This is a genomic window from Kitasatospora sp. NPDC023385, from assembly GCF_055664045.1.
Genome location: NZ_JBVOOL010000035.1, coordinates 1 through 56,035, shown reverse-complemented (window position 1 = coordinate 56,035; position 56,035 = coordinate 1). Strand labels below are relative to the sequence as shown.

The window sequence follows — 56,035 nt, the reverse complement described above, 5'->3', positions numbered from 1 at the left end:
GGCGCGGACCTGGCCGGCGATCGCGGCCTCGTTCTGCTCGAACTCCGGTGCGGTGACGCGGTCCTGCTCCGCGGGCAGGCCGGTGAGCACCGGCGTGTGGAGGTGCCCGCCGGGCAGGCCCGGGGCGAGGTCGAGGCGGAGGCGGTTGGAGCGGTAGGCGACCTCGTTGGAGAGGTAGCCGCCTCCTCCTCCGGCGACCGCGCGGGAGCCGGGGGTGGGGCCGTCGGGGCGGACGACCGGCTCGGTGGCGCCTGCGGGGATCTCGGTGACGGGGGTGTTGAGCAGGACGGGGTAGGGCTGCTGGACGGCCGTCATGGCGTCGGTGGGCAGGGTGGTGCGGATGAACTCGGGCCCGGCGGCCAGGCCCGGCGCGTCGACCGGGCGCGTGGTGGTTCCGCCGGAGAGCGCGTCGACGTTGTCGGTGGCCGGGTCGGCGGAGCGGGCGCGGCCGGCCCAGGCCTCCAGGGTGAACTCTCCGGGGTAGCCCTGGCTGATGCTGGTGATCAGGTCGGCGGCCTGCGGGCCGGGCCGCAGGTACGGGCCGAAGGCGCGCTCCACGATCCCCTCGTCGAAGTCGCCGTAGCGGACCGGCAGGACGACGGCCCGCACCTCGGCCGTGCTGCCGTCGGCGAGGGTGATCCGCCGCCCGTTCAGCCGTAGGACGGCCGAGCCGGAGGGGTTGGCGCGGCGCGGTTCGGTGTCCAGGCCGTACGGGTCGAAGCCGCTGACGAAGATCCGGCGGATGCCGGGCGCGGTGCTGAAGCGGCCGTCGAGGCCGCGCGAGGCGTCCTCGAAGCGGGCCCGGAGCCCGGCGTGGTCGGCCTCGAACGCGGGCTGCCAGCGGGCGAGCCGGACGGTCATGGCGAGCCTGGTCCAGTACAGCGGGCGGTCGTCGAGGGCGGGCAGTTCGCCGCTCGGGCGCCGGCCCTGGGCGCGGTCCACGCCGGCCTGCCACAGGGCCCGGCCCCAGGCGTCCACCATCCGTTCGGCCTGGTGGGTGTCGCGGGCGGCGCACAGGGCGGCGGGAAAGCCCCGGAGGAGGTCGCGTAGGCCGGAGCGCTCGGTGAAGGCGGTCGTCCGGGTGTCCTGGAGGCGGGCCTGCTCGGCGTCCACGACGGCCGCGTCGGCGGTGCGGCAGCCGCTTGGGTCGGCCTGGGCGGCTGCCGGAGCCAGCAGTGCGGCGAGCGTTCCGGTGAGGGCGGCGGCCAGGCCGGCGGTCCGGCGAAGAAGTGTCATGTCACCTGACAATAGGTCCGGGTCTGACGCCCCGCCAGAGTGCCGCCGCCACACCCGTAGGCTGGGCGGGTGACAGCGCCAGACCCCACCCTGAAGTCCCTGATCGCCGACCCGTACGCCGGCTACACCCGACTGCGCGCCGACGCGCCCGTCCACCGGGTCGTCGGCCCGGACGGCCTGCCCTTCTGGCTGGTGAGCCGCTACCCGGACGTGCGCCAGGCCCTCGCCGACCCGCGCCTCGCCCTCGACAAGGCGCACGCCGCACCCGGCAACTACCGGGGCTTCGCACTGCCGCCCGCACTGGATGCCAACCTCCTCAACATGGACCCGCCGGACCACACCCGGATCCGCCGCCTCGTCGTCCAGGCCTTCACCCCGCGCCGGATCGCCGCCCTGCGCGCCCCCATCGAGAAGGTCGCCGGGCAACTGCTCGACGCCATGGCCCCCGCCGGCCGCGCCGACCTGCTCGCCGCGTACGCCGCACCGCTGCCCATCACCGTCATCTGCGACCTGCTCGGCGTCCCCGAGGACGACCGGCACGACTTCCGCGCCTGGACCGACAGCCTCATCACCCCCGACCCCCATCGCCCCGACGCCGCCCGAGCCGCCGTCAAGGCGATGCTCGGCTTCTTCACCGGCCTGATCGAACGCAAGCGCACCGAGCCCGGCGACGACCTGCTCTCCGACCTGATCGCCGTCCGCGACGAGCAGGAAGGAGGCGACCGGCTCAGCGAGGACGAGCTGACCTCGCTCGCCTTCCTCATCCTCTTCGCCGGCTACGAGAACACCGTCCACCTCATCGCCAACGCCGTCCTCGCCCTGCTCACCCACCCCGAGCAGCTCGCCGCCCTGCGCGCCGAACCGGAGCTGATCGACGGCGCCGTCGAGGAGTTCGCCCGCTTCGACGGCCCCGCCCCGCTGGCCATCCGCCGCTTCCCGCGCGAGGACGTCACCATCGGCGGCGTCACCGTCCCGGCGGGGGAGACCGTGCTGCTCGCCCTCGGCTCCGCCAACCGCGACCCCGAGCAGTTCACCGACCCCGACCGGCTCGACCTGCGCCGCCGTGAGAACGGCCACCTCGCCCTCGGCCACGGCATCCACTACTGCCTCGGCGCGCCGCTGGCCCGGATGGAGACCGCGATCGCGCTGACCGCCCTGCTGCGCCGCTTCCCCGACCTCGCGCTCGACGTGCCGGTCGAGCGGCTGCGCCACCGGCCCACCCCGCGGGCCCGTGGCCTGCTGGAACTCCCCGTCCGGTACTGATCCGAGGTCTGGTCCGAGGCCGACGCGGACCCGGCGCGATCCTGACGCGGTCCTCACGGCGGGGCCGGGAACCGGCGCGGCCTCTACAGCGTTGTCGTGGTCGGACAGCGGTACTCGTACGGTCGTGGAGGAAGTCCCATGAGTGTGGCCCTGACGAAGGGCGGCAACGTCTCGCTGGGCAGGCAGGCCCCCGGGCTGCAGGTGGTCCGGGTCGGCCTCGGCTGGACGGCCGGGGCCGGGTACGACCTGGACGCCAGCGCGCTGCTGTGCGGGGCGGACGGCAAGGTCGGCTCGGACCAGAACTTCGTCTTCTTCAACAACCTGCGGAGCCCGGACGGTTCGGTCCGCCACCAGGGCGGCTCCGGCGGCGGCGCCGACCGCGAGCAGATCGAGGTCCGGCTCGCGGAGGTCTCCGCCGGCGTGGAGAAGATCGTCTTCGCGGTGGCGATCTACGACGCGGCGCAGCGGCGCCAGAACTTCGGCCAGGTGCGCGGCGCGTACGTCCGGATCACCGACCCGGACGGCGGCGCCGAGGTGGCCCGCTACGACGTCGCGCCCGAGGCCGGCAGCGAGACGGCGATGGTGTTCGGCGAACTGTACCGGCACGGCGCGGACTGGAAGTTCCGGGCGGTCGGCCAGGGGTACGCGTCCGGGCTCGCGGGCATCGCCTCGGACTTCGGCGTGGACGTGCTGCAGCCCGCTCCGGCGGCTCCGCCCGCGCCCGCGCCGGTCAAGCCCGCCACGCCGCCCGCACCGGCCGTCGCGCCCGCCGCAGCTGCCGCCGTCGTGCCCGCAGCCGCGCCCGCCGTTCCGCAGACCCAGCCAGGATCAGGGAGTTCCCCCGTGACGTGTTTCTTCGACCCCTCGCACGGCGCCGGCACGACCGCGGTGCTGTGGTCGCCGCAGTGGGGCGTGCCGCGCCAGATCGAGACCTGCGTCGCCTGCGCCCAGCGGGTGCAGACCACCGTCCCGCCGTTCTACACCCCGCAGCAGGGCTACCCGCAGCCGGTTCCGCAGCAGGGCTACCCGCAGGCGCCCGGCCAGCAGGCCCAGGGCGGCGGCCGCCGCTTCGGCACCGGCGCGCTGATCGGCGCGGGCGCGGCGGGCCTGGTCGGCGGCGCGCTGCTCAACGAGGCGTTCGACGACGACGGGCCCGAGGTGGTCGTCAACAACTACTACGAGGACGACGGCTTCTTCTAAGCCGTCCCCTTCGACGGCCCGAAGGACGGCCGTGCCCCCTACCGCCGGTGCCAGGCGGCGAGGAGGCCGGCCTCCTGCGCGGGCGTCAGGGTGTCCGGCAGCGGCTCGAACGGCGGGATGTCCCGCGCCGTTTCGGCCACCGGGCGGAGGGTGAGCCCGGTGGCGAGGGCGGCCGCCGGGTCGGCGGTGCTGGTGGCCCGGACCAGCGGGTCGGCGGGCCAGAGCGGGAGCGCGCGCTCCGGGACGCCGGCCGCGCGGAGGAAGTCCTCGGCGACCCAGGTGAGGGTGGTGCCCTCCGGCGCGACGGCCGAGGCGACGGCGTCCAGGAGGTCACCGATGGTGTACGGCGGGGGAGTTGCGGCGTGGTAGGCGCCGGAGGCGTGGCGTTCCAGTAGTGCGAGCAGCCAGGCGGCGAGGTCGCGGGCGTCGACGACCTGCAGGGGTGCGTCCGGGCGGCCTGGGGCCAGCGTCTCGCCGCCCCGGGCGAGGCGCCGCACCCAGTAGTCGAAGCGGTGGGTGTAGTCGTGGGGGCCGATCACGTAGGTCGGGCGCACCAGCAGGGTCTGCGGGCCGAAGGCGTGCAGGGCCGCGCACTCGCACTGGACCTTGAGGACGCCGTAGGTCTCGGCGGTGATCGCGTCGGGCTCCGGGCCGTCGGCGGGGCGCAGCGGGGAGTCCTCGGTGTAGCCCGGGGCGGCCGGGGTGTCGTACACGGACAGGGACGAGACCAGGAGGTAGCGGCCGGCGGCGCCCGGGTCCAGCGCGGCGGCCAAGTCCCGGATCTGGCGCGGGTAGTAGGCGCTGACGTCCACGGTGGCGTCCCAGCTGCGGCCGCGCAGCACGGACAGGTCCGCGTCGCGGTCGGCGATGAGGTGGGTGGCCTCGGGGAGCAGGTGGGCGCCGGACCTCCCTCGGTGCAGCAGGGTGACGTCGTGTCCGGCGGCGAGGGCCGCCTCGGCGAAGTGGAAGCCGACGAACCTGGTGCCGCCCATGATCAGTATGCGCATCCGGCCATCGTGCCAGAGCCGGTTCCGGCCGCACCGGAGTGCCGTGCCCGTGACGGGAGGTGAGGGTGGGGTGGCTGGGCCGGGGTGCGGTGTGTGCAGTTCCGGCAGGAAGTGTGTTCGACGGCCGGCCGGCGCATCCTGACGCCCGCGGGCCGGCCCAGCCCATCGGGCGCCTTTCTCCTGGTCAACTGCCTGGTGGCGCAGGGGAGGAGTGAAGGTGTAACGGCCTCGCAACGTCTGATGCGCGGTCATAGTTCCTTGTTATCCTGCGAACTTGTCTGAAGCCGATTTAAGCTTCCGTTAACAATGGCGGCTTTCCGCCAGTCGCGAACTCCCTTACGGGGCCGGGCGGCGGACCAGCCGGACGATGCCCAACTGGACGATGAGAGCAGGGATGACGACGACAAGTGAACGAGCAGCCGGCGCCGCGCGCGGCTCGGCCCGGCGACGACCGGGTGAGCCCGGCGGTCGCAGACTGGGCGGCGCGGTGGCCCTGGCCGTCGCGATCGGTGCCTGCTCGCTGGCGGCGGCCCCGTCGGCGTTTCCACAGACCGGCGACGGGACGGTGACGGTCCGGGTGATCCGGGCCGTCGACACCAGCGGGGTGTGGACACCCGCGCTGGAGCCGGGCATGGCGGGCGTGAAGGTGACGCTCACGGACGACACGGGTGTCGGCATCGAGGGCACCACGGCGGCCGACGGAACGGTGACACTGGCACCGGCGACCAGCAAGGCGACCGGCGGCAGGTACCGGGTCCAGGTGGTGAATCCGAAGCCGGGCGCGCTGTTCCCGGCCTTCGCCTCGCGCCAGGGCCTAGCCGGTGCGCCGAACCAGTTGAGCAGCAACGAGGAGTTCGTCGACCTCTCCGGCGGCAAGAAGGCGGAGTTCACCACGGGCCTGTGGAGCCCCGGTGACTACTGCCAGAAGAACGCGCCGCTGGTGTCGACCTGCCAGCCCGCGCCCAGGGAAGGCGTGACGGCACACACGCTGGTCTCCTTCCCGTACAGCGCCCGGGGTGTGGCCGGCACCGACGCGACCGTGACCGACCTGGCCACGGCCGAACAGACCGGCAACGTCTACGGCGTCGCGTGGAGCAGGACCGACAAGCGGCTCTTCACCGCGGCCTCGGCCAAGCGCACCACGGCGTACGGCCCCGGCGGCGCGGGCGCGATCTACGTGACCGACCCGGCGAAGAAGACGACCACCCTCTTCGCGACCGTCCCGGACGCCGGCACGACGCCGCACGGCCCGGGCAACGACGACGCCTTCCTGCCCGCGGTGGGCAAGGAGAGCCTCGGCGCCGTCAAGGTCACCGACGACGGCCGGGACCTGTTCGTCGTCAACCTCCACGACCGCAAGCTCTACCGCTACGACGCCACCGCGCCGACGGCGGCGGAGCCGAAGGCCGCCTACCCGATCCCCGACCCGGGCTGCCCGGCGGCCGGGGACTGGCGGCCGTACGGCCTCGGGCTGCAGGACGGCGCCGGCTACCTCGGCGGCGTCTGCTCGGGCGAGTCGACCGGCAAGGCCTCGGACCTGCGGGCCGTGGTGCTGCCCTTCGACCCGGCCACCGGCGCGTTCGGGAAGCCCGTGCTGGACCAGCCGCTCGACTACCCGCGCGGCACCACGGTCGGCGGGCCGTGCCCCGGCGCCGCCTGGTTCCCGTGGCAGGACACCTACCCGGCCACCCAGAACGGCCAGGCCTGCACCGGCTACATGGCCAACCCCGAACCGGCGTTGGCCGAGATCGCCTTCGAGACCGACGGTTCGATGCTGATCGCCTTCCGGGACCGCTTCGGCGACCAGTCGGCGGCCGGACCGACGGCCGGCACCACGGCCACCGTCCTGCCCGGCGGCGACCTGAACAAGGCCTGCCTGGTGAACGGCACGTACGTGCTGGACACCGACAACGGCTGCGGGGCCACGACCCGGGGCACCCGGTTCTTCGACAACAACCGCATCGGCCACAACAACGCCCTGAACGCCGGCATGGCGTTCTCCAAGGCCGAGGACTCCATCGCGACCTCGGGCTACGACCCCAACGGCATGGCCTTCGGCTACGGCCCGGGCTTCGAGAAGCGCAACGGCAAGGCCGACGGAGGCCTGCGCCTCAACCCGGTCGGGCAGGTCCCGCCGTTCGGCAAGGGCGCCGCGATGGGCGACCTCGAAGTGCTCTGCGACCAGGCGCCGCTGCAGATCGGCAACCGGGTCTGGTACGACCCCGAGCGCAGCGGCCTCCAACTGCCGGGCCAGCGCCCGGTGCCGGGGGCCACCGTCCACCTGTACGACGAGTCGGGGAAGCTGGTCGGTACGGCGAAGACGACGGCGCGCGGCGAGTACTACTTCGACGACAGCAACGTCGAGGGCGGCCTCAAGCCGAGGACCAAGTACACGATCAAGCTGGACGATCCGGCCGACTACGCCAAGGACGGTCCGCTGTTCCAGTGGGTGCCGACCGCCCATGACGTCGGCGACAACCGCTTCATCGACTCCGACGGTGTCGTCCCGACGGGTGGGAAGTACCCGGAACGGGCACTGACCACCGGCGGGCCCGGCGAGAACGACCACACCTTCGACTTCGGTTTCCGCCAACAGGAGGGTGCGCTGCGGCTGGTCAAACACGACCAGGACGGCAAGCCGCTGGCCGGCGCGAAGTTCCAGCTGTGGCACGAGACCAACGGCACGGACGGGCTGCAGCCGACGGGCGGCAAGCCCGACACCAAGGTCGGTGAACCGTGTACGACCGCGGCCGACGGACTCTGCGGCGGCAGCGGTGTGCCCGGCACGTACTACTGGCAGGAGCTGAGCCCGCCCGACGGCTACTCGGCGCCCGAGGTCACGGTGTTCGGGCCGCTGGTGCTCACCTCCGCCAACCTGGACGCCGGAGTGTCGGTGACGGCCGTCAACCGGCTGATCCCCACCCCGACGCCCACACCCACCCCGACACCGACACCGACCGAGACTCCGGCGCCGCCGGCGCCGCCGACGACGTCGACCCCGGTGCCGGTGCCCCCGGCCCCGCCGGGCCCCGCACCCGGGCACCTGCCCAACACCGGTGCGGGCTCCGGGATGCCGATGGCCATGGCCGGTGCGGCGGCGCTGATCGCCCTCGGTACGGCGCTGGTGGTGCTGGTCCGCAGGCGCCGGGCCGCTCAGCACCGGTAGCAGGACGCCCCACCCGGGGTGACCGGCCCGGCAGACCCCTGCCGGGCCGGATCGGGCGGGTTCGCGGACCGACGGTCCCCGGACCCGCCCGACTGCTGTGACCACAGGGCGACCGCCCGGCGGCGAGCGCCGGCCCCGCCCCCGCCGCACAACCCCCGCCGCACAGCCCCCGCCGCACAGCGACCGGAACCCGACCGACCGACGAGAGAAGGAAGCCGCATGGCCCGCAAGCCGACCACCGACACCCGCAGGCCGCGCTGGAACCTCTGGCTCCGGACCCTGGTCGCGATCGCGGTGTGCGGCACCGCGGCGGGCGGCCTGGTCGTCTACCGCACGACCTCCGAGGCGGCCGCGGAACGGCCGGTGACCACGGACGAGGCGTCCCGGCTGGCCCTGTCGCGGCTGAACCTGTACCAGGCCGCCCCGGTGGGGGTGACGCTGACAGCCGCCGAGGGCGGCGGCGTCACCGTCCGGGTCGACGGCGTCGTGGACTACCGCAGCCACCGGGGCGTGGGCCGCTACCGGACCACCGGGGCGAGCGGGCCGCTGGACCACGGCTTGATCGTCTGGGACACCGGCGGCCTCGGGCTGGCCCCCGAGCCGGCCGGCGTCGACGGCCCGGCGTGGCAGCAGGCCGAGCACGTGCCGCGCGCCGGCTGGTCGCCGCGCTCGTACACCGCGGACCCGCTGGACGCCGGGCTCAGCCTGCTGGTCCAACTCGGCGCCGACCGCCCCGACAACCCGCTGCTGCTGGCCCAGTCCGGCGCGCGCTGGCTGGGCCGGGACCGGATCGACGGCCGGAGCTACGACCGGTTCGCGGGCCCGCGCGCCCAGGGCGCCGCCCCCGACGGGGGCCGGTCGCCGCTGACGTACTGGGTCGACGGCGACGGCGCGCTGCGGCGGGTGACGATGCGGATGCCGGGCCTGGGCACCCCGACGACGGCGGAGTTCGCCGGGCACGACGACACGGCGAAGCTCCCCGAAGCCCCCTGGACAGCCGGCTGACCGCCGGCCGGCCGGAAGGGGCGGCGGCTACGGGCGGGCGTCGACCTTCTCCCGGAAGGTCAGCGCGCCGAGCATCGCGAAGCCGACGATGAAGCTGAGCACCGAGCAGACCGTGAACACCGGGTTGCCGAACAGCCGCATCGGCAGCATCGGTTGGACCGCCCGGACCTCCGCCCAGCAGAACAGCCCGAGCGCCACCGCGCCGCCGACGAACAGACCGATGATCACCCCGGAGCCCCAGGCGTACTGGTTGCCGCCCCAACTGGTCGCCAGGATCAGCGCGCCGGCGCCGGCCGAGACCAGCACGATGCCCAGGTAGTCGACCACCGGCCGGGTCGCCGAGCGCACCGACGGGATCGTCCGGGCGGCCGCGGCCACCACCACGACCGCGATCGGCTCATGTTGGTGGCCAGGCCGCACAGGAACGAGCCGGCGACGAAGACGATCGCCGAGACCTGGAACAGCAGCTTGCGCCCGTACAGGTCGCCGAACTTGCCGGTCAGCACGGTCGCCACCGTCTCGGCCAGCAGATAGGCCGTCACCACCCAGGGCATGTGCGCGGCTCCGCCGAGGTCCGCGACGATGGTGGGCAGCGCGGTGCCGACGATGGTCTGGTCGAGGGCGGCCAGCAGGATGCCGAGCACGATCCTGGCGAAGACGACGTTCCGCTGCCGGACGTCCAGCACCGGCGGGGCGGACGGCGGGGTCCCGGTGGCGACGGTCATGCCGTCAGCCTCCGGGGTGCGGCCGCCGACCGCGATCCGGTTCCGCCGTCCGGGTGAACGCGGGCGTGGCCGGCCCGGGTGGCGGCCCGGGGTGGGCCGGGCGACGATGGGCCGGGCCGGGCCGGCCCATCGTCGCCCGGCCGCACCAGGCCGCTCCGGACCTGGCCGTCCCGGGCCACACCGTCCCGGACCACGCCGCCCCGGACCACGGGAAGAGGCTCCCATGACCGTCCAGCCCCCGCGCGGCACCGCGCACCCGGACCCGCCCGGCTCCTCCGCCCTCGGCGGGCAGGCCGCGGCGCGGCGCTGGCGGGCGCTCGCGGTCTGCCTGGTCGCCGGATTCATGACCCTCCTGGACGTCAGCATCGTCAACGTCGCCCTGCCGACCGTCCGGGCCGGACTGCACATGTCGGAGAGCGGCCTGCAGTGGGTGCTCAGCGGCTACGCGCTGGCCTTCGGCCTGGTGCTCGTCCCGGCCGGGCGGCTCGGCGACGCCCGCAGCCGGCGGGCCGTCTTCCTCGCCGGGCTCGCCCTGTTCACCGCGGCCAGCGCACTGGCCGGCGCCGCGCAGAACCAGGAGTGGCTGGTGCTGGCCCGGCTGTTCCAGGGCGCGGCGGGCGGCGTGCTCGTCCCGCAGGTGTCCGGGTTCATCCAGACCCTCTTCCGGGGCGCCGAACGCGGCCGGGCCTTCGGCGCGCTCGGCGCGACCATCGGGCTGTCCACCGCCGTCGGCCCGCTCCTCGGCGGGCTGCTGATCCACCTGTTCGGCCCGCAGGACGGCTGGCGCTGGGTGTTCCTGGTCAACCTGCCGATCGGCGTCGCCGCCCTGCCGATCGCCTACCGGCTGCTCCCGCCGCCCCCGCCCGCCGCCGACCGGGCCGGGCACCGCGACTTCGACCCGGTCGGCGTGCTGCTGCTCGGCGCCGGCACGGTCTCGCTCCTGCTGCCGTTCGTCCAGGAGCAGCAGTGGCACAGCCCGGCCCGCTGGCTGCTGCTGCCGCTGGCCGCGCTGCTGCTCGCGGCCTTCGTCGCCTGGGAGGTGCACTACGGGCGGCGGCGGGAGCCGCTGGTCAGCATGGCGCTGTTCGCGGTACGCCCGTACGCCGCCGGGGTGCTGCTGTCACTGGCGTACTTCGCCGGGTTCACCGCGATCTTCTTCATCTTCACGCTGTACCTGCAGGCGGGCCTGCACTACTCGGCGCTGACGGCGGGCCTGGCGATCACCCCCTTCGCGGTCGGCTCGGGCGTGGCCGCGGCGGTGGGCGGGCGGCTGGTGAGCCGGCTCGGCCGGCGGCTGGTGGTCGCCGGGCTGCTGCTGGTGCTGGCCGGCCTGCTGGCCTCGGCGCTCGCGGTGCAGCTGTGGTCGGGGCCGCGGGTGGGCTGGACGACGGTGCTGCCGCTGCTGGTCGCCGGGGTGGGCAGCGGGCTGGTGATCGCCCCGAACCAGACGCTGACCCTGCAGCAGGTCCCGGTGGCCCGGGCGGGCAGCGCGGGCGGGGTGCTGCAGACCGCCCAGCGGGTCGGCTCGGCGGTGGGCATCGCGGTCGTCGGCTCGGTCTTCTTCGCCCACGCCGGCGGCCGTCACCCGGACTGGGCGCTGGCCTTCCAGCTGGGCGTGACGGTCGCCGCGGGCCTGGTGCTGGCGGCGCTCCTGGTGGCGGTGGCGGACACCGCCATGGGACGGTCGGCCGAGCGGCGCGACGCGGCGGGGCGCGGGTCGTCACGGCCGGGGGCGTGACGAGCGGGACGTGGCGTTCCCCCGTTCCCCGCGTTCCCCACTTGCCCTGCGCGCTCCGCGTCCCCGGAATCCCGGTCAGTGGTCCCGGCGGTGGGCCACGGTCGCCGCGACCGCCACCGAGGCGACCGCCCACACGGCGTAGGTGATCCACGCGCCCGCGACGGTGGCCGGGTACTCGGTGGGGCGCAGGCCCGCCAGCGTGCTCCGGGCCAGGCGCTGCCAGGCGGGCAGCGGCAGGGCGTGCAGCAGGTCGGCCGACCAGCGGTAGCGCTCGGTGACGATCGACGGGACGAAGAACAGCACCGCGACGGTGCCCACCACGGCCCCGGCGCTGTGCCGCAGCAGCGTGCCGAGCGCGAGCCCGGCCAGCGCGCAGACCGGGGCGAACAGCACGGCCGCCGCGATGTACCGGAAGGCCATCCGGTCGGTGACGGACTGTCCGATGCCGACCTCGGAGAGGATCGCCTGGCTGCCGCCGAAGGAGACGCCGACGGTGAGCACCCCGAAGCCGAGCATCACGGCCGTCAGGACGCACGCCTTGGCCAGCAGCACCGCCCGGCGGTCGGGCACCGCCGCGAGCGTCGTGCGGATCAGTCCGGTCGCGTACTCACCCGCGATGACGATCGCCCCGATCCCGCCCCCGACGAGCATCAGGATGTCGGCGGAGGCGGTGTTGAAGGCGTCGCTCAGCGCCAGCTGCGCCATGATCACCGGATCGCCGTCGCCCGGGGTGTAGTGGTCGTGGGTGTACTGGGCGGACTTGAGGTTGGCCGCGATGATGGCCAGGGCGCTGAGGCCGAGCACCCACGGGATCGAGCGCAGCGACCAGAACTTGATCCACTCGGCGGCGAGCAGGTCGCCGAAGCGGGTGCGGGGCTCGGTCCGGCGGGCGGGGGTGAGGGTCACGGTGCTCATCGGGTCTCTCCGGCGAGGTGGGCGAGGTATTCGACGCTGTCGGCGGTCAGTTCCATGAACGCCTCCTCGAGGGAGGCGCCGCGGGCGGTCAGGGCGTGCAGCAACAGGCGGTGTTCCAGGGCGAGTTCGCCGATCAGGCTGGCATCGAGGCCGGTGACCGTGAGGGCCCCGTCCGGACCGGGCCGGATGGTGGCGCCCGCGCCCGTCAGCACGGCCGCCAGCCGGTCGGGTTCGGCGGCCCGGACGGTGACGGCGGCCCGGCCGGCGCGGGCGGCGAACTCGGTCAGGCTCTCGTCGGCGATCAGCCGGCCGCGTCCGATCACCACCAGCCGGTCGGCGGTGTGCTCCATCTCGGCCATCATGTGGCTGGAGACGAAGACCGTCCGGCCCTCGGCGGCGAGGCGGCGGAACAGCCCGCGCACCCACAGCACGCCCTCCGGGTCGAGGCCGTTCAGCGGCTCGTCGAAGAGCAGCACCGGCGGGTCGCCGAGCAGCGCGCCCGCGATGCCCAGGCGCTGCTTCATGCCCAGCGAGTAGCCGCCGATGCGCCGCCTGGCGACCTCGGCGAGCCCGACCTCCGCCAGCACCTCGTCCACCCGCCCCAGCGGGATGCGGTTGCTGCGGGCCAGTGCCCGCAGGTGGGCCCGGCCGGTACGTCCGCCGTGGACGTCGCCCGCGTCGAGCAGTGCGCCGACGTGGTGCAGGCCGCGCGGGCGGCCCCGGAAGGGGCGGCCGTCGACGGTGGCGGTGCCGGCGGTGGGGTCGTTGAGGCCCAGGATCATCCGCAGGGTGGTGGACTTGCCGGCGCCGTTGGGGCCGAGGAAGCCGGTGACGGTGCCCGGCAGGACGGTGAAGGTGAGACGGTCGACGGCGGTCCTGGTGGCATTTCCGCGGCCGTAGCGCTTCGTCAGCTCGTTGACTTCGATCATGGGCTCCACAGTGCCGGGTGGGCCGGGATGGCCGCATCGGACCAGCGTCGACACCGTGGGGCGGTGCGCGTCACCCCCGGCCGTACAACCAGGGGTGGATGACGGTGCTTCGGCCGGTCGGTACGATCTTGAACCATGCCCACGACCCCGTCCCCGCCGCTGTTCCGGCGCGTCCCGCCCGAGATCTGGGTCGGGCTCACGTGGTGCGTGGCCGCCGCCTACCCCGCCGTCCGGCTCGGCGGCGGCGCCGCACAGCACCACGGCGCCGCCGCGCACGGCGGATGGCCGTTCACCCTGGCCGACTCGGCGGTGGCCTTCGCGGGCGCCGCGCTGGTGCGCCGGCTGCCGGTGTGCTCCGTCGCCCTGCTGCTGATCGCCACCTGGACGGAGACCGACGGCTGGGCCGGCGGCGCCCAGGTGCCGCCCGGCGCGCTGCTCGCCGTGGACACCGCGCTCTGCCTGATCACCGCCACCCGGCCGCGCCGCACCTCACGGGCGGCGTTCGGCCTGGTCATGGGCTTCCTGGTGCTGCACATCGGCCTGGTGCACGGCAACACCGTCGGCATCTTCACCGGCACCCACATCGGCTCGGCCGACGGCGCCGCGCTGCTCGCGCTGGTCGCCTGGCTGATCGGCCGCTCGGTGCGGCAGAACCGGGAGCACGCCGAGGCGTTGAGCACCCGGGCCGCCGCCGAGGCGGTCACCGCCGAACGGCTGCGGATCGCCCGGGAGATGCACGACACCGTCGCGCACAGTCTCGGCATCGTTGCCCTGCAGGCCGGCGCCGCCCGCCGGGTCATCGACAGCCGGCCCGAGCGGGCCAAGGCGGCGCTGGGCGAGATCGAAGCCGCCGGTCGGGACACCCTGGCCGGGCTGCGCCGGATGCTGGTCGTGCTGCGCCAGGCCGACGGCGAGCCCTCGGCGACCATCCCGCAGGGCCTGGCCGACCTCGACCGGCTGGTCGAGGCGACCACGGCGGCGGGCGTGCGGGTGGAGGTCCGGCGGCACGGCGAACAGGGGCCGCTGCCGCCGGAGGTGGACCTCGCGGCGTTCCGGATCGTCCAGGAGTCGGTCACCAACGTCGTCCGGCACGCGGACGTCCGCACCTGCGTCGTCCGCGTGGACCGCGGTACGGCGGGGGAGTTGTCGGTCGAGGTCATCGACGGGGGCCGGGGCCACGGCACCGCTCCGGGCAGCGGTTTCGGGCTGGCCGGGCTGCGGGAGCGGGTCGCCCTGCTGCACGGGGAGTTCGCCGCCGGGCCGCGCCCCGACGGCGGGTTCCGGGTCGCGGCCAAGCTGCCGGTGCCGGTTGCGGTGCCGGTTGCGGCCGCCGCCGTGGCTGCGGTTGCGGCGGTAGCTACGGTCGGGGAGGCGGGCGCATGATCAGGGTGGTACTGGCAGACGACCAGCCACTCGTGCGGGCCGCGCTGGAGATGGTCATCGCGGAGACAGCCGACGTCGAGGTGGTCGGCGAGGCGGGCACCGGGACCGAGGCCGTCCGACTGGCCGCCGAACTGCGCCCGGACGTCGTGGTGATGGACATCCGGATGCCCGGCATGGACGGCATCGAGGCCACCCGGCTGGTGACCGCCGCCGACGGTCCGGCCAAGGTGGTCGTGCTCACCACCTTCGACGAGGACGAGCACGTCTACGCGGCGCTGCACGCCGGGGCGTCCGGCTTCCTGGTCAAGGACATGGCGCTGGACGACATCCTCGCCGCGGTGCGGGTGGTCGCCGCCGGGGACGCCCTGATCGCGCCGAGCGTCACCCGGCGGCTGATCGGCGCCTTCGCCGGCGCCCGGCCGCCAGGGCGGGAGCGGGCGCCGGGGCCCGGTGCGGCCGCCGGCGCCGGACGGGAGGACACCGTCCGCCGACTGGACGCGATCACCGAACGCGAACGGGAGATCCTCACCCTGGTCGGCCGGGGCCTGTCCAACACCGAGATCGCCGCCGAGCTGGTGCTCAGCATCGCCACCGTCAAGACCTACATGACCCGGCTGCTGGCGAAGCTCGACGCCCGGGACCGGGTGCAACTGGTCATCCTGGCCTACGAGGCGGGCCTGGTCGCCGTCTCCGGCTGACCGGGCCCCCGCCCCGCTCGGGCCGCTCAGCGCTTGACGGCGACGCCCGCGTACATCGCGATGTCCCGGTCGCGGACGGGCGCGGCATCGGAGTCCGGGTGCCAGTGGTGGACCAGGGTGACGCCCGGGTCGAGCAGCTCGTAACCGTCGAAGAAGGCCTCGGTCTCGGCCTTGTCGCGGATCTGCAGCGGGATGCCGCGCGCGTTGTACTCGCGGCCGACGCCGCCCACGCCCACCGGGTCGGTGTCGCCGGTGAAGACCGTCATGACGAGGAAGCTGCCGGGCGCCAGGGCGTCCATGAAGCGGCGCACGATGCCCTGCGGGTCGTCCTCGTCCAGCACGAAGTGGACGATCGCGATGAGCGACAGCGCCACCGGCTGCGAGAGGTCGAGCACTTCGCGCAGCCGGGGGTTGCCGATGATCGACTCCGGGTCGCGGAAGTCGGCGTCCACGTAACAGGTGCGCCCCTCGGGCGTGCTGGACATCAGCGCCCGCGCGTGGGTCAGCACGATCGGGTCGTTGTCCACGTAGGCGACCCTGGTCTCGGGGGCGATCGCCTGGGCGATCTCGTGCACGTTCGGCGAGGTGGGGATGCCGGTGCCGACGTCCAGGAACTGCCGCACGCCGTGCTTCTCGGCGAGGTGGCGCACCGAGCGCTGCATGAAGTCGCGGGTGGTGCGCATCGAGATCGGTAGCGACGGCCAGGCCTGTACGGAGGCGTGCGCCGCGACCCGGTCCGCCTCGAAGTTGGTCTTGCCGCCGATGAGGTAGTCGTAGACCCGGGCGGAGTGCGGGACGTCCATCCGCAGGTCCACCGACGGGTAATTCTCCTGCGGACCGCGCTCCGCCCGAACCTCGTTCGCCATGTTCGCCCTTCCGTTGGGCATCCGTCACCGGCCGCCGGGGTGGCGGTCCCTGGTGCGCATGGTAACGGTCGACCGGTACGACGAGATGACGGGACCTCAGGCCTGGGCCTCCGGATGCAGCGGCTCCATCGACGCCGCGCCCTTCTGTCGGGGGATGACGTCGGGGTCCGAGCCGCCCCGGCGGTGCGAGGCGAGTTCGAGCGCGGCGCCGACCCAGGCCGCACCGAAGGACCACGTCGCCAGCCATTCGCCCAGGTACAGCGGTCGCACCGGCCAGTCGTCGCCGACGCCCGTCGCCCCGGCCGCGAGGGAGAGCAGCAGGGCCACCAGGATCAGCACCCCGGCCGCCAGGTAGGCGGCGCCGACCCGGGCGGGCTGGGTGGAGCGGGGATTGCGGAAGGAGTAGAGGCAGAACATCGCCAGCATGACGAACAGCAGGCTCGCGAAGACCAGGTGGAGCACTCCGACGGTGCGCTGGAGGTCCGACGCGGCACCCTGCGGGGACGTCGGGCACAGCGCGACCCCGACCGCGAACACCCCGGCCGCCGTGCTCCAGCGGTCGTCCCGGCGGTCGAAGCGGTAGCAGACCAGGAACACCCCGAGCGCGCACAGGGCGCCCACGAAGACGTTCCGCGTGCCGGTGTAGTACGAGTCGCTCATCGAGCCCGGCCAGTAGCCGTCCGTACTGCGGCCCAGCAACTCGGCCGCCAGCCAGTTGCCGAACGGCAGGGCCGGCGGCAGCAGGAGGCCGATCAGGCCGACGCCGAGTCGCAGGAACGTGACGGTCCGTTCGTCCTGGACGCCCCGCCGGGCGTCCAGGGGGATCTGCGCGCGTGAGTGATGAGTCACGGACGCCTCCTTGCGTGCGGACGGGCGCGTGCGCCCGCGGATTTCTCGGGCCGCGAGGGGACAGGGGGGCGGTGTCGACGGGGCGCCGCCCGCACCTGAGCAGCCGTCAACTGGTGTACCCGCAACGCAGTTCGAAGCACCACCGAATCGAGTGGTTTACCGCCGGAAGCCTCGCGGCTCAGCCCGTGGGCTGTCCGGTGCGCGCAATCAGCGCGTTGAGCAGGGCCGCCCCACGCTCGGCGTCGTCGACGCTGACCGCGAACTCGGCGCCCCGGCGGGTGCGGACCACCAGGCACACACCCCCGCGCAGCATCACCGTCGTGCCGCGCCGGTTGATCCGGTAGCCCCAGCCGCCCGCCTGGGCGGCGGTGCGCTGCTCGGCGCGCGCCGAGACGAGCTCGGCGGGGGACCAGTGCCGGGCGGGCCGGCCGAACGGGCCGAAGCCGACGGTCAGGCCCCGGGCGGTCACCCGTGCCTGCACCGAGGAGCAGCCGAGCGCGGCGACGGCGGGCAGCGCGAACGGCAGCACGACCGACCAGTTCAGCGCGGCCAGTCCGCTCGCCGCCACCAGCACGCCCGCCGCGGCGATCAGCCCCAGCGCGGCGGCGACCAGCTGCAGCCACGGGTTGGCGGCCCGCGACAGCCAGACGAACCGCTCGCTTTCCGGCATCTCCAGCGCCGGAGCCCCCGCCGCCGGACGCTCCGCGGCCCCGCCTCCGGACCGGCGGCTCGCCAGCCAGGCCAGCGCCCCGGCGGCGCCCGTGGCCACCAGGACCAGGACCACCTCGATGCCCATCGGCGCGGCGTCCTGCCAGCGGGCGCGGTCCAGGTTGGCGTGCACGATGGACGTCTGAGCCCCCGTCAGCAGCACCCCGCCGGCCGCCAGCGCCGCCGCCGCGCAGCCGGGCGTCCGCTCGGCCCAGTACCGTCGCAGGAGCGCGGCGAGCAGCACCAGGACCAGCCAGACGCCCGCCGGGAACAGCGCCGCCGCCGTCAGCGACATCGAACCGTCCGGGTCGCGCCCGCCCCAGTGGGTGGCCAGCGGGTCCGGCAGGCGGTGGCGCGCCGCCAGCGGCAGCGCGATCAGCAGCGCCAGGACGCCGAGCGACCACGCCGCCGCGCCCCAGAGCCCGCCCCACCGGGCCGTGCGTCCCTTCGTAGGTCCTTCATCCGTCACGACATCCCCCTGATCATGTCCACGAGATCGTTCCTGCTGTAGCCGGCCAGAGCGGCGTCCTCGACCAACTCCCGTATCCGCTCGACCAGTTCGGAGCGGGTGTCGGCACCCGCCGCGATCGTGACGCCGCGCCCCCGACGGAACTCCAGCACCCCCTCGTCGCGGAGGGTGCGCAGGCCGCGCAGCACGGTGTTGGAGTTCACCCCCAGTGCCCGGGACAGCTCCCGGGCCGGGGGCAGCTTGTCCCCGGGGGCGCACTCGCCCTCGGCGACGGCCCGCCTGATCGCCCCGGCGACCTGCTCGTGCAGTGGTCGGGTGTCCCCGACGTCCAGCTTCAGCAACATGGTGCTACTGACGATAGCACCATTCCTTGCGCGGGCGGGGGCCCGGAGGGCCTCGGCACCCTTGACGCCTCGGAATGGTCCAGTCCACTGTGATCGACGGCATGTTCCTGCCACCCTCGGCCCCCTCTCGCCCCCGTCTCGACCACGGCAACCCGACTACCGCAGCTCGACGACCGCAAGGAGCACCGTCCGTGAAACCGAAGCCCTCCCTCGCCCTCACCGCCGCACTGGCAACCCTCGCCCTCGGTGCGGCCACCCCCGCCGCCACGGCCGGGGCCGCACCGACCGGCACCGCACCGATCGGAGCGGTCGTCAAGGTCGGCACCGCCAAACAGCTCCAGGCGGCGCTCGCGGCCGCCACCCCCGGCCAGACCATCCAACTCGCCGACGGCACCTACTCCGGCACCTTCAAGGCCACCGTCCCCGGCACCGCCGCCGCCCGGATCACCCTCACCGGCACGCCGAAAGCCGTCCTCACCACCCCGACCGGCGGCGGGTATGGCCTCCACCTCGACGGTGCCGGCTACTGGACCGTCCAGGGCCTGACCGTCACCGGCGCCCAGAAGGGCATCATGGTGGACGCCGCGAACCACGTGCTGCTGGACGGCGTGACGGTCCACCACACCACCATGGAAGGCGTGCACTTCCGCAACTCCAGCGCCTACGGCACGCTGCGCGACTCGCGCATCCACGACACCGGCCTGAACCAGGACGGCCTCGGCGAGGGCGTCTACATCGGCACCGCAAACACCCTCGCCGACCACAGCGACTACGTGCAGATCACCGGCAACACCTTCGGCCCCAACATCGGCGCCGAGAACGTCGACCTCAAGGAAGGCACCACCGGCGGCCTGGTCTCCGGCAACTCCTTCGACGGCGACGGCCTCACCGGCCGCAACTACGACGGCTCCTGGGTCGACGTGAAGGGCAACGGCTACGTCATCGAGAACAACACCGGCAAGCGCACCACCGACGACGGCTACCAGACCCACAGCGTCCAGCCGGGCTGGGGCTGCGGCACCGTCTTCCGCGGCAACCGCTCCGACCTCACCGGCGCCACCGGCCCGGACCGCTACGCGATCGACGTGACGAACTACGACGCGGCGACGTGCAAGGTGACGATCGGCACGGACAACTCCGCCACCGGCGGCCGGGGCCTGGCGAACCCCGGCGTCCCCGTCGGCGGATAGGACGGTGGGAGGGCCGGGATCCCCGAGGACCTCAGACCCCGAGGGCCGGGGTGCCCCGAGGACTAGAGATCCCGGAGTGGAACCTTCGGGTCTGCCAGCGCCTCGGCGTCCACCACCCGTCCTGAGCGAACCAGTTCGCGGATCGGGTCGGTGACGTCCCAGACGTTGACGTTCAGCCCCGCGAGCACCTGGCCGCCGGACAGCCAGAACGCGATGAACTCGCGGGTGGCCGGGTCGCCGCGGAACACCACCCGGTCGTAGCCGTCCGGCTCGACGTAGCCGACGTACAGCGAATTCCGCAGGGAGACAAGGAAGTTGAATCTGAGGCAGAGCATGGGACGAACCGGCATATGTTACGATAACGCCGTATCCGAGGGTTTCTTCGGCCTGCTGAAAGCGGAGATCGGCACCACCGTCTGGGAAAGCCGCGAAGCGGCCTGCGCCGACGTCTTCCGCTTCATCGAAGTCGAATACAACCGCACCAGGCTCCGTAAACACCCCGAGTTCGGATACCTCACCCCACTCGAAACCCGAGCCAGGCTGCAGCACGACTTCACCCCCGGAGCGTAAGCACCCGCTGTCCGAGATCAGGGGGGAACCTCACAGCGCGCAACCGCGCAGGTGAGTCGAAGAGCGCCAGTCGTTCACGTGTGGATCAGCGCCAGCAGCGCGGCCACCGGCTTCTCCCGCGGGCCGGCTCGATGTCCGCAAACGCGGGGCGGCCGGCCAAAGCCCGCCTTTCTTCTGTTCGCATGGTTCACGGCGGCACTTGGGGAAAGACGCCCGGCATGGGATCTCTGTTCAGGCGCAAGCACGACGCGCGCGAGGCGGGCCCCGAGGCGGGCCCGGGCGCAGGCGCGGGACCGGGCCGGGAGGTCGAGGAAGCCGCCCCGGACGAGCTCAGCGGCATCCCCGCGCGCTCATGGCGGCAGGTCCTGCGCCGCACGGGCAAGGAGTTCCTCGCGGACGAGCTGCCCGACCGGGCCGCGGCCCTGACCTACTACGGCGTCCTGGCGATCTTCCCGGCCCTGCTCGTCCTCGTCTCCCTGCTCGGGATCATCGGGCACTCGGCGACGAGCAAGATCCTGGACAACCTCCAGCACCTGGCCCCCGGCCCCGCCCGCGACATCCTGCGCAACGCCGTCACCGGGCTGCAGAACAACAGCGGCCCCAGCTCCGGCCTGGCCATCGTCGGCCTCGCCGCCGCCCTCTGGTCCGCCTCCGGCTACGTCGCGGCCTTCATCCGCTCCGCTAACGCCGTCTACGACATGCCCGAGGGCCGCCCCGCCTGGAAGCTCACCCCACTGCGTCTGGGGCTGACCCTGCTGCTTATGGTACTGCTGGCGGCGAGCGCGCTGATTGTCGTCTTCACCGGGCCGCTCGCGTATCACGTCGGCAAGGCGCTCGGCCTGGGCAGCACCGCGCTGACCGTGTGGGCCATCGCCAAATGGCCGGTCCTGGTACTGCTGGTCACGCTGATGATCGCCGTCCTGTACTGGGCGGCGCCCAACGTCCGCGGGCGAGGCTTCCGCTGGATCTCCCCGGGCAGCGTCATCGCCGTGGTGATCTGGATGGTCGCTTCCGGAGGGTTCGCGCTGTACGTCGCCAACTTCTCCTCCTACAACAAGACCTACGGCACGCTGGCTGGCGTCATCGTCTTCCTCGTCTGGCTGTGGATCTCCAACCTCGCGATCCTCCTAGGCCTGGAGTTCGACGCCGAACTCGCCCGCGAACGCGCCATCGAAGGCGGTATGCCGCAGAACGAGGAGCCCTACGTCCAGCCACGCGACACCCGCAAGTGGCCCGAGGACGACCAACCCCCCTGACTGAGAGTGTTTCGCACAGAGGCCCAGGACCTGAGCGGGGCAGGGCCCTTGACCGGAGCGTGCGCCGGGATGCTGGACGCCGCCACATCATCCAGCCGCCACCCGACCACCACTCCCTCGCGGCGATGGCGCACATACAATCCTGCGGCCCCGGGCGCGGCGAGCTCGAAGCTCGCCCGCTCCGGCACTCGGCACACGCCCGCGAAAAACTCCCGCTGATCCACCATCGGAGCGTAGCGGCCTGACCCCGAACGGACGCCCGTATCAGCGCGCGAGGAAGCGCCACCCCGTCCACGGCCGCCGACACACCGGATCCCTGGGATGCAGTGCGTTCTCCGACCGGATCGAGTCCTTCGTGGTCTGGGCCAACACCGAGGCCCAGACCCGCGACCTGCCGGGTGAGGTCATCGCGCCCGACCCGCACGGCAGGATCGGGACCGCCCGGTTCAGACGCTCGTTGGCCTGGCATATCGCGCGCCGGCCCGGCGGGCTGGTCGCCCTCGCGATCCAGTACGGCCACATGCGCACCGTCCTGAACACCGACGAGTCAGGCCGCTACGGAAGCCGCAGCCGCAGCGGGATCCACGCGCTGGTCGACATCGAGACGGCCCTGGCCACCGCCGACACCGCAGCCGACCTCCACGAACGCATTCAGGGCGGTGAGGCGATCTCCGGGCCCGCCGCCCGCCGGGCGATCCTGGCCGCGGCGAACGGCCCGGTGTTCCAGGGCGGCCTGATCGGACTCGACTTCACCCGCAAGCACGCCGCCGCACGCCGACACCTGGCCCAAGACGGCAGCATCCTCTACGACAACCCCCACGCGCTCCTGCTCTGCCTCTACAAACGCGACCGAGCGCTCTGCGCGAAGGACGAACGGCACAACGACGCACCCAGCCTCGACCAGTGCGTCCCCGGCTGCGGCAACACCGTCCGCACCGACCAGCACGCCACCTGGCTCCGTCGACGCGCCGACGACCTCGACCGCAAAGCCGCCCACGTCCCCGGCCCCCTGGCCGAACGCCGACGCGCCACCGCAGCCAAGCTCCGCGAGCTCGCCGACGAACACGACCGCACCCGCTTCACCCTCCAGGAGAACCCCGCGTGAGCCCCGCCCCCGACGAACGCGACCGCATCCGCGCCGCCATGCACCGCATCCTCGCCAGCGCCCCCGAACGCTCCAACGGAGCGCTCACCATCGTCGCCCTCGCCACTGAAGCGGACGTCCCCCGGAACGCCCTGACCCAACGCCACACCGACCTGAAGAACGACTTCTACCGAGCCGTCCAGGCCAGGGGTGGAACTCCTGACGTCGAGACCCGGCTCCGCAAGAAGATCGTCGACCTCAAGACGACCATCGCGAACAAGAACGAGGAGATCGCCCAGCTCAAGGCCGATGCCCAGGGATTCCTTGCCGAGAACACCCGGCTAACCCTGGAGAACCAGGAACTGTGCGACGTGCTCAGCGGCAGCAGAAACAACGTCACGCCCATTAGGTCAGCTCCACCTGCAGGTCGATAGATATATCGACCGCCAGCAGCAAGAGTTAATCTCAACGGAAAATCCAAGCATCGACCGGGACCATGTCCGACCTACTCGTTTAGATGGCCTTACGCAAGCCCTAAATTGGACCAATTATTCCAGGCGCACAGCGATTATCCCTCTTGGATTGCCCGGCCTTGGATGGATCGGGCCATCCAAGGCCCGCACTCAAACCAATTCCTACTTTCGCGAGCCGATTTCCTTACTCGCTTCCACAAGGGGATCATCACCCACTCGTGGCGCATCAAGGAACGCTCGAACCCGAGGCCCGGCACTGCGATCGGGAAGCCAGATCTTATTCTTCCCCTGCCGTGTCGCAAACACCAGATTCTCCCGCTGGAGGAGTTGCATAGCTGGCGCCACGAGGGCCATATCGGTCGCGCTCATTCCTCTCGTAATAGCACTATCCTTCCTTCCACTGCCGCGCTGCATGTACAGCTTGCGAAGTAGAGTCATGACGACTCGGGTCCCCATGGGAAGGATTGCCGAATCCATGATCGCGGCGTTCCGGTCGGCAGCATCAGGGAACTCTGCAAAATCGCAACCCTGGAAGTTATTCGCCGGCATATCGGATTCTCCGAGTCGCCCTAGCGTTTCACCGAAGCCGCAGGAGTAGAAGTGCGGAAGGTCGTCCTCCGAGGGATCCCCAGACACTACAAGCTCGGAGAATAGGCAGTGGCTAAACTCTACACCGCTGAGATCCGGCCCACCTTCGCTGATATCCAAACTCGGAATGATGGCGTTCGAGACCATATAATTCAGCGTATTATTCGACTGCAGGTTGACGTCCAGAACGATTGCAATCCGAACGATATCTGCGGCCAGTTCGCCACAATCCGTCCGGACAGCTCTATCCAATGCTTTACGGACCTGGCCTTCAGGGATCTCAAGAACAGCTATCTGATATGCCGCAACCTCGATCCCGAGCGGCTCCATCGAGGAGTTCCACTTCTTCGGGTTAAATCCCGCATATTCACCATGCGGGTCCACGATGAACCGCGTCACCTGTGCGGCCTGGGCGGCGCTCGCCAAGTCAATATCAACGAACCGGCGCGTACCCTTCTCGGAGTCGTCTTCCTCCCCTCCAAGCCCGGGAAGCCTCTGGAGCAGAGTGAGCTCCTTGTCGCTGGGTGGTTGGTGTCGGACGACCGTAAACGCATCGACGATGTCGCTCATGGTGACAGGCCCGACACCCTGGGGAGTTTGGCGCGCGAATCCTGCCAGCTGCTCGATAACTTCCCTGACAGCGACACCATCGACGCCTTGCTTGATGAACGACTCTCGCTCACTGATCGTACTCAGGAGCCAATCCCACCCAGGGGCTGGCGCCAACCCTTCACTTCCCGCAAAATTGCGAACTACCCCTTCTGCCGCAAGGTGTCCAAGAAGCAGCGGTCTGACGGGAAGCCAATCCGGGAGTGCGCCATTCCCGGAGTCCTTAAACTGGCTGAGAAACCTCCTCGCCTGCTCATCCGTGAAGTCACTTAGAGAAGCAATCAGATGCGGAGCGCCATCAAATAGGCTTCTTCCCATCTCGTCAAGCGAATCAAAGTAGAATCGCCTGCCGGCGACGACTACTCCAACCTCAGGAGGCGCCTCCCTGAAGAATTCCTTGATCAGGACAGTGGCGGCCCTCCTGTTCTCCCGAATTGCTTCGGGCGATCCGCTCCATCCTGGCGCCGCCAGCTCATCAAATCCATCAAGAAGAATGTACGCATAGCCACTCTTCCAGGCGTTAACAAGCTTGTGCGGACTCGGAAATCCTAGATGGCTGGCATGTCGGGAGATTGCCTCCGCCGGGTCCTCTTGCCCGTAGTGTCGCCGAAGGCTGAGGGTAATGGGAAAGCGATGTGACTCATTCGAGAGATATTTACCCTTGAGTCGCGAGTGAATCTCGCGAAGAGTCATGCTCTTCCCGGCGCCGTAGTCGCCAAGGAGGGCTAGATTTTCACCGGACTCGATAACAGAAACGATCTCTGCAATTGATGATGCCGTCTTTACGGGTGTGGCCTTAGACGTCCTTCTTGGATGCATGGAGGGCTTAGCCCTTGACGCCCCAGTCGTGACCGTTATCCCAAGAGGGACGTACTTGATAAGCTCAACTGCGCTGTTCGTAGTTGGATTAGAAGCACTCCCCCAGCTTGCCCTGTCTCGGAGCCTCAAGTACTCGCGCGCATCGACGATCTTAGACCGGAACTGATCATACGAGATTACCTCAATGTTCCGATCGTAATCATTATGCAACACCCGTCGCTGATCAGCCGTCGGCGGATGGTATGTAACAAACCAAGATTTCGCGAAAGCCCCCCTTGCTCGGGCCTTTTTCAGGTGATCGCGAAGTTTCGGCCCAACATTGTGTGCCTTATCAATTCTGCGGTCCATGGTCGCTTCAACCATGTGGGACACCTCTTCGGTGTCGAACACGCCGTCGACCTCACGGCCGTCTACGATCTCGGGGCCGCCATGCTCAGCACCGGGCCAGAGCGCGCGCGCAACCCTGCGTACCTCTTCTTCGAACTCAAAGGGAGACATGTTTGACATCTGTTGTGTCCAGATCTCCGCGTGAGGGCTACTGTCCGCTAGTCAGGCTGAAGCGCCTACTTCAGAGCCGTGCCAAAGCCTGCGTCAAGGGCAAGGCTATGCCCTACTAACCGGCAGTGCGACCCTCTTGAGGCCCTACTCAGTCGTAGGAAAGTTGACACATGCTCAGCCGAGCGGCGCCGTTTGCAACCTCAACCAGGCTGGATCTCAACATGCAGACTTGACAGGGAAGGACAGGCCGGACCGTCCACGGTCCGGCCGGTGCGGCGACGGGCCGACGGCGGGGCCGGCCACGGCCCTGACGGCGGAACCGACGGCGCAGTCCAGGCGGCAGCAAAGGATGGTCCAGCGCATCCGGGCGCTGGCCAGGGTGCGGTAGCGGAGCGCGCCGCGCCCAGCCACCCGGTCCACCGCGGACCGCGACGGCGTTGTGGCTGCCGCCCCATCCCGCCATGGGCGCAAGGGCAACGGGGTCACCGACGACGTGGGGAGACCGAGGGGCCCCTGGCCAGGAGTCAACTGGTCGGTCAGGGCTCCGGCCGCGGCGCGACGCAGTCGAGCTGACGGGTCGAGCTGGCTACGTCGGAAAGCTTCCGATGAACGCGTCGAGGCCTCCTGGCAGATCAAGGGGTTGGAGATCCACGTCGTAATCGATCCACCACACGACGGGCACATCGGGCGCCAGTTCGTGCAGCACCCTGTAGATGACGGTGAGGGGCCCGACGTGTGATCCCCTGTCCTCGAACGAGAACACACCGTGCCGAAGGTTGAACGACAGCTCCGCCCGCCGACCGGGTTCGACGTCCGCGTCGATCTCCAGGAAGTTCTCGAACGCGCTGCTCACCATGGCGTCCGGCCAGTGCTCTAGGACGCACTCCTTCACCTGCTCTCCGGTGAAGGTCCACGGCCCGACGTGCTCTCGGTCGGCGCTGACGTAGAAGCTGGATCCCACGGGATGCTCATTTCTCTCACTGGTGCGGGCTCGGTATGCCGGTCAGGGTTCGATGCGGACGCGGCCGGTGACGCCCTGAGCCGTCATGAGGGCCTGGAAGTAGCTGCTGGCCTTGGCGTCGTTCGTGATGAGTTCCAGGTGATTGACCTTGTTGCGGGGGTCCTTCAGAGCCGACGCGTACTTCTCCAGCTTCTTCGACTCCCCGTCCATGGTGTTCTCGTACGCGAAGTCGAAGACGCCGTCCGCGTTATCGAGGCGGAACGGTGACATGCAGCTCTTCTGCTGACCGATGTACTTGGCGTCGATCGCGGCACCGTCCTCCGGGCGGACACCGTCGGCGTCCATGCCCAGCTCGCGTCCGGTCGCAGGATCCCTGACGTCGGTGTACAGCCGGTACTCCGTCGACCCGGCCACCCTGACCTGGTACGCGCGCCTGGCATTGATCTTCGGGTCGGGCCTGTCCGGGGGACTGGGCATATGGGGGCCGTTGGCCTGGAACGTACGACCGTCCTGCTCCATCTGCGCCATCCACGCCCGGATCACGGCCTGCTGCTGCGCAGGCAGCACCGGGAACGGACTGGTCGGATCATGTGGCAGCGGCGGCATGCCGGGGGTGACCGTGAACGGCGGCGGCTTGGGAGTCGGTGCCGCCGCCGCATCGCCCGCACCCGCCAGCACGACGGCCGCGGTGGCCGTGGCGGCCGCCGCCGCTCCCACCGGGATCAGGCTCGCTGCCGCGCTGTCGACGACGGCGGCGGCCTCGGCCAGTACGGCGAGTTCCGCGCTGCCTTCCACCGCCGCGGCCATCGCGACCGCCGCGGTACCGGCCTCGGCCGCGATCGCGGCCTCCCCGCCGGCGGCCGCGACGTCGGAGCCGCCAAGCGTGAACACCGTCAGCGCGATCCCGACGCCCGCGACGATGCCGGCACCGATGGCGAGGTCCTCCAGGGTGTCCCGCAGGTCCTCGACCTCCTTTGCGTACGCCTCACAGGCCTGACCGAGCTTGAAGGCGGCGTTCGTGATGCTGTTCAGCAGCGGGCCCTGCGTGGCGCAGCCGTCGTGCATCTTCGCCCAGTTCTGTGCGAAGGAGGTGACGGCGCTGGACGTGCTGGATGCGGTGACCCGCTGCACGCGCTTGTCGCCCTCGACACCCAGGCGGCTGACGAGGCCGGCGAAAGTCTTCCAGCCCGTCGCGGCCTGGCGGAGCTTGCCCGGGTCGCCTTGCGGCCAGAACTTCTTGAGGACATCGTGGATGGCGCCGCTGCCGTTGTGGCCGACGGCGGACTGGAGTTTAGCCTTGGCCACCTCCTCGTCGCACTCCGGGTTGGCGGAGGCCGGGAGCTTCTGCGGGGCCATCATCGACGCGGCGACATCGGCGTCGGCCTGGAGGTAGCTGATCGCCATGGTGTACAGGCCGTTGGCGGTGCCGCCGAGTTGGCCGACGACCTGCGCCATCGCGTCGACGATCTTCTGCGCCGCAGGATCGTACTTGGCGGCGAACTTCTTGCCGGCGTCGTCGTCGCCGGCCATTCCCTTGACGTCGTCCATGGAGAAGACGAGGCTGCGGTAGACCTGCGCGGCCGTGTTCTGCAGGTCGGTGAACCCGGCGGAGGAGAGGATCATGTCCGCTGGCTTGACGTGAAAGCTGGTCATCGGGCCCCCCGATTGTCCGTCCCCGTTCACGGTAGCAAGGCAGGGCTTCGCCGTGGCGAAGCTCGACGACGTCGGTCGGCACGGTTCGCCGGGCACTTCACCTTACGCATCAGGTACGCGATCGACGGCCGCGGCTGGTGCCTGCCACCTTGTCCTGGGGAAGCTGATCGCTGCTGTGGCGCGGCGGGTGAGTCGGCGTCAGGTGGTCTTGAACCGTTGGCGTAGTGCGGTCCGTGCTTTCTGGACGGGGGAGGATGCCGTCCGGTACTGCTTCGGCGGTAGATGACGCATTCTGCGCGGCCTTCAGGAGGGTGGTCACTGCCCGCGATCGAGGCCGTCGAATGACACAGGATGAACCAGTGGACAGGGGGTTCCACCTCCCCGACGGTGGAGTCGCAAAATCGCAAGGCGGCATGCCCGGTGCCCGGCGTCCCGAAGCCCACCACCCCCGCCGGCGCCGTGTGGTCGTGCGACGAATACCCGTTCGCCACGACCCTGTAGGGCGCCGCCAAGACGCCTCCGCCCAACAGCGGCTCCGTCTGGGTGCCCAAGAGCGAGAACGACAGCCAGGGCGGCACGTTGGGCGCCTTCTACGCGGCCCAGCGCGTGCTGGACGGCGACCAGTTCTACGTGGTGGCTGAAGGCCCTATCGGTCGAGACCCGGGTGTCGCACGGCCAGTTCTGGATCAAGGACCCGGACGCCGAAATCGCCCTCGACGTCTACACCGGGCTGAACGGCCTCACCCAGACCCGCGGCGGCGAGAACCGCGCAACCATCCTGACCGGCACCGCATTCGGGAAGATCGCACTCACCTACGAGCCGTGCCACACGGAACCGGTACCTCACCTCGACGGGTGGGACGACGTGGTCGAGGTCAGCATGACCTTCACCACCACACGGGCCGGCTTCGTCGGACACGGCTTCCAGGACGACCCGATCACCGGCCTTCCCAGCCTGTCCACCGCAGGCCCAGGCTCCTACCGGATCCGGGTCCACGTCCGGGGCCGAAACGAGGGCCTGCACCTGGAGGATAACTTTGGCGACCCGGTGGAGTCCTACCTTGTACAGACATGGCCGCACCCGGTCGCACCGGAGGTCCGGCACAAGCTGACCGACCGAGGCGGCGAACACGTCCGCACCGCCTGACAGCAAACGGTGCCTCGGCGGGGCCATCCCCGACTGAGGCAGCACCCGGTGCTGCCTCGGTCGGATTGGAGCCGGCGGCCATCCGGCGCGGACGGGAACGGCGGACGCGGACGCGGTGGGCGCGGACGGACGGCGGCGACGGCGGCGCCTGGTCATGGGTGTCATCAACCGGCTCTGCCCACCGCTCTTCTGTCCTTCGTTAGGAGCTGTTGTAGTCGTCGGCGGGCTGACGCTGAGTCCGTATCCTTCGGTCCGTGACGCTGATAGAGGTTGGTCCTGAGCACGGGGGTCGCTCCAACGGTCGGTGAGCCGCCGGTCCCCCAGGACCGACCCCCGCGCTCGCGGTGCCGACTGACACTCACCCGCTGGCGGCGCCCCACGGCAGGAAGAACCCCCGCGCGAGCGGGGCCGACAGCTCGGCAAGGGACCGTACGAGGCGAAGTACTACGCCGACCAGGCGACGGCCGAACCAGTGGCCGTCGAACCACCTGAACCCGTCCTGACCAGGTAATCAGCACCTCCCGCACAGCGGGGGAAGCTCAGACTTCCGCCCGCCGCCCGCTGTGGCAGCCCTGCGCGGACCCGGCCACCCCCACGCCCCCGGCCGAACCGCAGCGGCTGCTGCCGGCCGAGTGCCTGCCGCTCCCGGAAACGCCCGCCGCGCCCCGCCCGGATCGGCCCCGGGTCGAAGGCGGGCGCCGACCGCTCGGCCCTGGAGGCCTCACCTTCACCGAGACCGAGTAGAACCGGCCGCGCCACGCACCCCGGCCGCTGCGCCTGCGCAACCGCCGCCCGCCGTCCTCGCCCACGCCGCTGCGCATGCGCAGGGACGGCGTGCGCATGCGCAGCGGCCAGCCGTACGCCATGGTCGGCACCGCGCTGTCCGGGTGGCCGGATACCCTCCCGATCATGAAGACGGAAAACGACGCGCGACGAATTAAGGCCGGCGCGGAAATCGACGCGCGAGGAAACAAGGTCGCCTCGGGTATCGACGCGCGACGAATTGAGGCGGAGTCACCGGCGCCGGGCTGCGCCGAGTGCGGCGCCGAACTGCGCGCCTCGGGGCCGGGTCGCCGCCCGGTCTACTGCGGGCGGGGCTGTTCCTCGAAGGCGTACCGGCGCCGGCGGGCGGAGCACCAGCAGGATGCCGTCGCCGACGCCCTTGTTGCCTCGCGCGTCGAATTGAGTGACACAGAGCCCGGTGGCGAGGCCGGCCACCGCGAGCTGCTGGAGCTCGCCGCCGCCGTACAGCGCAGCACCGCCCGCTTCCTGGAGAACCTGGAAAAGGCCCGCCGCGGCGAGGGCGACGACCCACGCTGCAACCACGCCCTCGCACTCCTGGAGACCAACCTCACCAGCGCCACACAGCGCATCCTGCGCAAGGCCCACGTGCTGCGCTACGAGATGACCTCCACCCGGCTCCGCACCCAGCAGGCCGGCACCCAGGCGCCCACCCCCGAGCCCGCCGCCGCCCCGCTTGATTCCCCGCGCGTCGAAACCGACGGCCCCGCCGTCAACGTTGACGCCACCCCGCTGCGGACCGCCACCACCCCGAGCGCCGACACCACCACGGACACCGCCGCCGCGCAGAACCCGGCCGCCGTTCCCGGGCAACTGCGCCTGGCGCTCGCCGCCGAGGCCACCGCCCACTCGCCGCTCGCCCGCGGCCTGGGCGCCCCGACCGACACCTGGAGCACGACCTGGTGGTGGAGGGCTGGAGCAGCGCTCCCGACCTGTTCGCCGTCCGCGACCCGAACCGCCGGCTGCTGGGCTGGATCGAGGCGCTCGGCGACGGCTGGGGCGCCTACATCCAGGGCCGCCTGATCATCGACGCCACCGACGGCGACCCCTGGCTCTCCACGGACGCGCGTCACGGCGTCGCCCTGCTCCGCGCCGCCCGCAACCAGCAATTGACCTGACCCGCACCGCCGCGTTTTGTGAGTGGTCTTGTGGGGCTCCTTGTGTGGCTGCGTAGGTCATAACCGAGAGCAGTCATCGGCGGGTTCCGAGAGCGGCTCCTGCCTCGGGAGCGGGAAAGTGTTGTCGAGAAATTGACAGCGCCTGCGTGTCGGCGCACGAGCTCAGCATGCTGTCTGCGGGTCGGCGATGCCGGTACGGAACACCGGCCAGCAGACTTCAGTCCGCCACAGCGCGTTGTCCGGCGTGTGGCGCTGGCCGACCAGGTAGTACTCGCGGATCGGGCCGTCGACGGCGAGCGCATGGCGGGCGACGTAGGCAGCCAGCGTGCCGTAGGCGCGGTCGACCTCGGAGGGCGGGCCGCAATGCTCGAGCACGGCAAGCTCCACCGCCGGGACCAGCAAGGGTGTGACCCGGCCGACCGGCCGGACGGGGCCGTCGCAGGGCACGAAGACGGTGGCCTGCCCGCAGTGCAGGGTGAACAGCTCGTCCGCGTACATGCCGCCGGCGTGGCCGGTCTCCCGCAGCCCCTGGCTTGCCACGGTCGCGAACAGCTCGCCGAGGGCACCCTGGAACCAGGCTCCGGCGTCCTGAGCCTCGACGGTCGCCGTGATCGCCGCGGCCTGGACGGCGCCGACGCCGCGCAGCTCGATCGCGGGGGAGTCCGCGGTGACGGGTGGCGCCAGGAGGTCGCGCAGTGCCACGACCGCGCGTTGGGTGCGGCCAAGCTCCTCCTCCAGTCGGTGCAGGTGCGTGTTGATGTGCTGGTTGCGGGTGGGGACGTCGGAGGCGGCCAGGACGGTCCGGATCTCCTCCAGAGGCATTCCGAGGTCGCGGAAGCGGCGCACGACCTGGGCGGTGGGGATCTGCTCGGTCGAGTAGCGCCGGTAGCCGGTCTGCGGATCGACGTCGACGGGTTCCAGCAGCCCGATCTCGTGGTAGTGGCGCAGGGTTTTGACGGTCATGTGGGTGGCGCGGGAGAAGTCCCCGATCGACAGGTAGCTGGTCATCCGTCGATTGTGGGGCCTCCCGTAGGGGGAGAGTTCGGCGGCACTGGTGCCTTGACTCTCCCGCGAAGGCCGCCGGAAGCCTGGTGCTCACGGCCGGAGCCCGGCCGATCACGTACCGAACAAGGGAGTTGACCTACCATGTCGCAGACCATCGCCGTCGACGTCGACCGGATCGTGCAGCGCTACGTAGCCGTGTGGAGCGAGCCGGACCCCGCGGCACGCGAGCGCGCCGTCGCCGAGCTGTGGGTTCCGGACGGCGTCGAGTTCGTCGAAGGCACCCAGTTCCGCGGCCGTGCCGGGCTGGTCGACCGGGTCGCGGAGGCGCACGGGCTGTTCGTCGCCACCGGCGATTACCGAGTCACGGACGACAACCACGTCACCGTTCACGACGACGTCGTCATGTTCACCATCCAGCTGACGTACGCCAAGGGCCTTCAGGCGGACGAGGTGGCCTTCGCGGCCCGGGTCTTCCTCGTGCTCGACGACGACGGCCGAATCCTGCAGGACTACCACCTGACCGTCCAGCCGTTGCCCGAGGCATAGGGCCCGGCCGGGTCGTCCGGCGCGGTCGATCGCCTCTCACGGCTGAGGGTCTTCCTCGTCAGCGGGGCACCGCGCCGAACGGCCCGGGTGGACGCAGAAGAGCTTGTTGTCGAAGACCGCCAGACCGGGCCCTTCCAGGCTGGAGTGGGCGCGGAACCGGTTGTCTTCCTCGGCGGCGATCCCCCACCTGGTCCGCCGCCGGGCGGCCGGGACGACCCTGGAGAATATCCAGCAGGCCCTGGAACAGGCCCGGTTCGAGGAACGCTGCGTCGACCGGCACGTCGACGCCGGAGACGAGGCCGCCTACGCCACCGCGGCTGCCATCCGCTCCGAGGGGCAGCGCGTCCACGACCACGCCGCCGAGATCCGGGCCGAGCGCTACTACCCCGACCATGACACCGCCCTCCAGCACGTGCTGCGCGCCGACCGCCACCGCCGCGGCGTCGCCGCCTGCCCGGGGTGGGTTGCTGGTTTTGGCCAGCTCCGTCGAGTCCGGTGCCGCCGTTATCGACACGCAGACGCCGACGGCCGCTGCCGCGCTGGCGTAGCCGCGGGTGGTGTCGGTGGCGGCTGGGATGCTGGGCGCCATGGACGACGAGGCGCTGATGCGGGGCCGGGTCTACGGAGCCGACCACGACGACCCCGACCCCGGACCCCAGCCAGGGCACGAGTACCGCGAGCTCGTGGGCGGGCCGCTCGACGGTCTCCTCCTGGACGTCACCGGCTGGGATGCCGAGCAACTCGACGGCGGCGCCGGGCTGGCCACCGAGATCGGCCGGTACGGCGCCGGCGGCCGCGCCCACTACGAACCCCGGCCTGCGGATCCCTCCCGCTGGGACTGGGCCGGCGATACCCCCTGACGTGCCGGGTTCGGCGGGCGCCCGGCCAGGGGGGATGGCCTTAGGTCGGGCCTGTAGTCGCAGCCGCTCCAGGCGACCTCCATGGATACCGCGCGGTCGTCCGCTGCCACCGTAATGTTCTTCGTAACCGGGTCGGCGGGCGCGATGCGGCGCAGGACCGAGGCGTCACGTCGGGTGTAGGGGAGGGGGTAGTCGGTTGTGTCGCCCCATGCGACGTAGCACGCCGCCGCCATGACCGCGATCATGCCGACCGCGGCTATCCAGCGCTTGTCGCGCACCGTCAGTCCCATTCCGGCCTCCCCCGTGTCGTCGATCAGAGTAGCCTGCCGGCCGATTGGTCCTCCCGTACGCCTCCCGTCACTCAAGCGAGGTTCTTGTCCATCTTTCATGGGTTTTTTCCATGAACGGCTGATATATTGCGTTGCATGGTGTTGAGTACGTTGGAGACGCTGCGGCTGACGGTGGCCGCGATCAGGCAGCGCACGGGGGAGAGCCAGCGGGAGCTGGCCGCCGCTGTGGGGCTGACGCAGGACAAGGTGTCCCGTCGCCAGTCCGGGGCGCAGCCGTGGTCGTTGGATGAGGTGGACGCTCTGGCGCGGCACTGGGGGATGGGGCCGCTGGATCTGCTTGCCGGGCCCACCCGCGCCGCCGAGTGTCTGGTCTGGCCTCCTGGTACTGCCGCCTTGCAGCCGGGCCCGGGGGTGAGGGGTGAGTCCCGCTGACCCGAACCGGCCGAACGAGGCCGCCCGCCTCACCCAGCAGCTCCTGGATCAGGGCTTCACCAAGCGCCAGGTCGCGCGGATGCTCGGCCGCGACGCCAGCCTGGTGTCCCAGTTCTTCACCAAGGGCAAGGGGGCGGCGTTCGTTGGCGCGCTGCGTCAGGTCGTGCGGGCGGTGCGTGGCGGCGTACGCGACACCGAGGCACTCGGTGGGATCGCGGCCGAGCACGTGGAGCGGCGTCGGACCCGGACCGGGCAGAAGGCGCGGGTGCGGGGCAAGGACGTCGTCGGGGCGCCGGGCGAGTCGATGGCCGGCCGCGCCGGGAAGCAGGCGATCCGCTCGGGCGCCTCCCACCTCGCGCCGGTGGTGCACGCGACCGGCCAGGCCGACGGGCGCCTGGCGTTCACGGTGCGGATGCGCGCTGACCAGTTCACGATGTCGGCCGGCTCGATGGAGGACTCCCCGGGTCTGCGGCGCGGGTTCGTCCCGCGCGCGGACGGTACGGAGGAGCGCACCTACGGCAGCTCCTCCACCGGCGGGTTCGACGCCGCCGAGTGGTCCCAGCGCGTCGCCGACCACCACGGCGACGTCACCGAGGCGATGAAGGCCTGGCTGGTGGAGACCGGCCGCGCCGTCGAAGACGCCGACATCCAGTACCTCGAAGTCCGCGGCTGGATCCCGGGGTAGCACCCCGCGCCCCGGCCCCCCGAGACTTGGCAGACGAAGGAGACGCACCGCTGTGGACACCACCACCACCGAGGCCGCCGCGCCGGCCGGGCCGCTGCCCATCCCCGCACAGCCGTCCGCCGGCACCGCCGTGGTGAACCCGCTGCCGCTGCACTGGTTCCAGAAGGACGCGGTGGCGGCCGCGGTGCGCGAGGTGAAGGACGGCGGCCGCGCCACGGTGGTCGCCGCGACCGGCTCCGGCAAGACCCTCATCGCGGCCGGCTGCGCCCGGCGCCTGGCCGCTCGGGGCCGGGTGCTGGTGCTGGTGCCGACGATCGAGCTGCTGGAGCAGACCGCCGAGTCCTGGTCCACGAAGGGCGCCCGGCGAGGGCTGGCGGTCGCTGCCTGTTCGCGGGCGGAGGCGCTGGAGAGCGCGGAGGCTGGCGGCCGCGTCCACGCCCAGGTGACCACCCAGGCGGCCCAGATCGCCGACTTGGTCGCCAAGGAGAAGGTTGGCGAATCCGTCACCGTGTTCGCGACCTACGCGAGCCTGGAGCGGATCGTCCAGGCCCACCGTGACTTCGGCCTTCCGGCCTGGGACCTCGTGGTCATCGATGAGGCGCACCGCACCGCCGGGGCGGAGGGCAAGGCGTGGGCCGCGATCCACGACGACGCCCAGGTTTCGGCGAAGCGCCGGCTGTACTTCACCGCTACCCCGCGGATCGCGGACGACCGGCGGGCGAAGGACGGCTTGGCCGACCTCGCCGCCGACGCCGACGGCCAGGCTCTCCCGGCGCTGTGCTCCATGGATGACGAGACGATCTACGGCAAGACCTGTTTCACCTGGACCCTCGGACAGGGCATCGAGCACGGCTACCTCGCCGACTACCGCGTCCTGGTCCCCGTCGTCACCGACGAGGACCTGCGCGAACTGCTCAACCTGCCCGCAGTCGCCGACCTCCGCTCGCAGCGCAGCAACGAGGAACTCCTGCGCCTCGCGCTGCAGATCGCGGTGCTGCGGGCCGTCGCGGACCTGGAGCTGCGCCGCGTCATCACCTTCCACTCGCGGGTCACCGCCGCGCGGGAGTTCGCCGCGACCATGGCGGACACCGCCACGCTGCTCTCGGACGCGGACCGGCCCGAGAACCTGGTGGCGCTTGCGGTCGCTGGCAGCGACGGGCTCAAGGATCGTCGCGCGGCGTTCGCCACGTTCAAGGCCACCACCGGCGAGGACGGCGAGCAGTGCTGCATCATCTGCAACTCGCGCTTGCTGAACGAGGGCATCGATGTGGCCGCCGTGGACGCCATCTGCTTCGCGGACCCCAAGAGCTCGGTCATCGACATCGTCCAGGCCGTCGGCCGCGCGCTGCGCCAGTCCTACCGGCAGGGCAAGGTGTCCTGGGTCATCATCCCGGTCTACCTGCCGACGCCGGAGGTCGGCGACGACACCGCGGCCGCCGACCCGGCCGAGGTCCACGACGCGGGCGAGGCCGTGAAGGCGGAGGCGGATGCCGAGATCGAGGCCTCCTCCTTCCGCACCATCTGGCGGGTCCTGCGCGCCCTGGCGGCGCACGACGCCCGGGTGGTCGGTCGGATCACCGAGCTGCGCGCCCACCGCTCGCAGGGCACCGCGCACACCACCACGACCGCGGCGGCCTCCGAGGGCGAGGCCACCGAGGCCGGGGCGAGCGAGCAGCCGGCGGCGCCGGTGGAGTCGCCGATCGAGTGGCTGCGGATCAACGCGAAGCAGCACGCGGCACAGATCCTCCAGACGGTGAAGCTGCGGGCGTTCAACCCGCGCGCGGTCGAGTGGCAGCGGATGCACGCCGTCGCTGCCAGGTTCCACATCGAGCACGGCCACCTCGACCCCACCGACAAGGCGAAGCACGCGGAGCTGATCTCCTGGCTCACCCGTCAGCGCCACCTCCACGGCCAGGGTCTGCTGGATGCGGCCCGGGTGTCCGAGCTGGACGCCCTCGGCATGATCTGGTCGAAGAACGCCAACGCCTGGGAACGCGGCTACGCCTACGCGAAGGCCTTCCACCGCCGGCACGGCCACCTCGCGATCCCCGCGACCGCGAAGCTGGACGACTACGCGGTGGGCGCGTGGATGCGCCGCCAGCGCCGCGCCGACAACCTCACCCCCGACCAAGCGGCCAAGCTGGACGCCCTGGACGAGCTGTGGCGCCTGGAGCCGGACTGGAACCGCTCCTACCGCCGCCTGCTCGCCTACCTCGGCGCCGGTGGCACCCTCACCGGCCCCGTCAACCGCACCGGCCTCGGCGACGACCCGACGTTCCGTCCCGGCACGTGGCTGCGCAAGCAGGCGGGCGCCCGCACCGAGGGGAAGCTGACCGAGCAGCAGACCGCGCTCCTGGACGCGCTGCTCGCCGCCGAGAACGGCCGCGGGGCCGCCGGCGCCGACCCGACGTAGACACCACCGCACGCACCACCGCGGACACCACCGCACTCCACAGGGCTTCGCGGAGGGGACGGTCCCGGGGGGCATGCGCGACGTGGCGCGGGAAGCGGACGTCGCCGTCACCACCGTGTTCGCACACTTCTCCTCGAAGGAGGCACTGGTCTTCGACCAGGACGAACACCACGAAGAACGCCTGGTGAGCGCCGTGGCGAACCGGAGACCCGATCAGTCACTGCTGGACGTGCTGCGCGCCGAAGTGCTCGACTCCGCCCGATGGTTCTCCACACCGAAATCCATCTCGTTCTGGACCCTCGTCGAGAGCTCGGCCGCACTGCGCGGCTACGCCTCCCACATGCAGGCGCGGCACGAGCAGGCTCTCGTCTCCGCCATCACCTCACACCCCGGGGCACCCGCATCCGCCACCGCCTGTCGTGCGCTCGCCCGCTTCTCCCTGAGCGCCTACGCCTTGGCGCGGGACGCTGAGGATCCGTCGGCCGCAGTGGAAGAGGTGTTCGCTCTCATCGAGCACGGCTTCGGACCCGCAGTGGGGCGGCAGACAGAGGAGCCGCTGGAGTAGCCGCCGTCGGGGTGGAGGGCGGTGAACACCCGGCCGCCGCAGCACCCGGCCGCCCGCAGCCCCTGGCCGCCGTAGCGCCGTGCGGCCGCTCCTGTCGGCGGATCGGGCGGATGGAAGGCCGGCCCCGCTCCGGCAAGGCCCTGCCGGCTCGGGAACGCGCGCCCGGTTGGTCCGGCGGCGTGGTCCCGGTCGACCGCGCCGGGGGCTCCACATCCTGCTGCCGTGGCCCGTAGGGAAGTGCCGCGGGAGACCGTCGCAGAGACCCCGACTCTGCCCTGAAGTACCTTCCGCCGCGCCGTGGCCGTCGGGTTGAGTGGGACGTTGTCGACGATCCCAGGAGGGGCGGAGCCCGATGCACAAGCGGGAGAACGAGGAAGCCACCAGGGCCAGGGCAAGCCGGGAGGCGAGGCACGAGGCCGCCCAGTCCGGGCACCAAGGGTCACGACTGCTCGCCCTCCAGGCCACCGTGGGCAACGCGGCGGTCGCCCAGATGCTCCGCCGGGCCGGCCACGGCCCGGCCGAAAAGGAACACCGGCACGGGGACGGCTGCGGCCACGAAGGCTTCCAGGACCCCGCCGTCCAGCGCGCCGCGGCCCCGGCCGTCCAGCGCTCCTCCGTCCACGATGTCCTGCGCGGCCCCGGCCGGCCTCTGGACCAGGCCACCCGTACGGACATGGAGTCCCGCCTCGGCGCCGACTTCTCCGACGTACGCATCCACACCGACGGCCCCGCGAGGGCCTCCGCCGCCGAGGTCGGCGCGCGTGCCTACACCTCCGGCAACGACATCGTCATCGGCGAGGGCGGGGGCGACGCGCACACCCTCGCCCACGAGCTCACCCATGTCATCCAGCAGCGCCAGGGACCGGTCAGCGGTACCGACAACGGCAACGGGCTGAAGGTCTCCGACCCGTCCGACCGCTTCGAGCGCGAGGCCGAGGCCAACGCCCGCGCGGTGATGAGCCGTCCGGCCCCCCGGACCTCCTCCGACGTACAGCGTTCGGCCGACCCCGGGACCGGGGCGGCCGGTGCGGCGGAGCTGTCCGTGCAGCGCACCCTCCCGGCGGGCCTCCCGAAGGGAACCCAGGTCGTCAAGCACACGGACGAGGGGGACGTCGAGGGGCAGACGATCCTCAGTTTCGGCTTCGGGTCCTATCTGATCTCCGCGGGCGCGGACGGCAAGAAGCCCCGGGCGTCCCCCAAGGACAAGTCGTGGGGGACGGTCGAGGAGCGGGAAACGTCCCGTGCGGAGTACGAAGCGGCTCGCGCCCTGGAGTTGGACCCGGCGGTCCTCGCGGCCAAGCAGAAGCAGAGTGATCTCAACCTCGGCGAGAACTACCTCAGCGGCGACTACCGCCGGATCAACCCGCTCCTCGCGGCCCTCGGGCAGGTCGGCTTCACCCCCGGCGAGATCGCCGCCCCCGGTTTCTCCTACAAGTCGAAGGAGAACCAGGTGCTCGACGCGTGGCGCAGTGTCGCCATGGCGCGGGGCTACGCGGACGAGCAGACCACGGAGGCGTGGGACAAGAAGTACCTCGCGGACACCTTCGACATCTTCGCCCGGATCAACGGCGTGTGGGACGACTTCACGACGCCCCGCGCGAACGAGGAAGGCAACGTCGTACGGGGCGACAGCAAGCACCTGTACGAGTCGTTCGGCGGCATCCTCAAGCAGCAGGAGAGCCACCCGGACGGTGGCTACGTCTCCGTCGACCAGACGATCGAGTGGCCGGCGATCCTGTCGACCACGTACGGCGATCCGTTGACCCACACGTACGTGGCCGGCAAGGAGATCGTCTGGGAGTTCCGCCTCCCGGAGGACCACCGGGGAAGGACACTCGGCAGGAACAACCAGTCCGAGGAGGAGATGACCTTCCCCATCGGCACCAAGATCCACATCCGCCAGATCCTCGTGCGGAGCGGTGACTTCCGGCAGGAGCGGTCGGCAAAGTACGGCGAGAGCGCGGCCGTGATCGTCTTCGCCGACATCCCGGCGGGCCAGGGACCGGCTCGAGAGGCCTAAAAGGTCCTGACAGGAGCCGCTGAGGGCGTGCCTGTCGGGCTCGGTGCTCATTGGTCGGCGGCCGGGCGACCGGGCTGGTCGGCGGGCGGGGCGGGGAAGAGGGTGTCTCGGCCTCGCTCTTCACCGACGAGCAGGAGGCCGACACCGGCCACCGAAACCGGCCGCTAACCCCGGTTCGCGGCCTGCTTGACGGTCTTGATCGACGGCGCCGTCTCGACGTGGGTGACGGCCGGGAGCGCGGCGACCCGGGTGGTCAGGTAGCGGTAGAGGGCGCGCTGGTCCGCGCACACCACAGTGGCGTACAGATTGGTCGGACCGGTCGTCGCGCAGGCGAAGGCGACCTCCGGGTGCCCGGCCAGCGCCCGGCCGGCCTCCTCCAGGTACGGGGGAGCGACCGAGATCCACAGCAGGGTCCTGGTGCCGACGCCGAGCAGGCGCGGGTCGCAGTCGATGTCCAGGTAGAGCACCCCGCGTTCGCGCAGTTCGGTCATCCGGCGCCGGACGGTGGTCGGCGACCAGCCGGTGACGGCGGCCAGTTCCTCGAACCCGGCGCGGCCGTCCGTGCCGAGGGCGGCGAGCAGCCTGCGGTCGCCGTCGTCCAGCCGCACCGGGCCGGGCGGCGGCCGGTGCGCCGGCGCGGCCGGGCGCAGGGCCGCGACAGCGGCCGGGGCCAGCGGGCCGATCTTGGCGATCAGGCTGTCCGGGCCGCCGTAGAAGGTGTGCAGCACCGAGTGCGCGCTCACCCCCTCGACCCTCGGGGTGCGCGGGAGCCGGGCCAGCAGCAGGGCCTCGCTGTCGGCCTCGGTCTCGGCGCGGACGGTGCAGGTGATCTCGGTGCCGCCGGAGGTCAGGCTCACCCAGGAGGTGTCGGGGCGGCGGGCCAGCGCCTCGGCCACCGCGACCGCCGCCGAGGGCGCGCAGCGCACCCGCAGCAGCCACAACTCCGCACCCAGCGCGACCGGGTCGTCCCCGCCGAGCACCCGCACCGCGCCGGATGCGCGCAGCCGGGCGTACCTGCGCGCGACGGTGCGGTCCGACGCCCCGAGGACGGCGGCGACGGTGCTGAACGGGGCCCGGCCGTCGATCTGCAGGGCGTGGACGAGTCGGCGGTCCAACTCGTCGTAGTCAGATTCCACCGTGCTGAGGGTAGCCGGTGTCGGATTCCGCCGTCACCGCGCCGCTCACTGGCCCAACGGCCCCCGCCGGAGCGAGCGTTGACCCGTCAACGGGAACCACCCGGCGGAGCTTGAGGAGACGCACCATGGACACCGACGTACTCGTCGTCGGAGCCGGACCGACCGGCCTGATGGCGGCCAACGAACTGTTGCTGGCGGGCGTGTCGACCGTGCTCGTGGACCGGCTGCCCGCGCGCAGCGCCCTGTCCAGGGCGGGCGGCGTGCAGACCCGGACACTGGAGGCGCTCGACCAGCGCGGGCTGCTGGAACCGCTGCTCGCCGGCGGCGACCACCCGGTCGGCGGGAGCCACTTCGCCGGCATCCCGCTGCCGGACGCCCCGGCCCCCGACCCGGGACCTGGCGCCCACCTCCCCCGGCAGCCCTGGCGCTCCGTGCCCCAGGTCGTGCTGGAGGCCTTCTTCGAGGAACACCTGGCCGGGCAGGGCCTCAAGGTCAGGCGCGACCACGAACTGGTCGCCCTCGCCCAGGACGAGCAGTCCGTCACCGCGACCTTCGCCGACGGCCGGTCGCTGCGCGCCCGACACCTGGTCGCCGCCGACGGCGGCCACAGCACCGTGCGGTCGCTGCTCAAGGCCGAATTCCCGGGCCGGGCGGGCACCTTGACCACGATCGCCGCCGACGTGCGGCTCAGCGGCGCCGACGGCCTGCCCACCCACCACCACAGCTCGGACGGCCACTGGGCGGGGATCTTCCCGCTCGGCACCGACAGCGAGGGCCGGCCGCTGCGCCGGCTCGCCATGGGCGGGCCGGGCCGCTCGCTGCCCAGGGACGTGCCGATCACCGAGGAGGAGATCCGCGACGGGCTGCGCGCCGTGTTCGGCGACCGGGTGCAGCTGCTGGACCTCTGCCACGCCCGCCGGATCACCGACGCGGCCCGGCAGGTCACCCGGTACCGCCACGGGCGGGTGTTCCTGGCCGGCGACGCCGCCCACGTCCACCTCCCGCTCGGCGCCCAGGGCATGAACGGCGGCATGCAGGACGCCCTCAACCTCGGCTGGAAACTCGGCGTCGCCGTCCGGGGCTGGGCGCCGGAGGGCCTGCTCGACAGCTACCACACCGAACGCCACCTGGCCGGGACCACCGTGCTGCGCAACGTCCAGGCGCAGGGACTGCTGATGGACTGGGCCGGCACCCGCGACCCGGACGTGCTCGCCACCCGGGACCTCTTCGCCGAACTGATCACCCTGCCGGAGGTCCGGCGCCGGCTGAGCGGTCTGATGTCCGGCACCGCCACCCGCTACCCGATGCCGGACACCGCCCCGCACCCGCTCCTCGGCCGCCCGGTGCCGGACATCGACCTCGGCCCGGTCCGGGTGCACCAGCTCCTGCGCTCCGGCCGGGGCCTCCTGCTCGACCCGCAGGACGCCCTCGCCGGGGCCGTCGCCCCCTGGGCCGACCGGGTGGACCGGGCCGCCGGGGAAGCGCCCGTCGAACCGATGCTGATCCGCCCGGACGGCCACGTCTGCTGGGTGGGCGACCCGGAGACCCTTCGGTCGTCACTCACCCGCTGGTTCGGCGCGCCGAACCGGACCGCCTGACACGGTCCCCGGTACCGGGCGGGTGCCGTGGTCGGCCGCCCGTGGTCCCGGAGTCGGAGCGCGTTCTTCTGGAGCGGCGTGCTTCTGGAGGAGCGTGCTTCTGGCGGGGGCTGCCGAGCAGTCGCTGCAATGAAAGCCGCTCGACTGGGTCACCTCCTCGCAGAGATCCTTCGGGCATGGAGTTCTTCGTCTACCACCGCGACCGCCCCGGCTCCCAGGCGTTGCGCAAGGAGCTGCTGGAAGAGCACTGGTCCTACATGGACCGGTACGCGACGGAGATGATCGCCCGCGGCCCGACCCTTTCCGGTGACGGCGGCAGGCCCACCGGCAGCGTGCACATCGTCGACCTGCCAGATCCTGCCGCCGTCCGCGCGTTCGCCTTCGACGAGCCCGGCTACCAGGGCGGCGTCTACCGGGACGTGCTGCTGCGACGGTGGCGCAACATGCTGGGGCGCACCATGTGGGACTTCCCCGGTGGCCGAACCGGTGGCCACCGGTACCTGGTGCTTGGCCTCGGTTCGGGGCAGGCCGCCGACCTCGCCCTGCCGCCCGACCGGGACGAGCTGATCGCCTACGGGCCGCTGCTGTCCGATGACGGCGCCACCTGGCTGGGCACGGCGGCGCTGGTCCGGTCGCCGGACCCGGAGACGGCACGCGCCGTTCTGACCCCGGACCGGTACGCCGAGATCGAGGTGCACAACTGGCAGTTCGGCGGGCGGCCGTCATGACCCGAGGACGTCCGGCCGACGTCACCGCCTGGCCTCCGGTACGAGCGGAGACCAGGCCGTCCATCGTGCCGGTGACAATGAACTCGAGTGACCGACATATGCCACCTGCGGATTTGTGACTGACCGTCAGGTATCAGCAGACGTTCGTTTTTTCTACATCAGCTTCCGAACGCGATCTTCACGGCCCTAGATTGAGGTCATGGTCGATCAAGTGGGCACATCGGTGGCGGAGACGGAGCTTCCTGGGCGGCGGCGCCACGCGCGGCATCGTCCGAAGGCCGCGTCCGGAGGGCTGATGCGGTCGTCCGCATGGATGGCTGCGGGCACCGTGGTGTCGCGCGGCACGGGGATGTTCCGACTGGTGCTGCAGGGCGCCGCGCTGGGCACGCTGGCGGTCGGCGGTGCGTATAACACCGCGAACACGCTGCCGTGGGAAGGGGCATCGCCTTGGCTGCTGACCGGGACGGTGACGCGGGCGCGCTGCCGGCCGTCGGTGACGGCATCGCGACGCCACCGGGCGTCCCGCATGACCGCCGCGATCCACTCGACGGCACAAGGGGAAAGAGCCTGTGACCTGACAGCCAGTCGGGTTGTTGATACGGCCACGCGGAGGGTGGGAACTGAGGCCGGGCGCAGGCGGGTTGCTGATCGTGCGGCGCGATGGCGTTCGACCCGGCAGGATCCGACCACCGGGGTGTGAAAGCCGGATCCAACCGCTGCCCGACGTGTCGCCTCGTAGGCCTTGTACTGTGGTGCTGTCCAGGGCGGTTCGGCATCCACGGAGCGGATCATGACTACCGACGATTCCTCGCAGCCCGAGCCCGGGACCGCCGCGCGTGCCGTTGACAAGCGCACATGCACACTGGCTCTGACCGCTCTGCTGACGGCGGCCGTTCTCGCCTATGCCTTGGATCTCGGCAGCAAGCTCATGGCTGTCTCGCGGTTGGAAGGCCAGGAGCCCGTTGCCGTGGCGGGCCACGTACTGACGCTGCAACTGTTCCGCAACTCCGGAGCGGCTTTCAGCAGTGGCCAGGCCTTCACCGCTGTGTTCACGGCGATCGCGATCGCGGTCGTCGTGGTCATCACGCGTGTCGCGCGGAGGCTTCAGAGCCTTCCCTGGGCTGTCGCCCTGGGCCTGATGCTCGGGGGCGCGCTCGGCAATCTGACGGACCGGACCTTCCGGGCACCCGGAGTCTTTCGCGGGCACGTCGTGGACTTCATCTCCGTCGAGCACTTCGCGGTGTTCAACCTCGCCGATTCGGCCATTGTCTGCGGCGGTGCCCTGATGGTCCTCATGTCGATCCGGGGCACTTCGCTGGACGGCTCGGTCCCGCAGGATCGGCAGGGCCGGAGCACTCTCTCCCCGCGTTGAGACGCTCCAGGAGCGAGAGTTCGACTGCGGCTCCGCGCAGGGCGCGGCATTGCCAGGAGCCGCCCCGGCGCAGCGCCGCTGCGCACGCCTCGGCTGCGTATCCCCGCCCCACGCCGCCGGCATCAGCGTGTAGCTGAGCTCGGCATCGCCGCTCCGCGGGAGGATGCGGCCGGGCCGTGCGGGGGCCGCGCCGGGCCGGTGGGACGCTCGCCGCATGGGTCGGAAGTTCCGGGGCAGAGGCTGAAGGTCCTAGGCAGGGGAGGCGGTTCCATGTTCGACGGCTTCGAGCTAGCCCGGTGCGAGGGTGACGGAGCCCGGCTGCGGGTCCGCCACGGCGGCAGCGGTCCCGCCGTGCTCCTGCTGCACGGCCACCCGCGCACCCACGCGACCTGGCACCGCGTCGCGCCCCTGCTGGTGTCGGCCGGCCACACGGTGGTCTGCCCCGACCTGCGCGGCTACGGCCGGTCCGAGAAGCCCCCCACGGACGTGCGGCACGAGCCCTACTCCAAGCGCGCCATGGCGAACGACTGCCTGGCGGTGATGCGGGGGCTGGGGCACGAACGGTTCTCCGTGGTCGGGCACGACCGGGGCGCGTACGTGGCCACCCGGCTCGCGCTGGACCATCCGGAGGCCGTGTCCGCGGTCAGCGTGCTGGACGCCGTCCCCATCGGCGAGGCGCTGCGGCGTTGCGACGCGGGGTTCGCCGCGCTCTGGTGGCACTGGTTCTTCCTCGGGCAGACCGACAAGCCCGCCGAACGCCTCATCAACGCCGACCCCGACGCCTGGTACCGGGCCTGCCCGGAGCAGATGGGAGCCGAAGCGTACGAGGACTACCGGCACGCGATCCACGACCCGGCCACCGTGCACGCGATGTGCGAGGACTACCGGGCCGGCCTCGGCGTCGACCGGGAGCACGACGACGCCGACCTGCGGGCGGGCCGGCGCATCGACCGCCCGCTCCAGGTGCTGTGGGCGACCCGCGACGACATGGCCGACCTCTACGGCGACGTGCTGGGCGTCTGGCGCGACTGGGCGGGCGACCGGTTGGAGGGCGGCCCGATCGACTCCGGCCACCACATCGCCGAGGACGCGCCCGAGGCACTGGTCAGCGCCCTCCGCGCGTTCTGGCGGACCACCGACCGGACTGGTCCCGCGTAGCCCGTACCGCGGTGCGAGGCCTGCCGGGCGGCGGATCGGCCGTCCGTCGCCCCGGCGGTGCCTTCCCGCCGTCCCGCTGTCCCGAGCCGGTAGCGCCGTCGGAAACGCCGGGCCCGGCCCGCACCTCGACCGGCTTCTGCTGCGAGTCCTGGCCCGGTCACCAGGCCCGCGGTACGCGCATCGCCATGCCGAGCGTGACGGCCTGGGCCGCTTTGAGTCGCGCGTCGGACAGGCGCTCGAGGCCCTGGCGCAGTTCGTTCGGGCGGGGGGAGATCAGACCGGTGACGCAGTGCGTGACCAGCCCGGCCCGCAGGAGCCACACCTGGTAGTAGGCGGTGTTGAAGCGGGTGTCCTGGAGCGCGACTTCGGCGACGCCTTCCGCGCACATGGCCTGGGGCGCGTCGGTGAAGGCGGTCACGGCCTTGAGCCGCGTCGCGTTGCCGTCGTGCCAGTTCTGCCAGGTGGCCTGCACGATGGCGTCCGCGCCCCGGATGACCCCGCCGACGACGGTCTGGGCGGCGTCGGGGGCGTACACGGCGCGCAGCGCTGTCGCGTCCCGGGCGTCGATGGCGTCCCAGATCCGTCGGTGGAGGTTCTGCCCCGGGGTGGGAACGGTGTGGTGCGGGGGAGCCGACGCCGCTGGTCGGGGCCTGATGGACCCGGTGACGTGGACCCGTGCCCGCCCGCCCTCCAGGGCAAAGACGTCGTAGGCCAGCATCGGGGCGAAGGCGGTCGAGCGGACGGACTCCACGCGGACCACGTCACCCAGGTCGGTGAACTCCTCCACGGCCGTCGTCGTCATCGCGCCGACCGTACGGAACAACTGCGCGTAGCCGGCCAGGATCTGTTCGGCGCCGGCCTGGACGGAGCCCGTCGTCGACGACAGCATCACGGCATCGGGGTGGTAGAGCCCCTCGAGGGCCGCGAGGTCCTGCGCCGCCACCGCCGCGCACCACCGGTGATAAAAAGCCTGACTCGGCATCACATGCATGGCCGACCCCCGCACTTCAGCGCCACGCTCCGGCCCCACGTTACCGTCGGGCGACCAGGAGGTCGAGGGGTGGGATCCGCGGGTCTGTCTGGCCCTGCCCCGGTGGGGCTTGGTAAGCCCCTCCGCCGGATGACGCCGGACCAGCGCGACGACCTTCCGGTGGCGACCGCCGAACTCCTGGCCCATGCCCGTGTCCATGGCCATGGTGCGCGTGAACCGGCCCTCGACCACCGCCCCGGGGTGGTAGGGGCCGAGGTCAGTGACCACAACAAGGCCCCGCCCCGCTCCCGCCCCGACACTCCGGGCCACCTCAGCGGCTACGGCCTCCGTGGTCGTGGAACGCCTCGCCACCTGCTGGGAGTGCAGCGGACACCGGCGGCACAGGGTGGTCGGAACTGTTCACCACCCGGCCGCGATGCTGCTGAACAGGGACAGGGACAGGGACAGGGACAGGGACAGGGGCCGGGGCCTTGGTGCTGCGCCAAAAACGCCCCGGTGCGTGGCCGCCCGGCCGCGGCCTAGAGTGGTTTGTGTCACGGGGCGGCGCCAGGGGGAAGGGAGCGGTCCGATCGACGACACGGGTGTCTTCGCCGTCACGATCCGGGACAGCCCATCCGGGCCGGTGGTCTGAACGCCCTGCTGCTGGCTCGGATCCAGGGGCGCCGTCAGGGCACCGCCGTCCACCTCGTCCGTCCCTCGCACCAGGTCGCGCGCCTGTTGGACATCACCGGCTGCGACCAGGTGTTCCCCGTCGACCCGGACGTGCCGTCGCCCCGGCCCTCTCGTTGACACCACCGGGCGCGCCCTGCTCGGTGCGCCCGCACCGTTGCACGTGCCAGTCCCTGTCGAAGCCATCGGGCGGCGGACCTCCCGCCGTGACCGCTCCCGCCCGGCGGCATGTTCGTACGGTCGATGAGGACCAGGACCATGGCGACGAACGGGATCCGACCGGTGGGGCAACCCGGCGAAGAAGACGCTCGCACGATGACCTGCACACGGTGCAGGGCCGTCCTCGAGCGCACCCCCTACCGCTTCGGTGCCCGCCCCGGCCGGCCCTGCCATACCGGCGCCCGCAGGCCACCGCCCGGCCGCGGAGCCGATCCGCCGGGCTGGGCCCGGCTCACGCGCCCGGCCCCGCCGGCTTGCCCGGTCGCGGCACGTCGCCACCCGGGCGCCCGTCTCCCCCTCCAGGCCGTCGCCCGTTCTCGGGCGCTCGGGCGCTTCCGGTCGTTGAGTCGGGCGAGCGCCTCCACCAGGGCGCGCGGTGGACTTGTCGTCGCCGTCGGGGTCGGTCTTCGGCCGACCGTGGGTTTTGCTCCGTTCTGGTGACGGGGTCGGCGCCAGGGTGTGGGGCGGCGGTGGCTGGGCAGCCGCCGTGGCTGGCTGAACAGGCCGTCTTCCGGGAGGTTCGTGATGATCATCAAGAAGCTGCACGACGCGGGTCTGAAGTCGGAGCACGCCTACCTGGCGGGGATGGCGTCGATCGGGTTGTCCTTCGTGTCGTGGATGGTGTCGGTGAAGGCCGAGCAGGCCGGGTTGGACCGGGCGGACCGGTGGGGCATCTTCATCGGGGAGTGGGCTCCCACGTTCTTCTGCATGGGCCTGGCGCTGTCCCAGTACGAACGCGAGCCGAACCCCGTCTACGCGCACGACCCGCGGCTGTCCACGACACCCTGATCGCTGCGCCGCACCTGCCGGCACCCGCCCCGACCCGAACTCCACCGCTGTGCCCGACCGTCCGGTGACCGACCGGATCTTCCTTCGCCGGGAGCCGGGCGGGAACGCACCGAGCAGCCGGCCGCCGCGGCACCACCTGCCGAAGAGCTGCCGACAGAGCGGCACCATCCCCGGCCGTGGTCCTCCTCCGTCGGGCAGGTGGTCGCCCTCTCCCAACTGCGGCCTACGCCGCCGGTGTCGACACGGGCCGCGGACCGGCCCATCCGCCTGCGCTGGCCCGCGCCCGTGGAGGGGACCTGGGTGGTCAGCCACGGCAGCCTGGTCAGCCACGACAGCGCGCAGGTCTGCCGGTCGGCTGATCAGGTCCTGGTGCTCGACGGCGGACGGCAGGTCGAGTATGGGCGGCCGGACGAGGTCCGGCCCCTCAAGGCGGGAGCATGAACCCCGCTGTCCCCACGTGGGCGGGAGTCGCCGCATCCGTCGACGTGGTCGCCCTCACCGTCGCCGTCGAGTGGCGCCGACGCCTGCAACTGGCCCGCGAGATCGTCCTTGCCACACTGCGTGCCGGCCTGCAGCTGGCTGCCGTCGGGGCACTCCTGCTGCTGGTCTACCGCCGTGCCGGCCTGATCGGCGCCTGCGGCGGGCACATGACGACGAGGAGGAGTGCGGGCGTACCCGGGGCAACTCGTCCGGCACGCTGGTCAGCTCGTCCTACACCGCCCGATAGCCGCAGCCTTCGAACAGGGCGGCCGCCCCAGCACGACCTACCCCACCACCCGCGCGGGCAGCAGCCTGATCCGCCGTTGCACCGCCCCGGTCTCCGCGAGCACCGCGTCCACCAGGGTGAAGTCCAGGATCTGGGTCAACCCGCCCGGCTGCGGGGGTGCGGATATCGCCGCTGCTACTGCGCTCACCCGCGTGGCGACGGACTTCTCCTGCAACGGGATCCTGTTCTCGATCGACTTTCTTCGCCGGTCGTTGGTCCACGGGTGTCCCGTTGCCTCGTTCAGCCCCCTTGACCTGCATTCACGCCATGACGCAGCGGCGTTGGGCAACAGGTCTTTCCATGATCAAGATATAGCGCACAGGGGGGCTTGCGGCAAGACCCAGGGAGTGCCGCAGACTCGTCCACCTGACCCGCAGACACGGGGCCAGGACGCTCCTGCGGGCGCGATCTGATCGGCACTCACGCCCCTTCCGAACGAACGAGCAGCCCTTGTGCACGCCGACCTACGTCGACCACGCCGCTGACAGCAAGACCCGGCCCCTGCCAGGCTGAGTTCGACCTCCCACGAAATGAGACTCACTACATGCGCGTGCTGTTGATGGCCTACGGGTCACGCGGAGATGTCGAACCGCTGGTGGCGGTTGCGGTGCAACTGCGGGACCTCGGAGTGGACATGCGGATGTGCACGCCTCCGGACTTCGCGGAGCTGTTCGACTCCGTCGGTCTCCCGCTGGTGCCGATCGGCGAACCGATCCGCCCGTTCGTGAAGGGGGTGCTCACCGGGAAGACGAAGGCGCCCGCGGACGGGCTGCCCGCACGCGCGGCCGCGATGACCGCCACGACGTACGAGGCGGTCGTCACGGCTGCCGAGGGATGCGACGTGATCCTGGCGACCGGTCTGCTCCCGGCCGCGGCCGGCGCGAGGACAGCAGCCGAGCGCCTGGGCATCCCTTACGTGTTCGTCGCCTACTTCCCCGCCTACCTGCCCTCGCCGCACCATCCGCCGTTCGAGCGGCCGGGCCGACCGTTCCCGCCCGGCGTGACCGACAACCGAACGTTGTGGGACCTGGACACCGAGAACATGAACGTGTTGTTCGGGACCGGTCTCAATACCCACCGGGAGTCCATCGGTCTGCCGCCGGTAAGCGACTTCCGCGATTACGTCCTCACCGACCGCCCCTGGCTGGCCGCCGACCCAGTCCTCAGCCCGTGGCAGGAGCCGGCGGACCTCGACGTGGTGCAGACCGGCGCATGGTTCCGGACGGACGACCGCCCGCTGCCGGCCGACGTGGAGGCGTTCCTCCACGCCGGCGAACCGCCGGTATACGTGGGGTTCGGCAGCATTCCCATGCGCGACGCGGACGACGTGGCCCGGGCGGCCGTCGAGGCCGTCCGGGCACAGGGCCGCCGTGTGATCCTCTCCCGTGGCTGGGCCGACCTGGCCGTGGCCGACGACCAGGACGACTGCTTCGCCGTCGGCGCGGTCAACCACCACGCCCTGTTCCCGCGTGTCGCCGCCGTCGTCCACCACGGCGGCGCGGGCACCACGACCACGGCCGCCCGGGCCGGCGCGCCCCAGGTCGTCATACCCCAGCTGGCGGACCAGCCGTACTGGGCCGGCCGCGTGGCCGATCTCGGCATCGGCGCGGCACACGACGGCCCGCACCCGACCTTCGAGTCCCTGTCGGCCGCGCTCGGTGTCGCCCTGGCTCCCCAGACCCGAGCCCGGGCAGCAGTTGTGGCCGGCACGGTCCGCGCCGACGGCGCGACGGTGGCCGCGAAGCTGCTGCTCGACCAGGTCGGCTGAAAAAGCTGTGTGACCGGGAGGCCCGCCACCCCACAGTGGCGGGCCTCGCTCTACCCCGCGCCCGGTGATCGGAGGTAGACGCCATGGCCGCCGACCGCTCCGCCAAGGCGCTGTGCCGGGACTGCCTGGAACCGTCTCGACTTTCCTCTCCGATCGTTGACCTACGGCATCCCGGTGCCTCGTCCCATCCCCTTGTCCTCACAGCGCTGGGCCGCGACAGCGGCGCGCATCGAGGGCATCGGCCGCGACGCGCTCTCCTCAGGGCACCGGGGGAGCGCCCGCGAAGCCCTGCTGCGGGCGTCGAACTACTACCGGCCCGCCGACTTCTAACGCCGGGACGACCCCGCGGCCGACGCTGAGTCGGCAAGGCTGGCCAAGGCCTCACAGCAGACCTTCGCCGACGCGGCCGGCCCACTCGACACGCCGGCACATGCGGTGGCATCCCGTACGAGGGCACGACGCTGCCGGGCTACGTGTTCCTCGTCGATGACTCCGGCATGCCGCCCCGAGCGTGATCTTCCACGGCGGGGACGACTCCACGATGGAGGAGAACTACCTGGCCATCGCCGGGGGGTGCGCTGCGACGCGGCTCCAACGTCCTCACTTTCGACGGCCCCGGCCAGGGCAGGAGCCCGCGCGACCAGGGCCTGCACTTCCGCAACGACCGGGAGGCGGCGGTCCCCCCGGCCGTCGACTTCGCCCTCACCCTGCCCGAGGTCGACCCCGGCTGCCTGGTACTGATCGGCATGAGCGTGGGCGGCTGCCTCGCCGCGCGCGGGCAGCAGCTTTCGAACACCGCCTCCCGCATGCGTGCTCCACGACGGCGTCCACGACTTCCATGCCGCCATCGCCGCGACCGCCGGCCGCGTCGCGGCGACGCCAGGCGGACTCGAGACGGCGATGGCGCAGAACACCACCACGCGCCGGGCGGTGCGCAACGGCTGCTGGACCTTCGGCGAGCGGGACCTCGAGGCGCTGGTCCAGGCCGCCAAGCCGTACACGATGGCTGGTATCGCCGACCGGATCACCTGCCCGACTCGGGTGCTGGAAGCAGGGAACGACCAGTTCTTCGCAGACAAACTCCTGTGCGTTCACGACGAACTGACCTGCGAAAGGCGTTGATCACCTTCTGTGAGGGCGAAGGCGCCGGTTTGAACAGACTTCGAATGGGACGAGCACCGGCCACCGGGAACTCGCCCTGTTTACGGGTGGTACTTCTCGGCGATGGTCTGGGCGACGCCCAGCGAGGAGTCCAAGGTGACGCGGACGGTGACTGCGCCGGTCTTCGCGGCCGTCTCCAACTGGTCGGTGGTGCACTTCGTGGTGCCGTAGCCCTGGCTGTCCATGGTCACGTGGCTGCCGTCGGGGGAGCAGATCGCGGCCGCGCCGAGGACCTTGGTGGTGTTGTTGATCATGAACGCCTGATCGCCGCCGCCGTTGTCGGGCTTGACCATCAGCTTGCCGGGCGCGAGGTAGCTCAACTTGCCCACGAGCGTCTGTTGGTGGCCCTCGTCGGACCCGCCGCTCCCACCGGAGGTCGAGGAGGAGCCCTGACCGCTCGCCACGGGCGCGGCGGCGGTGGGCTTGCCACTCCCACCGGGGGTCGAGGAGGAGCCCTGACCGCTCGCCACGGGCGCGGTGGTGGCGGGCTGCCCGCCGGCCTGCGTGGAACTCGTGGCAACCGGCACGCTGGTGGCGGAGGGGGAGCCCGAGGAGGTCGCGTCTTCGGGTCCACACGCCGTCAGCGCCAGCCCCGCGACGACGAGCACCGCAGTCGACAGTCCCCAACGAGCGTTCCTGATGCGCATGTTGTTCCTCTTTCACTCTCGACGCCGTCCCACCGGAACGGTGGCGGTGCGGGCGGCCCCGCCCCTTGCCGAGGCGGCCTCCCTGCTGACACGGTGATCCTCGCACCGGCCGTCCACACACGTCAGTGCCTGTTACAGGCCCGTGGCGCAACCCGCACACGTCATGACAATCGTCACGCGAGCATCGCCGCTGCGCCGACCCACGCCAGCCCGGCAGCCCCAGGGCGGTCTCGCGCATCGCCACGGCACGTAGGCTTCCACCTCCGTCGGCAGGGCTGACCGTCGTCCGCGCTGGAGATCGTCCACCTGGGCAGCGCAGGCCTGACCCCGGCCGGAGAGCCGGCCGGGGCTCGAGGGCACTGTTTGGCGCTGCCTCGGCCGTCGGCGGGCGTGGGCTCCTCGTCAGGGGCGGGTCGGTCGGCGGACGATCAGGAGATGCGGTGAGGGCGGCAGGAAGGCGGCGCAGCCGATCTGGAACAGAATGCCGATCAGCGCCCACCCGCTGACGAGCAGCACGAACATCGGCGGACCGCACCACAGGACGGTGACCACGGGCCGATGGAGTTCGCTCTCCCTCATCGGCGCGGAGAGGAGGAGCAGCAGCAGCGACGGCACGCCGAACCACCCGAACAGGAACAGCCCCAGCTCGATGAAGCCGGTCAGGAACTCCGATCCGGAGAGCTCACCGGTATGTGCCAGCCAGAGTACGCAACCACCGGCCATGGCACTCCATCCACAGCCGAGGGCGAACAGATAGCGGACGGCAGACCGGATGAACCACGCCAGGGCGCTCTCGGTTCTCAGCACGGCACCCATGGCCGCTCCACCCCTTCGGCAGGACCAACAGGAGCATCATCCTCGCAGCATATTTGAACGCGTTCAATAGATTTCCTGGGTGGCCTCTGCCCGAGTGGCGGGGTCGGCTCATGAGCCGACCCCGCCACCTGAACCGGCATCAACCCGGACGGGGCTGGGACGACGACGGGCTGTGCGCCGCCTGCCACCAGGCCAAAGCCGACCGGAATGCGCGGGAGACCCCCGGGCGCGACCGGGCCGCCGCTGAAGTCGCGGCCGCCGAGGAGAAGCGGCGCGGTTCCTGGGGGCGCCGGTCCTGACACGCCCTCACCCGCTGGCAGGCCGCCGGCCTGCGGCGGGGAGGTTGGGCAGCCCTGCTCGACCGGGGCACGAGGCGGAAGCGGGCGGTGCGGTACTGGATGGCCACCCTCCCTTCGGCGGTCCGGCCCGGCGACCCCACGTGGCCGCGCAGGTGGCATCGGGCGGCAACTCGGGTGCTTCATGAGCGGCCACCTGTGAAACGCGGGTGCTGCACTTGGTCGCGGTTGGCGCCGGGGCACCAGCGGGCAATCAGCGGCGCGTCCGGGTCGTGCTTTCGCCAGGCTTCGGCGAGGCGTGCAAGACGGGTGGGGGCGGCGATGCCGCGCACGGTGGCGATCCTGCCGCCAACGAGGGGCGGGGGCTGGCTGGTTGGGCGGTGGGCCGGAGGCGTCGAAGGAGACGGCGCTGAGCGACCCGAAGAAGGACGGAGTCAACAACGGGCTGCGGATCACCCAGCAGTGGGAAATTACTCGCACGCCGCAAGAAGTCGTCATGTCCGACCTTGACCTCCGGCACCCTTCCCCGGATTTGGTATTCCGTCACCCGCAAGTAACGCACCACAGGCCATGGTTTTCTCCGAGGTGCTCCTCGAATCCGCCACGCCGCCCCGGGTCACGACCCGGCTGCCGGCGACCAGGCCGCCGGTGCAGGGCGACGGCAGATCGTCAGCAGAGGGCGACACCAGGCGTGAGTAGTCGACGCCAGGGATCCCGGGCCCTGATACAGCAGCCCGTTCTGCAACACCCCGGCCGACGAGCACCCGACAACGGCTTCCCGGGCGCCCGCTCAGGAGTGCGGTTCGAGGAATTCGAGTCGGTTGCCGAACGGGTCGACGGTGTGGAAGCGGTCCTGCCCGGGCACTTCGTCGCTGAAGGTGACGAGATGTCCGTGGTCGGCCAGCCGGTCCGCCAGTGCCCGTAGCCCTCGGACCTCGAAGCCGGGATGGGCCCTGTGCGCAGGCCGGAAATCCCGCTCCACGCCGAGGTGGACCTGAAAGCCGGGCCCCTGGAACCAGCAGCCGCCACGGGCGGCGAGCGGTGGCGGCTTGGGGATCTCGGACAGTCCGCGCAGTTCGCCCCAGAAGGCGCGGCACTCCTGCTCTCCACCGGCCGGAATGGCGAGCTGGACATGGTTGATGGCAGTGAAGGAGAGGGCAGCGGTCACGGCACGGGCCTCCGGCGGGTTCGGTCTCGCAACATGTATCTCGACATCAAGATACATTGCGCGCCGTGGGGCGCACACCGGTTCGCTGCGAACGTCAGCCCTGTGCAACGGAGCAGAGCTCTCGAACCGTCACAGAACCCCTCTCTGAGAGGACGTTAAGTCCGTTTCTGGATGATCTGGTGTCGCCCGTTCGTGTGTACGGAGTCGTTCAGGCTGACTCGGGTGTCGTGTGCATGGTGCTGTTGGGACATGGAACGGATGCCGTACTCAACGGACTTGTCCGACGGGCAGTGGGCGCTGATCGAGCCGCTGGTCACCTCCTGGAAGCAGGAGCGGGTGTCGCGCTCAGCAACCGGGGACCCGGGCTCCTGCGACCTGCGCGAGGTCGTGAACGCGCTGCTGTACCAGAACCGGACGGGCTGCCAGTGGCGGCTCCTGCCGCACGACTTTCCGGCCTGGTCGGCAGTGTTCTACTACTTCGGCCTGTGGCGCCAGGACCGCCTTGACCAGCGGATCCAGGAGATCCTGCGCTGCCAGGTGCGGGAGCGGGCCAGACGATTAGAGGACCCGTCCCGGTGATCATCGACACCCAGTCCGTGCGCGTGGCGGCCGGGGTGCCGAAGGAGACCACGGGACTGGACGCGAACAAGAAGACGCCCGGCAGGAAGC

General features: G+C 71.6%; 51 protein-coding genes and 5 pseudogenes (1 of these 56 cut by a window edge). 35 read left to right on the top strand and 21 right to left on the bottom strand.

Annotated features, from left to right (window positions below; translation table 11 throughout):
- Window positions 1-1,236: the 5' portion of a pyroglutamyl-peptidase I gene (locus AC0B61_RS33025; protein ID WP_471745543.1), read on the bottom strand. 24 nt of this gene lie to the left of the window's left edge; only the first 1,236 of its 1,260 coding nucleotides appear in the window; the start codon lies at window positions 1,234-1,236; its stop codon lies beyond the left edge, outside the window.
- Window positions 1,237-1,305: 69 nt separating this feature from the next.
- On the opposite strand from AC0B61_RS33025, the gene AC0B61_RS33020 reads away from it, so the two are divergent.
- On the top strand, window positions 1,306-2,499 hold the full coding sequence (locus AC0B61_RS33020; RefSeq protein WP_471745542.1) for a cytochrome P450 family protein: 1,194 nt from the start codon (window positions 1,306-1,308) through the stop codon (window positions 2,497-2,499).
- Window positions 2,500-2,637: 138 nt separating this feature from the next.
- Entirely contained in the window at window positions 2,638-3,699 is a 1,062-nt protein-coding gene (locus tag AC0B61_RS33015) for a TerD family protein (RefSeq protein WP_471745540.1), read from the top strand.
- A 38-nt stretch (window positions 3,700-3,737) separates the two neighbouring features.
- Here the strand turns inward: AC0B61_RS33015 and AC0B61_RS33010 are convergent, their stop codons facing one another.
- Complete coding sequence (locus tag AC0B61_RS33010; RefSeq protein ID WP_471745538.1) at window positions 3,738-4,706, bottom strand: NAD-dependent epimerase/dehydratase family protein; 969 nt, start codon at window positions 4,704-4,706, stop codon at window positions 3,738-3,740.
- A 394-nt stretch (window positions 4,707-5,100) separates the two neighbouring features.
- Between AC0B61_RS33010 and AC0B61_RS33005 the strand changes: the two genes are divergently transcribed.
- A complete protein-coding gene (locus AC0B61_RS33005; RefSeq protein WP_471745536.1) occupies window positions 5,101-7,872 on the top strand; it encodes an SdrD B-like domain-containing protein in 2,772 nt (923 codons plus the stop codon).
- Window positions 7,873-8,091: 219 nt separating this feature from the next.
- The gene (locus tag AC0B61_RS33000; RefSeq protein ID WP_471745534.1) at window positions 8,092-8,877 is read left to right on the top strand and encodes a hypothetical protein; all 786 of its coding nucleotides are present in this window, start codon (window positions 8,092-8,094) and stop codon (window positions 8,875-8,877) included.
- Between the two features lie 54 nt (window positions 8,878-8,931).
- Here AC0B61_RS33000 and AC0B61_RS32995 read toward each other — a convergent pair.
- Window positions 8,932-9,602, bottom strand: a pseudogene (locus AC0B61_RS32995) (MFS transporter); the annotation flags it as partial.
- A gap of 223 nt (window positions 9,603-9,825) precedes the next feature.
- Between AC0B61_RS32995 and AC0B61_RS32990 the strand changes: the two are divergent.
- On the top strand, window positions 9,826-11,340 hold the full coding sequence (locus AC0B61_RS32990) for an MFS transporter (protein ID WP_471745532.1): 1,515 nt from the start codon (window positions 9,826-9,828) through the stop codon (window positions 11,338-11,340).
- A 75-nt stretch (window positions 11,341-11,415) separates the two neighbouring features.
- On the opposite strand, the gene AC0B61_RS32985 is transcribed toward AC0B61_RS32990, so the two are convergent.
- Window positions 11,416-12,255 carry an ABC transporter permease gene (locus AC0B61_RS32985; RefSeq protein ID WP_471745531.1) on the bottom strand — a complete coding sequence of 280 codons (840 nt, stop codon included), beginning with the start codon at window positions 12,253-12,255 and terminating at the stop codon, window positions 11,416-11,418.
- Window positions 12,252-13,184 (bottom strand): ABC transporter ATP-binding protein, encoded by a 933-nt coding sequence (locus tag AC0B61_RS32980; protein ID WP_471745529.1) that lies wholly within the window; start codon window positions 13,182-13,184, stop codon window positions 12,252-12,254. Before AC0B61_RS32980 ends, AC0B61_RS32985 begins: the two co-directional genes overlap by 4 nt.
- Window positions 13,185-13,319: 135 nt before the next feature.
- Here AC0B61_RS32980 and AC0B61_RS32975 point away from each other — a divergent pair, with 135 nt between their 5' ends.
- Both AC0B61_RS32975 and AC0B61_RS32970 read left to right on the top strand, forming a co-directional pair.
- The gene (locus AC0B61_RS32975) at window positions 13,320-14,567 is read left to right on the top strand and encodes a sensor histidine kinase (RefSeq protein ID WP_471745527.1); all 1,248 of its coding nucleotides are present in this window, start codon (window positions 13,320-13,322) and stop codon (window positions 14,565-14,567) included.
- Entirely contained in the window at window positions 14,564-15,265 is a 702-nt protein-coding gene (locus tag AC0B61_RS32970; protein WP_471745525.1) for a response regulator, read from the top strand. The genes AC0B61_RS32975 and AC0B61_RS32970 overlap by 4 nt, the downstream gene beginning before the upstream one ends.
- Window positions 15,266-15,291: 26 nt before the next feature.
- On the opposite strand, the gene AC0B61_RS32965 is transcribed toward AC0B61_RS32970, so the two are convergent.
- The 4 genes from AC0B61_RS32965 to AC0B61_RS32950 all read right to left on the bottom strand — a co-directional run bounded on the left by AC0B61_RS32965 (window position 15,292) and on the right by AC0B61_RS32950 (window position 18,501).
- The gene (locus AC0B61_RS32965) at window positions 15,292-16,131 is read right to left on the bottom strand and encodes an SAM-dependent methyltransferase (protein WP_471745523.1); all 840 of its coding nucleotides are present in this window, start codon (window positions 16,129-16,131) and stop codon (window positions 15,292-15,294) included.
- Window positions 16,132-16,227: 96 nt separating this feature from the next.
- Window positions 16,228-16,980 carry a hypothetical protein gene (locus AC0B61_RS32960; RefSeq protein WP_471745521.1) on the bottom strand — a complete coding sequence of 251 codons (753 nt, stop codon included), beginning with the start codon at window positions 16,978-16,980 and terminating at the stop codon, window positions 16,228-16,230.
- 178 nt (window positions 16,981-17,158) lie between these two features.
- Window positions 17,159-18,157: a DUF1648 domain-containing protein gene (locus AC0B61_RS32955; protein WP_471745519.1), complete on the bottom strand. Its 999-nt coding sequence runs from the start codon at window positions 18,155-18,157 to the stop codon at window positions 17,159-17,161.
- Entirely contained in the window at window positions 18,154-18,501 is a 348-nt protein-coding gene (locus AC0B61_RS32950) for a GntR family transcriptional regulator (RefSeq protein ID WP_471745517.1), read from the bottom strand. The genes AC0B61_RS32955 and AC0B61_RS32950 overlap by 4 nt, the downstream gene beginning before the upstream one ends.
- A 191-nt stretch (window positions 18,502-18,692) precedes the next feature.
- On the opposite strand from AC0B61_RS32950, the gene AC0B61_RS32945 reads away from it, so the two are divergent.
- Entirely contained in the window at window positions 18,693-19,691 is a 999-nt protein-coding gene (locus tag AC0B61_RS32945) for a right-handed parallel beta-helix repeat-containing protein (protein WP_471745515.1), read from the top strand.
- Between the two features lie 62 nt (window positions 19,692-19,753).
- On the opposite strand, the pseudogene AC0B61_RS32940 reads toward AC0B61_RS32945, so the two are convergent.
- A pseudogene (locus tag AC0B61_RS32940) lies at window positions 19,754-19,978 on the bottom strand (oxidoreductase C-terminal domain-containing protein); the annotation flags it as partial.
- 46 nt (window positions 19,979-20,024) lie between these two features.
- Between AC0B61_RS32940 and AC0B61_RS32935 the strand changes: the two are divergent.
- The 4 genes from AC0B61_RS32935 (at window position 20,025) to AC0B61_RS32920 (ending at window position 23,035) form a co-directional block, all read left to right on the top strand.
- A complete protein-coding gene (locus AC0B61_RS32935; RefSeq protein ID WP_471745513.1) occupies window positions 20,025-20,261 on the top strand; it encodes an IS3 family transposase in 237 nt (78 codons plus the stop codon).
- Window positions 20,262-20,479: 218 nt separating this feature from the next.
- Entirely contained in the window at window positions 20,480-21,517 is a 1,038-nt protein-coding gene (locus AC0B61_RS32930) for a YihY/virulence factor BrkB family protein (protein ID WP_471745511.1), read from the top strand.
- Between the two features lie 355 nt (window positions 21,518-21,872).
- Complete coding sequence (locus tag AC0B61_RS32925) at window positions 21,873-22,622, top strand: hypothetical protein (protein WP_471745509.1); 750 nt, start codon at window positions 21,873-21,875, stop codon at window positions 22,620-22,622.
- Window positions 22,619-23,035 (top strand): hypothetical protein, encoded by a 417-nt coding sequence (locus AC0B61_RS32920; protein WP_471745507.1) that lies wholly within the window; start codon window positions 22,619-22,621, stop codon window positions 23,033-23,035. Before AC0B61_RS32925 ends, AC0B61_RS32920 begins: the two co-directional genes overlap by 4 nt.
- A gap of 201 nt (window positions 23,036-23,236) precedes the next feature.
- On the opposite strand, the gene AC0B61_RS32915 is transcribed toward AC0B61_RS32920, so the two are convergent.
- From AC0B61_RS32915 to AC0B61_RS32905, 3 genes are all read right to left on the bottom strand, one after another.
- Entirely contained in the window at window positions 23,237-25,588 is a 2,352-nt protein-coding gene (locus tag AC0B61_RS32915) for an NACHT domain-containing protein (protein ID WP_471745505.1), read from the bottom strand.
- 586 nt (window positions 25,589-26,174) lie between these two features.
- Window positions 26,175-26,549, bottom strand: a complete 375-nt coding sequence (locus AC0B61_RS32910; protein WP_471745503.1) for a hypothetical protein — start codon at window positions 26,547-26,549, stop codon at window positions 26,175-26,177.
- A 42-nt stretch (window positions 26,550-26,591) separates the two neighbouring features.
- A complete protein-coding gene (locus AC0B61_RS32905) occupies window positions 26,592-28,202 on the bottom strand; it encodes a restriction endonuclease fold toxin-2 domain-containing protein (protein WP_471745501.1) in 1,611 nt (536 codons plus the stop codon).
- Between the two features lie 543 nt (window positions 28,203-28,745).
- Between AC0B61_RS32905 and AC0B61_RS32900 the strand changes: the two are divergent.
- The 3 genes and pseudogenes from AC0B61_RS32900 to AC0B61_RS32890 all read left to right on the top strand — a co-directional run.
- Window positions 28,746-28,826, top strand: a pseudogene (locus tag AC0B61_RS32900) (hypothetical protein); the annotation flags it as partial.
- Between the two features lie 40 nt (window positions 28,827-28,866).
- Window positions 28,867-29,349: a hypothetical protein gene (locus AC0B61_RS32895; protein ID WP_471745561.1), complete on the top strand. Its 483-nt coding sequence runs from the start codon at window positions 28,867-28,869 to the stop codon at window positions 29,347-29,349.
- Window positions 29,350-30,258: 909 nt separating this feature from the next.
- Entirely contained in the window at window positions 30,259-31,173 is a 915-nt protein-coding gene (locus AC0B61_RS32890) for a hypothetical protein (protein ID WP_471745499.1), read from the top strand.
- Window positions 31,174-31,430: 257 nt separating this feature from the next.
- On the opposite strand, the gene AC0B61_RS32885 is transcribed toward AC0B61_RS32890, so the two are convergent.
- Window positions 31,431-32,276, bottom strand: coding sequence for a MerR family transcriptional regulator (locus AC0B61_RS32885; RefSeq protein ID WP_471745497.1), 846 nt, complete (start codon window positions 32,274-32,276; stop codon window positions 31,431-31,433).
- A 138-nt stretch (window positions 32,277-32,414) separates the two neighbouring features.
- Between AC0B61_RS32885 and AC0B61_RS32880 the strand changes: the two genes are divergently transcribed.
- The gene (locus AC0B61_RS32880; RefSeq protein ID WP_471745495.1) at window positions 32,415-32,819 is read left to right on the top strand and encodes a nuclear transport factor 2 family protein; all 405 of its coding nucleotides are present in this window, start codon (window positions 32,415-32,417) and stop codon (window positions 32,817-32,819) included.
- 58 nt (window positions 32,820-32,877) lie between these two features.
- On the opposite strand, the gene AC0B61_RS32875 is transcribed toward AC0B61_RS32880, so the two are convergent.
- Window positions 32,878-33,408: a hypothetical protein gene (locus AC0B61_RS32875; RefSeq protein WP_471745493.1), complete on the bottom strand. Its 531-nt coding sequence runs from the start codon at window positions 33,406-33,408 to the stop codon at window positions 32,878-32,880.
- Here AC0B61_RS32875 and AC0B61_RS32870 point away from each other — a divergent pair.
- The 6 genes from AC0B61_RS32870 (at window position 33,407) to AC0B61_RS32845 (ending at window position 40,084) form a co-directional block, all read left to right on the top strand.
- Entirely contained in the window at window positions 33,407-33,679 is a 273-nt protein-coding gene (locus AC0B61_RS32870) for a hypothetical protein (RefSeq protein ID WP_471745491.1), read from the top strand. The genes AC0B61_RS32875 and AC0B61_RS32870 overlap by 2 nt on opposite strands.
- 425 nt (window positions 33,680-34,104) lie before the next feature.
- A complete protein-coding gene (locus AC0B61_RS32865) occupies window positions 34,105-34,401 on the top strand; it encodes a helix-turn-helix domain-containing protein (protein ID WP_471745489.1) in 297 nt (98 codons plus the stop codon).
- Window positions 34,388-35,086 (top strand): helix-turn-helix domain containing protein, encoded by a 699-nt coding sequence (locus AC0B61_RS32860; protein ID WP_471745487.1) that lies wholly within the window; start codon window positions 34,388-34,390, stop codon window positions 35,084-35,086. Before AC0B61_RS32865 ends, AC0B61_RS32860 begins: the two co-directional genes overlap by 14 nt.
- A gap of 52 nt (window positions 35,087-35,138) precedes the next feature.
- Entirely contained in the window at window positions 35,139-37,499 is a 2,361-nt protein-coding gene (locus AC0B61_RS32855; RefSeq protein ID WP_471745485.1) for a helicase associated domain-containing protein, read from the top strand.
- Window positions 37,500-37,572: 73 nt separating this feature from the next.
- Window positions 37,573-38,064: a TetR/AcrR family transcriptional regulator gene (locus AC0B61_RS32850; protein WP_471745483.1), complete on the top strand. Its 492-nt coding sequence runs from the start codon at window positions 37,573-37,575 to the stop codon at window positions 38,062-38,064.
- Window positions 38,065-38,416: 352 nt separating this feature from the next.
- Window positions 38,417-40,084, top strand: a complete 1,668-nt coding sequence (locus tag AC0B61_RS32845; protein WP_471745481.1) for an eCIS core domain-containing protein — start codon at window positions 38,417-38,419, stop codon at window positions 40,082-40,084.
- Window positions 40,085-40,248: 164 nt separating this feature from the next.
- Here the strand turns inward: AC0B61_RS32845 and AC0B61_RS32840 are convergent, their stop codons facing one another.
- Window positions 40,249-41,220: an Lrp/AsnC family transcriptional regulator gene (locus tag AC0B61_RS32840; RefSeq protein WP_471745479.1), complete on the bottom strand. Its 972-nt coding sequence runs from the start codon at window positions 41,218-41,220 to the stop codon at window positions 40,249-40,251.
- Window positions 41,221-41,345: 125 nt separating this feature from the next.
- On the opposite strand from AC0B61_RS32840, the gene AC0B61_RS32835 reads away from it, so the two are divergent.
- From AC0B61_RS32835 to AC0B61_RS32815, 5 genes are all read left to right on the top strand, one after another.
- A complete protein-coding gene (locus AC0B61_RS32835) occupies window positions 41,346-42,818 on the top strand; it encodes an FAD-dependent monooxygenase (RefSeq protein WP_471745477.1) in 1,473 nt (490 codons plus the stop codon).
- Between the two features lie 176 nt (window positions 42,819-42,994).
- Window positions 42,995-43,546, top strand: coding sequence for a YciI family protein (locus AC0B61_RS32830; protein WP_471745475.1), 552 nt, complete (start codon window positions 42,995-42,997; stop codon window positions 43,544-43,546).
- 199 nt (window positions 43,547-43,745) lie between these two features.
- Window positions 43,746-44,246, top strand: coding sequence for a hypothetical protein (locus AC0B61_RS32825; RefSeq protein WP_471745473.1), 501 nt, complete (start codon window positions 43,746-43,748; stop codon window positions 44,244-44,246).
- A gap of 90 nt (window positions 44,247-44,336) precedes the next feature.
- On the top strand, window positions 44,337-44,918 hold the full coding sequence (lspA, locus tag AC0B61_RS32820; RefSeq protein WP_471745471.1) for a signal peptidase II: 582 nt from the start codon (window positions 44,337-44,339) through the stop codon (window positions 44,916-44,918).
- A gap of 270 nt (window positions 44,919-45,188) precedes the next feature.
- Window positions 45,189-46,076, top strand: a complete 888-nt coding sequence (locus tag AC0B61_RS32815; RefSeq protein ID WP_471745469.1) for an alpha/beta fold hydrolase — start codon at window positions 45,189-45,191, stop codon at window positions 46,074-46,076.
- A gap of 157 nt (window positions 46,077-46,233) precedes the next feature.
- Here the strand turns inward: AC0B61_RS32815 and AC0B61_RS32810 are convergent, their stop codons facing one another.
- The gene (locus AC0B61_RS32810; RefSeq protein WP_471745555.1) at window positions 46,234-47,058 is read right to left on the bottom strand and encodes a nuclear transport factor 2 family protein; all 825 of its coding nucleotides are present in this window, start codon (window positions 47,056-47,058) and stop codon (window positions 46,234-46,236) included.
- Window positions 47,059-47,595: 537 nt separating this feature from the next.
- Between AC0B61_RS32810 and AC0B61_RS32805 the strand changes: the two genes are divergently transcribed.
- The 4 genes and pseudogenes from AC0B61_RS32805 to AC0B61_RS32790 all read left to right on the top strand — a co-directional run.
- A complete protein-coding gene (locus AC0B61_RS32805; protein ID WP_471745467.1) occupies window positions 47,596-47,856 on the top strand; it encodes an STAS domain-containing protein in 261 nt (86 codons plus the stop codon).
- Window positions 47,857-48,480: 624 nt separating this feature from the next.
- Window positions 48,481-48,744, top strand: a complete 264-nt coding sequence (locus tag AC0B61_RS32800) for a hypothetical protein (protein WP_471745465.1) — start codon at window positions 48,481-48,483, stop codon at window positions 48,742-48,744.
- Window positions 48,745-49,029: 285 nt separating this feature from the next.
- The gene (locus AC0B61_RS32795; protein WP_471745463.1) at window positions 49,030-49,185 is read left to right on the top strand and encodes a hypothetical protein; all 156 of its coding nucleotides are present in this window, start codon (window positions 49,030-49,032) and stop codon (window positions 49,183-49,185) included.
- Window positions 49,182-49,352, top strand: a pseudogene (locus tag AC0B61_RS32790) (ABC transporter permease); the annotation flags it as partial. The gene AC0B61_RS32795 and the pseudogene AC0B61_RS32790, both read left to right, overlap by 4 nt.
- A 156-nt stretch (window positions 49,353-49,508) precedes the next feature.
- Here AC0B61_RS32790 and AC0B61_RS32785 read toward each other — a convergent pair.
- Window positions 49,509-49,685, bottom strand: a complete 177-nt coding sequence (locus AC0B61_RS32785; protein WP_471745461.1) for a transposase domain-containing protein — start codon at window positions 49,683-49,685, stop codon at window positions 49,509-49,511.
- A 369-nt stretch (window positions 49,686-50,054) separates the two neighbouring features.
- Here AC0B61_RS32785 and AC0B61_RS32780 point away from each other — a divergent pair, with 369 nt between their 5' ends.
- From AC0B61_RS32780 to AC0B61_RS32770, 3 genes are all read left to right on the top strand, one after another.
- Window positions 50,055-51,278 carry a glycosyltransferase gene (locus AC0B61_RS32780; protein WP_471745459.1) on the top strand — a complete coding sequence of 408 codons (1,224 nt, stop codon included), beginning with the start codon at window positions 50,055-50,057 and terminating at the stop codon, window positions 51,276-51,278.
- A 192-nt stretch (window positions 51,279-51,470) separates the two neighbouring features.
- On the top strand, window positions 51,471-51,608 hold the full coding sequence (locus AC0B61_RS32775; protein ID WP_471745457.1) for a hypothetical protein: 138 nt from the start codon (window positions 51,471-51,473) through the stop codon (window positions 51,606-51,608).
- A 480-nt stretch (window positions 51,609-52,088) separates the two neighbouring features.
- On the top strand, window positions 52,089-52,400 hold the full coding sequence (locus AC0B61_RS32770) for a hypothetical protein (protein WP_471745455.1): 312 nt from the start codon (window positions 52,089-52,091) through the stop codon (window positions 52,398-52,400).
- Window positions 52,401-52,480: 80 nt separating this feature from the next.
- Here AC0B61_RS32770 and AC0B61_RS32765 read toward each other — a convergent pair whose 3' ends face one another.
- From AC0B61_RS32765 to AC0B61_RS32755, 3 genes are all read right to left on the bottom strand, one after another.
- Window positions 52,481-53,086: a hypothetical protein gene (locus AC0B61_RS32765; protein ID WP_471745453.1), complete on the bottom strand. Its 606-nt coding sequence runs from the start codon at window positions 53,084-53,086 to the stop codon at window positions 52,481-52,483.
- 402 nt (window positions 53,087-53,488) lie between these two features.
- The gene (locus AC0B61_RS32760) at window positions 53,489-53,902 is read right to left on the bottom strand and encodes a hypothetical protein (RefSeq protein ID WP_471745451.1); all 414 of its coding nucleotides are present in this window, start codon (window positions 53,900-53,902) and stop codon (window positions 53,489-53,491) included.
- 1,086 nt (window positions 53,903-54,988) lie between these two features.
- Window positions 54,989-55,366 carry a VOC family protein gene (locus AC0B61_RS32755; RefSeq protein WP_471745450.1) on the bottom strand — a complete coding sequence of 126 codons (378 nt, stop codon included), beginning with the start codon at window positions 55,364-55,366 and terminating at the stop codon, window positions 54,989-54,991.
- A 249-nt stretch (window positions 55,367-55,615) separates the two neighbouring features.
- On the opposite strand from AC0B61_RS32755, the pseudogene AC0B61_RS32750 reads away from it, so the two are divergent.
- Window positions 55,616-56,035: pseudogene (locus AC0B61_RS32750) on the top strand (transposase); the annotation flags it as partial.

What these genes read in the sequence shown, in the direction of transcription:
- AC0B61_RS33015 (WP_471745540.1), top strand. Translation starts at nt 2,638, where the DNA reads ATGAGTGTGGCCCTGACGAAGGGCGGCAACGTCTCGCTGGGCAGGCAG.
- AC0B61_RS33010 (WP_471745538.1), bottom strand. Translation starts at nt 4,706, where the DNA reads ATGCGCATACTGATCATGGGCGGCACCAGGTTCGTCGGCTTCCACTTC.
- AC0B61_RS33005 (WP_471745536.1), top strand. Translation starts at nt 5,101, where the DNA reads ATGACGACGACAAGTGAACGAGCAGCCGGCGCCGCGCGCGGCTCGGCC.
- AC0B61_RS33000 (WP_471745534.1), top strand. Translation starts at nt 8,092, where the DNA reads ATGGCCCGCAAGCCGACCACCGACACCCGCAGGCCGCGCTGGAACCTC.
- AC0B61_RS32990 (WP_471745532.1), top strand. Translation starts at nt 9,826, where the DNA reads ATGACCGTCCAGCCCCCGCGCGGCACCGCGCACCCGGACCCGCCCGGC.
- AC0B61_RS32985 (WP_471745531.1), bottom strand. Translation starts at nt 12,255, where the DNA reads ATGAGCACCGTGACCCTCACCCCCGCCCGCCGGACCGAGCCCCGCACC.
- AC0B61_RS32980 (WP_471745529.1), bottom strand. Translation starts at nt 13,184, where the DNA reads ATGATCGAAGTCAACGAGCTGACGAAGCGCTACGGCCGCGGAAATGCC.
- AC0B61_RS32975 (WP_471745527.1), top strand. Translation starts at nt 13,320, where the DNA reads ATGCCCACGACCCCGTCCCCGCCGCTGTTCCGGCGCGTCCCGCCCGAG.
- AC0B61_RS32970 (WP_471745525.1), top strand. Translation starts at nt 14,564, where the DNA reads ATGATCAGGGTGGTACTGGCAGACGACCAGCCACTCGTGCGGGCCGCG.
- AC0B61_RS32965 (WP_471745523.1), bottom strand. Translation starts at nt 16,131, where the DNA reads ATGGCGAACGAGGTTCGGGCGGAGCGCGGTCCGCAGGAGAATTACCCG.
- AC0B61_RS32950 (WP_471745517.1), bottom strand. Translation starts at nt 18,501, where the DNA reads ATGTTGCTGAAGCTGGACGTCGGGGACACCCGACCACTGCACGAGCAG.
- AC0B61_RS32935 (WP_471745513.1), top strand. Translation starts at nt 20,025, where the DNA reads ATGGGACGAACCGGCATATGTTACGATAACGCCGTATCCGAGGGTTTC.
- AC0B61_RS32930 (WP_471745511.1), top strand. Translation starts at nt 20,480, where the DNA reads ATGGGATCTCTGTTCAGGCGCAAGCACGACGCGCGCGAGGCGGGCCCC.
- AC0B61_RS32915 (WP_471745505.1), bottom strand. Translation starts at nt 25,588, where the DNA reads ATGTCTCCCTTTGAGTTCGAAGAAGAGGTACGCAGGGTTGCGCGCGCG.
- AC0B61_RS32905 (WP_471745501.1), bottom strand. Translation starts at nt 28,202, where the DNA reads ATGACCAGCTTTCACGTCAAGCCAGCGGACATGATCCTCTCCTCCGCC.
- AC0B61_RS32890 (WP_471745499.1), top strand. Translation starts at nt 30,259, where the DNA reads ATGAAGACGGAAAACGACGCGCGACGAATTAAGGCCGGCGCGGAAATC.
- AC0B61_RS32885 (WP_471745497.1), bottom strand. Translation starts at nt 32,276, where the DNA reads ATGACCAGCTACCTGTCGATCGGGGACTTCTCCCGCGCCACCCACATG.
- AC0B61_RS32880 (WP_471745495.1), top strand. Translation starts at nt 32,415, where the DNA reads ATGTCGCAGACCATCGCCGTCGACGTCGACCGGATCGTGCAGCGCTAC.
- AC0B61_RS32870 (WP_471745491.1), top strand. Translation starts at nt 33,407, where the DNA reads ATGGACGACGAGGCGCTGATGCGGGGCCGGGTCTACGGAGCCGACCAC.
- AC0B61_RS32875 (WP_471745493.1), bottom strand. Translation starts at nt 33,408, where the DNA reads ATGGCGCCCAGCATCCCAGCCGCCACCGACACCACCCGCGGCTACGCC.
- AC0B61_RS32865 (WP_471745489.1), top strand. Translation starts at nt 34,105, where the DNA reads ATGGTGTTGAGTACGTTGGAGACGCTGCGGCTGACGGTGGCCGCGATC.
- AC0B61_RS32850 (WP_471745483.1), top strand. Translation starts at nt 37,573, where the DNA reads ATGCGCGACGTGGCGCGGGAAGCGGACGTCGCCGTCACCACCGTGTTC.
- AC0B61_RS32845 (WP_471745481.1), top strand. Translation starts at nt 38,417, where the DNA reads ATGCACAAGCGGGAGAACGAGGAAGCCACCAGGGCCAGGGCAAGCCGG.
- AC0B61_RS32835 (WP_471745477.1), top strand. Translation starts at nt 41,346, where the DNA reads ATGGACACCGACGTACTCGTCGTCGGAGCCGGACCGACCGGCCTGATG.
- AC0B61_RS32830 (WP_471745475.1), top strand. Translation starts at nt 42,995, where the DNA reads ATGGAGTTCTTCGTCTACCACCGCGACCGCCCCGGCTCCCAGGCGTTG.
- AC0B61_RS32825 (WP_471745473.1), top strand. Translation starts at nt 43,746, where the DNA reads ATGGTCGATCAAGTGGGCACATCGGTGGCGGAGACGGAGCTTCCTGGG.
- lspA (WP_471745471.1), top strand. Translation starts at nt 44,337, where the DNA reads ATGACTACCGACGATTCCTCGCAGCCCGAGCCCGGGACCGCCGCGCGT.
- AC0B61_RS32815 (WP_471745469.1), top strand. Translation starts at nt 45,189, where the DNA reads ATGTTCGACGGCTTCGAGCTAGCCCGGTGCGAGGGTGACGGAGCCCGG.
- AC0B61_RS32810 (WP_471745555.1), bottom strand. Translation starts at nt 47,058, where the DNA reads ATGCCGAGTCAGGCTTTTTATCACCGGTGGTGCGCGGCGGTGGCGGCG.
- AC0B61_RS32800 (WP_471745465.1), top strand. Translation starts at nt 48,481, where the DNA reads ATGATCATCAAGAAGCTGCACGACGCGGGTCTGAAGTCGGAGCACGCC.
- AC0B61_RS32780 (WP_471745459.1), top strand. Translation starts at nt 50,055, where the DNA reads ATGCGCGTGCTGTTGATGGCCTACGGGTCACGCGGAGATGTCGAACCG.
- AC0B61_RS32765 (WP_471745453.1), bottom strand. Translation starts at nt 53,086, where the DNA reads ATGCGCATCAGGAACGCTCGTTGGGGACTGTCGACTGCGGTGCTCGTC.
- AC0B61_RS32760 (WP_471745451.1), bottom strand. Translation starts at nt 53,902, where the DNA reads ATGGGTGCCGTGCTGAGAACCGAGAGCGCCCTGGCGTGGTTCATCCGG.